46 protein-coding genes and 2 pseudogenes are annotated in these 41,985 nt (G+C 66.0%); 22 read left to right on the top strand and 26 right to left on the bottom strand.

What is annotated here, in order from left to right; translation table 11 throughout:
- Positions 1–163: 163 nt before the first annotated feature.
- The 6 genes from ACLP9N_RS09245 to ACLP9N_RS09270 all read right to left on the bottom strand — a co-directional run bounded on the left by ACLP9N_RS09245 (position 164) and on the right by ACLP9N_RS09270 (position 3,814).
- Positions 164–313 carry a hypothetical protein gene (locus ACLP9N_RS09245; protein ID WP_442407122.1) on the bottom strand — a complete coding sequence of 50 codons (150 nt, stop codon included), beginning with the start codon at positions 311–313 and terminating at the stop codon, positions 164–166.
- A gap of 2 nt (positions 314–315) precedes the next feature.
- On the bottom strand, positions 316–1,404 hold the full coding sequence (locus ACLP9N_RS09250) for a PPE family protein (RefSeq protein ID WP_442407123.1): 1,089 nt from the start codon (positions 1,402–1,404) through the stop codon (positions 316–318).
- 119 nt (positions 1,405–1,523) lie between these two features.
- Positions 1,524–1,703 carry a hypothetical protein gene (locus ACLP9N_RS09255; protein ID WP_442407124.1) on the bottom strand — a complete coding sequence of 60 codons (180 nt, stop codon included), beginning with the start codon at positions 1,701–1,703 and terminating at the stop codon, positions 1,524–1,526.
- Complete coding sequence (locus ACLP9N_RS09260) at positions 1,700–1,849, bottom strand: hypothetical protein (RefSeq protein ID WP_442407125.1); 150 nt, start codon at positions 1,847–1,849, stop codon at positions 1,700–1,702. Before ACLP9N_RS09260 ends, ACLP9N_RS09255 begins: the two co-directional genes overlap by 4 nt.
- A 22-nt stretch (positions 1,850–1,871) precedes the next feature.
- Positions 1,872–2,018, bottom strand: a complete 147-nt coding sequence (locus tag ACLP9N_RS09265) for a hypothetical protein (RefSeq protein ID WP_442407126.1) — start codon at positions 2,016–2,018, stop codon at positions 1,872–1,874.
- A 272-nt stretch (positions 2,019–2,290) separates the two neighbouring features.
- Positions 2,291–3,814 carry an APC family permease gene (locus ACLP9N_RS09270; protein WP_442407127.1) on the bottom strand — a complete coding sequence of 508 codons (1,524 nt, stop codon included), beginning with the start codon at positions 3,812–3,814 and terminating at the stop codon, positions 2,291–2,293.
- A gap of 1,285 nt (positions 3,815–5,099) precedes the next feature.
- Between ACLP9N_RS09270 and ACLP9N_RS09275 the strand changes: the two genes are divergently transcribed.
- Positions 5,100–5,849 carry a PE-PPE domain-containing protein gene (locus ACLP9N_RS09275; RefSeq protein ID WP_442407128.1) on the top strand — a complete coding sequence of 250 codons (750 nt, stop codon included), beginning with the start codon at positions 5,100–5,102 and terminating at the stop codon, positions 5,847–5,849.
- Between the two features lie 190 nt (positions 5,850–6,039).
- Here the strand turns inward: ACLP9N_RS09275 and ACLP9N_RS09280 are convergent.
- From ACLP9N_RS09280 to ACLP9N_RS09290, 3 genes and pseudogenes are all read right to left on the bottom strand, one after another.
- A pseudogene (locus ACLP9N_RS09280) lies at positions 6,040–7,148 on the bottom strand (NDMA-dependent alcohol dehydrogenase).
- Positions 7,149–7,292: 144 nt separating this feature from the next.
- Entirely contained in the window at positions 7,293–7,898 is a 606-nt protein-coding gene (locus ACLP9N_RS09285; protein ID WP_442407129.1) for a MarR family transcriptional regulator, read from the bottom strand.
- 22 nt (positions 7,899–7,920) lie between these two features.
- The gene (locus ACLP9N_RS09290; RefSeq protein ID WP_442407161.1) at positions 7,921–9,546 is read right to left on the bottom strand and encodes a pyruvate, phosphate dikinase; all 1,626 of its coding nucleotides are present in this window, start codon (positions 9,544–9,546) and stop codon (positions 7,921–7,923) included.
- A gap of 216 nt (positions 9,547–9,762) precedes the next feature.
- Here ACLP9N_RS09290 and ACLP9N_RS09295 point away from each other — a divergent pair, with 216 nt between their 5' ends.
- From ACLP9N_RS09295 to ACLP9N_RS09310, 4 genes are all read left to right on the top strand, one after another.
- Positions 9,763–10,353, top strand: a complete 591-nt coding sequence (locus ACLP9N_RS09295) for a TetR/AcrR family transcriptional regulator (protein ID WP_442407130.1) — start codon at positions 9,763–9,765, stop codon at positions 10,351–10,353.
- A gap of 97 nt (positions 10,354–10,450) precedes the next feature.
- A complete protein-coding gene (locus ACLP9N_RS09300; RefSeq protein WP_442407131.1) occupies positions 10,451–11,398 on the top strand; it encodes an aldo/keto reductase in 948 nt (315 codons plus the stop codon).
- Between the two features lie 71 nt (positions 11,399–11,469).
- Positions 11,470–11,763: a hypothetical protein gene (locus ACLP9N_RS09305; RefSeq protein WP_442407132.1), complete on the top strand. Its 294-nt coding sequence runs from the start codon at positions 11,470–11,472 to the stop codon at positions 11,761–11,763.
- Positions 11,764–11,829: 66 nt separating this feature from the next.
- A complete protein-coding gene (locus ACLP9N_RS09310) occupies positions 11,830–12,666 on the top strand; it encodes an enoyl-CoA hydratase/isomerase family protein (protein WP_442407133.1) in 837 nt (278 codons plus the stop codon).
- Positions 12,667–12,672: 6 nt separating this feature from the next.
- Here ACLP9N_RS09310 and ACLP9N_RS09315 read toward each other — a convergent pair whose 3' ends face one another.
- The 4 genes from ACLP9N_RS09315 to ACLP9N_RS09330 all read right to left on the bottom strand — a co-directional run bounded on the left by ACLP9N_RS09315 (position 12,673) and on the right by ACLP9N_RS09330 (position 16,560).
- On the bottom strand, positions 12,673–13,485 hold the full coding sequence (locus ACLP9N_RS09315) for a lysophospholipid acyltransferase family protein (RefSeq protein ID WP_442407134.1): 813 nt from the start codon (positions 13,483–13,485) through the stop codon (positions 12,673–12,675).
- Between the two features lie 22 nt (positions 13,486–13,507).
- Positions 13,508–14,893 carry a wax ester/triacylglycerol synthase family O-acyltransferase gene (locus ACLP9N_RS09320; protein ID WP_442407135.1) on the bottom strand — a complete coding sequence of 462 codons (1,386 nt, stop codon included), beginning with the start codon at positions 14,891–14,893 and terminating at the stop codon, positions 13,508–13,510.
- Positions 14,894–15,111: 218 nt separating this feature from the next.
- Positions 15,112–15,708, bottom strand: coding sequence for a TetR family transcriptional regulator (locus ACLP9N_RS09325; protein WP_442407136.1), 597 nt, complete (start codon positions 15,706–15,708; stop codon positions 15,112–15,114).
- 42 nt (positions 15,709–15,750) lie between these two features.
- Entirely contained in the window at positions 15,751–16,560 is an 810-nt protein-coding gene (locus tag ACLP9N_RS09330) for an MBL fold metallo-hydrolase (RefSeq protein WP_442407137.1), read from the bottom strand.
- Positions 16,561–16,762: 202 nt separating this feature from the next.
- On the opposite strand from ACLP9N_RS09330, the gene ACLP9N_RS09335 reads away from it, so the two are divergent.
- Complete coding sequence (locus tag ACLP9N_RS09335; RefSeq protein ID WP_442407162.1) at positions 16,763–17,896, top strand: acyl-CoA dehydrogenase family protein; 1,134 nt, start codon at positions 16,763–16,765, stop codon at positions 17,894–17,896.
- Between the two features lie 108 nt (positions 17,897–18,004).
- On the opposite strand, the gene ACLP9N_RS09340 is transcribed toward ACLP9N_RS09335, so the two are convergent.
- Both ACLP9N_RS09340 and ACLP9N_RS09345 read right to left on the bottom strand, forming a co-directional pair.
- Positions 18,005–19,573, bottom strand: coding sequence for a long-chain-fatty-acid--CoA ligase (locus ACLP9N_RS09340; RefSeq protein ID WP_442407163.1), 1,569 nt, complete (start codon positions 19,571–19,573; stop codon positions 18,005–18,007).
- A gap of 11 nt (positions 19,574–19,584) precedes the next feature.
- Complete coding sequence (locus ACLP9N_RS09345; RefSeq protein WP_442407138.1) at positions 19,585–20,616, bottom strand: nitronate monooxygenase; 1,032 nt, start codon at positions 20,614–20,616, stop codon at positions 19,585–19,587.
- A 149-nt stretch (positions 20,617–20,765) separates the two neighbouring features.
- Between ACLP9N_RS09345 and ACLP9N_RS09350 the strand changes: the two genes are divergently transcribed.
- Both ACLP9N_RS09350 and ACLP9N_RS09355 read left to right on the top strand, forming a co-directional pair.
- Positions 20,766–21,563, top strand: a complete 798-nt coding sequence (locus ACLP9N_RS09350) for an SDR family NAD(P)-dependent oxidoreductase (RefSeq protein ID WP_442407139.1) — start codon at positions 20,766–20,768, stop codon at positions 21,561–21,563.
- A gap of 17 nt (positions 21,564–21,580) precedes the next feature.
- On the top strand, positions 21,581–22,522 hold the full coding sequence (locus ACLP9N_RS09355) for a catalase family peroxidase (RefSeq protein WP_442407140.1): 942 nt from the start codon (positions 21,581–21,583) through the stop codon (positions 22,520–22,522).
- Between the two features lie 70 nt (positions 22,523–22,592).
- Here ACLP9N_RS09355 and ACLP9N_RS09360 read toward each other — a convergent pair whose 3' ends face one another.
- Both ACLP9N_RS09360 and ACLP9N_RS09365 read right to left on the bottom strand, forming a co-directional pair.
- On the bottom strand, positions 22,593–23,696 hold the full coding sequence (locus tag ACLP9N_RS09360; RefSeq protein ID WP_442407141.1) for a glutamate--cysteine ligase 2: 1,104 nt from the start codon (positions 23,694–23,696) through the stop codon (positions 22,593–22,595).
- Between the two features lie 33 nt (positions 23,697–23,729).
- A complete protein-coding gene (locus ACLP9N_RS09365; protein ID WP_442407142.1) occupies positions 23,730–24,176 on the bottom strand; it encodes an anti-sigma factor antagonist in 447 nt (148 codons plus the stop codon).
- A 154-nt stretch (positions 24,177–24,330) separates the two neighbouring features.
- On the opposite strand from ACLP9N_RS09365, the gene ACLP9N_RS09370 reads away from it, so the two are divergent.
- Positions 24,331–24,924 carry a TetR/AcrR family transcriptional regulator gene (locus ACLP9N_RS09370; RefSeq protein WP_442407143.1) on the top strand — a complete coding sequence of 198 codons (594 nt, stop codon included), beginning with the start codon at positions 24,331–24,333 and terminating at the stop codon, positions 24,922–24,924.
- Here ACLP9N_RS09370 and ACLP9N_RS09375 read toward each other — a convergent pair whose 3' ends face one another.
- Both ACLP9N_RS09375 and ACLP9N_RS09380 read right to left on the bottom strand, forming a co-directional pair.
- The gene (locus tag ACLP9N_RS09375; RefSeq protein WP_442407144.1) at positions 24,925–25,590 is read right to left on the bottom strand and encodes a DedA family protein; all 666 of its coding nucleotides are present in this window, start codon (positions 25,588–25,590) and stop codon (positions 24,925–24,927) included.
- Positions 25,591–25,637: 47 nt separating this feature from the next.
- Positions 25,638–26,438 carry an SGNH/GDSL hydrolase family protein gene (locus ACLP9N_RS09380; RefSeq protein WP_442407145.1) on the bottom strand — a complete coding sequence of 267 codons (801 nt, stop codon included), beginning with the start codon at positions 26,436–26,438 and terminating at the stop codon, positions 25,638–25,640.
- A gap of 86 nt (positions 26,439–26,524) precedes the next feature.
- On the opposite strand from ACLP9N_RS09380, the gene ACLP9N_RS09385 reads away from it, so the two are divergent.
- From ACLP9N_RS09385 to ACLP9N_RS09395, 3 genes are all read left to right on the top strand, one after another.
- A complete protein-coding gene (locus tag ACLP9N_RS09385) occupies positions 26,525–28,168 on the top strand; it encodes an acyl-CoA synthetase (RefSeq protein WP_442407146.1) in 1,644 nt (547 codons plus the stop codon).
- A 143-nt stretch (positions 28,169–28,311) separates the two neighbouring features.
- Entirely contained in the window at positions 28,312–28,713 is a 402-nt protein-coding gene (locus tag ACLP9N_RS09390; protein ID WP_442407147.1) for a PE family protein, read from the top strand.
- A gap of 39 nt (positions 28,714–28,752) precedes the next feature.
- Complete coding sequence (locus ACLP9N_RS09395) at positions 28,753–29,556, top strand: IclR family transcriptional regulator (RefSeq protein WP_442407148.1); 804 nt, start codon at positions 28,753–28,755, stop codon at positions 29,554–29,556.
- Between the two features lie 9 nt (positions 29,557–29,565).
- Here ACLP9N_RS09395 and ACLP9N_RS09400 read toward each other — a convergent pair whose 3' ends face one another.
- The 6 genes from ACLP9N_RS09400 to ACLP9N_RS09425 form a co-directional block, all read right to left on the bottom strand.
- Positions 29,566–30,414, bottom strand: coding sequence for a polysaccharide deacetylase family protein (locus ACLP9N_RS09400; RefSeq protein WP_442407164.1), 849 nt, complete (start codon positions 30,412–30,414; stop codon positions 29,566–29,568).
- A gap of 163 nt (positions 30,415–30,577) precedes the next feature.
- Complete coding sequence (locus ACLP9N_RS09405) at positions 30,578–31,306, bottom strand: class II aldolase/adducin family protein (protein WP_442407149.1); 729 nt, start codon at positions 31,304–31,306, stop codon at positions 30,578–30,580.
- On the bottom strand, positions 31,303–32,109 hold the full coding sequence (hcaB, locus tag ACLP9N_RS09410; protein WP_442407150.1) for a 3-(cis-5,6-dihydroxycyclohexa-1,3-dien-1-yl)propanoate dehydrogenase: 807 nt from the start codon (positions 32,107–32,109) through the stop codon (positions 31,303–31,305). Before hcaB ends, ACLP9N_RS09405 begins: the two co-directional genes overlap by 4 nt.
- Entirely contained in the window at positions 32,106–32,393 is a 288-nt protein-coding gene (locus tag ACLP9N_RS09415) for a dihydrodiol dehydrogenase (protein WP_442407151.1), read from the bottom strand. The genes hcaB and ACLP9N_RS09415 overlap by 4 nt, the downstream gene beginning before the upstream one ends.
- Positions 32,390–32,929: a 3-phenylpropionate/cinnamic acid dioxygenase subunit beta gene (locus ACLP9N_RS09420; RefSeq protein ID WP_442407165.1), complete on the bottom strand. Its 540-nt coding sequence runs from the start codon at positions 32,927–32,929 to the stop codon at positions 32,390–32,392. Before ACLP9N_RS09420 ends, ACLP9N_RS09415 begins: the two co-directional genes overlap by 4 nt.
- 11 nt (positions 32,930–32,940) lie before the next feature.
- Complete coding sequence (locus tag ACLP9N_RS09425) at positions 32,941–34,245, bottom strand: Rieske 2Fe-2S domain-containing protein (protein WP_442407166.1); 1,305 nt, start codon at positions 34,243–34,245, stop codon at positions 32,941–32,943.
- Between the two features lie 288 nt (positions 34,246–34,533).
- Between ACLP9N_RS09425 and ACLP9N_RS09430 the strand changes: the two genes are divergently transcribed.
- The gene (locus ACLP9N_RS09430) at positions 34,534–35,514 is read left to right on the top strand and encodes a Rieske 2Fe-2S domain-containing protein (protein ID WP_442407152.1); all 981 of its coding nucleotides are present in this window, start codon (positions 34,534–34,536) and stop codon (positions 35,512–35,514) included.
- Positions 35,514–35,999, top strand: a complete 486-nt coding sequence (locus tag ACLP9N_RS09435; RefSeq protein ID WP_442407153.1) for a hemerythrin domain-containing protein — start codon at positions 35,514–35,516, stop codon at positions 35,997–35,999. Before ACLP9N_RS09430 ends, ACLP9N_RS09435 begins: the two co-directional genes overlap by 1 nt.
- A 29-nt stretch (positions 36,000–36,028) precedes the next feature.
- Here the strand turns inward: ACLP9N_RS09435 and ACLP9N_RS09440 are convergent, their stop codons facing one another.
- On the bottom strand, positions 36,029–36,388 hold the full coding sequence (locus ACLP9N_RS09440) for a hypothetical protein (protein WP_442407154.1): 360 nt from the start codon (positions 36,386–36,388) through the stop codon (positions 36,029–36,031).
- 61 nt (positions 36,389–36,449) lie between these two features.
- Between ACLP9N_RS09440 and pcaH the strand changes: the two genes are divergently transcribed.
- From pcaH to ACLP9N_RS09480, 8 genes and pseudogenes are all read left to right on the top strand, one after another.
- On the top strand, positions 36,450–37,220 hold the full coding sequence (pcaH, locus tag ACLP9N_RS09445) for a protocatechuate 3,4-dioxygenase subunit beta (protein ID WP_442407155.1): 771 nt from the start codon (positions 36,450–36,452) through the stop codon (positions 37,218–37,220).
- Positions 37,217–37,795: a protocatechuate 3,4-dioxygenase subunit alpha gene (gene pcaG, locus ACLP9N_RS09450; protein ID WP_442407156.1), complete on the top strand. Its 579-nt coding sequence runs from the start codon at positions 37,217–37,219 to the stop codon at positions 37,793–37,795. The genes pcaH and pcaG overlap by 4 nt, the downstream gene beginning before the upstream one ends.
- Entirely contained in the window at positions 37,792–39,021 is a 1,230-nt protein-coding gene (locus ACLP9N_RS09455) for a lyase family protein (protein ID WP_442407157.1), read from the top strand. The genes pcaG and ACLP9N_RS09455 overlap by 4 nt, the downstream gene beginning before the upstream one ends.
- A 232-nt stretch (positions 39,022–39,253) precedes the next feature.
- Positions 39,254–39,496 (top strand): annotated as a pseudogene (locus ACLP9N_RS09460) (indolepyruvate ferredoxin oxidoreductase subunit alpha); the annotation flags it as partial.
- A 27-nt stretch (positions 39,497–39,523) separates the two neighbouring features.
- Positions 39,524–40,201 (top strand): helix-turn-helix transcriptional regulator, encoded by a 678-nt coding sequence (locus tag ACLP9N_RS09465; RefSeq protein ID WP_442407167.1) that lies wholly within the window; start codon positions 39,524–39,526, stop codon positions 40,199–40,201.
- On the top strand, positions 40,198–40,623 hold the full coding sequence (locus ACLP9N_RS09470; RefSeq protein WP_442407158.1) for a hypothetical protein: 426 nt from the start codon (positions 40,198–40,200) through the stop codon (positions 40,621–40,623). Before ACLP9N_RS09465 ends, ACLP9N_RS09470 begins: the two co-directional genes overlap by 4 nt.
- A gap of 51 nt (positions 40,624–40,674) precedes the next feature.
- The gene (locus ACLP9N_RS09475; RefSeq protein WP_442407159.1) at positions 40,675–41,034 is read left to right on the top strand and encodes a cupin domain-containing protein; all 360 of its coding nucleotides are present in this window, start codon (positions 40,675–40,677) and stop codon (positions 41,032–41,034) included.
- 11 nt (positions 41,035–41,045) lie between these two features.
- Positions 41,046–41,985: NAD(P)H-dependent flavin oxidoreductase (locus ACLP9N_RS09480; protein ID WP_442407160.1), on the top strand; the 940-nt coding region annotated here is incomplete at its 3' end.

Below are 41,985 nucleotides of genomic sequence, written 5' to 3' on the forward strand. Positions count from 1 at the left end.
GAATTCGGAAAAAGATACCGAAACCGGGATAGCGCCAACCGATTCCGTCGCAATCGCATAGAATCCTGATCGTAAGCGGGCGGAACCTACATCAAGCCACAATTACACCGTTCCTGGGACGCTACCCATTCCGACACAGAGTTTTGAGACCCTCATATGTCGTCTATTTCGAGATCGCGTTCAGTTCTGTTCGGGCCTGGTCGATCTGGTCGTACGCGTAGGTCGCCATGGCGGTGGTGGTCATCGTCTCACCCTTGCGGGCGAGTGATTCGTGGGCCGGGTCGCCGAGGACTTCGCGGAGGTGGGCGATCACGGTTACCCTCCTGACGGACCACGGGGCATCACCGAACCCCCGATGGGGGGGCCGTAGCCACCCTCTCCCGGCTTGTCCCGTTGTGGCTTGCGTGAGCCGGGCGGGATGGGCGGGATGAACACCGGCATCGGCATACTTCTCTCGATGGCTGTTGCCATCGGCGCGGTCTGCGCAATCAGGCGAACGGCGCTGGACGGGGCAGACAATCCACCCAAAGGGACGCTCTGGCCAAAAGAAGCGGTGATCGGCCCCCTGATAGGTGCCCCGGCCCCGGACCCTGCACCCGCTCCCGCTCCTGCACCTGTGGGACTGGGAGCGAACCCCACGGCCAAACCGCTGATGTCGCCGTATCCCGCCGCAAGATTGCGTGATGTGGGAACCAGGGTGCCTGGAAACTGACCGGGTTGGAAGTCATGACCAGCGGCGAACGCCACGCCGATGGTTTGGGGGGCCTGTATCAATCCCCCGGTCGCGTTCTGCAGGTAGCCGTTGACGGTCTGGATGAACGGGATGCTGAAGAGGCTGTTCTGGGCCGGGGTAGCCGCTTGTACGGCAGCCGGGGTTCCCACCCCTGCCGGGTTGGTGGTCTGCGGCGGGGGGGTGAACGGTTGCAGGGTCATGGTCTGCAGGCTGGTGGCGTTGTAGCCCAGCAAGGCCGCGGTGTTCCCGGCCCACATCTGCATGTATTGCGCTTCGGTGGCCGCGATGGCCGGGGCGTTGATCCCGAAGAAGTTGGTGGCGATCAGGTGGGCCAGCTGCATGCGGTTGGCGGCAACTACGGAGGGGTGCACCACGGCCAGTTCGGTGGCGGCGAATGAGCTGGCCATGGTGGTAGCTGCCATCGACATCTGTTCAGCTGTCCCGGCGGTAGCGTGCATCCACGCCAGGTAGGGCTGTACCGACGCGATCATGGCCGTCGCCGACGGTCCCGTCCAGGGGATGCCCGCCACGGTACTGGCGTACTGCGCGGCCGTCTGTTCCAGATCGGTCGCCAGCTGGCGCCAGGCATTGGCTGCGGCAAGCAGAGACCCGGCACCCGGTCCCGAATGAATCAGTGCTGAAGTGATCTCCGGGGGAGCACCGAAATCCATCAACTATGCCGCCATCGCCACCCTGGCTCGATTGATGATCCGCTGGACGATGAACGGGACAAACGGGCCATATTGCGAGTGTGGCGCTGTTTGCCCTGGGGGCGGCAAAGGACACGCCGTTAAAGATCGCATGACAAAGCGCAATCGGGCAGGCCGTCATCCACGGCGTCGGTGTTGATTCGGTGCCACTGACGCCCCATCGGCGAACCGTCATCGGACATTCCCGTGTCGACGTAGCGGCTCAGCGTGCGGATGGCCCGCACTATCTCGGCACGGTCCTTGGCCCGCTGGCTGGTCACGGCATCTCCACCTGTGCGGCCACGTTAATAAGCCAGTGCCCGAGCTTGGCGGCGGTCGCGGGCGTCAGCTGGATCACGCAGCTGTCGAGGCTGTTGTCCTGTGCGACGTGGATGAACATCACGGACCCGTCCGGGCCGGGGTCCACGTCAGTATCATTTCACCGCTGGTCAACGATGTCCCGTCGTATCGCCTGCCATCTCCGATACGAAGTTTTGAGACTCTCGTATGTCGTCTAATTTCGAGACCGCGTCCAGTTCTGTTCGGGCCTGGTCGATTTGGTCGTAGGCGTAGGTCGCCATCTCGGCGGTGGTCATCGTCTCGCCCTTGCGGGCGAGCGATTCGTAGGTCGCCTCGCCGAGGACATCGCGCAGGTGGGTGATCGCGGTGGTGATTTCGGGGACCCCCGCCGCGGAGAGTGGACTGAGCGCGAGAAAACCCTGCGCTACTGTTCACTTAGGAAGTGCCTTCCCGCCGGATCATGGAACCCTGAAGAAGTCCCATTATCCCTTGCAGGACAGGCACTTTCGCTAACTCAACACCGTGTCGCGCAGAGTTCCGCGAAAAATCCAGGTTAGGCCGTTCGTGTTCAGCGCACCCCGGAACCGGGCACAATGATCTCGGTCCCCGCGTTGAGGGTCTTGCCGCGGAAGAAGTCCTGGCTACCGAGTGCGCTCAGCGCCGCGACTAGGATGCCGAGCAGCAGCAGGCCCATCCCAAGTACGAATACACCACCGACCGGGCCAAAGTGGGTCTTGCCGTAGTCCGGGGCGTACATGTCGATGGCACTCTGCACGAACGCCCACGTCATTGCGACCGCGCCGATGAACGGAAGGGCGCCCCGCAGCCAGAAGTCGCGTGCCGATCGCCGCAGCGTGCGCCGGTAGGTCCACACGCACGCATACGCGGTGGTGGCGTAGTAGAAGGCGGTGGCCAGCCCCAGCGACGCCACCATGTCCGCCAACGAGTTCTGGCTGACCAGCGTCATAACAAGATAGATCGTGAACCCGCCGACACCGATCACGAGGACGGCGAACCACGGTGTTCGGTACCGGGGGTGCACCCGCGCGAAGCGCTGCGGCAGGGCCCGGTAGACCGCCATGGCCAGCATGCCCCGCGCGGTTTTGACCAGACTCGTCATCACCGACGCCAATGAGGACGAACTGATCGCGAGCAGCAGCACAACGGCCAGGCCCCTACCGACCACCGGGTCTCCCAGAATGCTGAGGGCGTCGTTGGCGTTCTGGGGATTGTTCAGGCCGATGCCCGTAGTGCCGAACCCGGCGAAGGCTTGAATCGCAAAGCTCACCAGCACATAGGTGCCGAGCACGAGGATCGTTGCGAGCACGGCGGCCTTGCCCGGGTTCTTGTGCGGCTGCTTGGTCTCCTCAGATATCGACAGGCAGGCGTCCCACCCCCAGTACGCGAAGACGCACAGGATGGCCCCGTGGGCAACGGACGCGGCGGATAGTCCCGCCGGAAACAGCCAACTCCACTGCGGCAGCACCGCCTGCGGACCCGCGTGATGGCCGAACACCTTCACCAACGCGACAACGCTGACCAGCGCCAGCATCGCGAACTGCACCGCCACCAGCACAGCCTGTGTGCGCTCGGTGACGTCGATTCCCCGCAGACACAGCAGCAGCAAGCCGACGATGGCCAACCCGCCCACCGCGACCTGAGCCGCCATCGAATTTGCCAATGCGTTCAGGTGCAGCGCCTTCAGCAAGTAGACCGCCGCGATCTGTGCGCCATTGCCGACGGCGACGGTCGCAGCGATCACCGAGGCCCAGCCGGCCAGCCAGCCGACCCACGGACCGAACGCGCGTGTGGCCCATGTGAAGGCCGATCCGCAGTCCGGCGTCTCGCTGGCGAGTTCGCGAAAGGCGAAGGCGGTGAGCATCATCGGCAGAAACCCGATGACAAATAGCGCGGGCGCCTTGGCGCCCACCACCGCCACCATGCCGCCTATCACTGCCGCCAGACTGTAGGCGGGCGCGACCGACGAGACCGCGATGACCACGCTGCCGGTCAGGCTGACGGTTCCTGGCCTCAGCCCCTTTCCGGCGGCCATCACACTGGTTGTCGGCGCCGAGGACGCCTTACTTCTCATCGCCCCTCGGAGAGTGGGGAGTTCGTTTGCGCCGGTGCCAATGAACTTGTGCTTGCCAATGCGAAACATCACCAGCCGAGCAGGGCCGCTGACTTTTGCTCCCGCGTACACGATCAGCCTGTCGAGAAACTGACATGCCTCGGGCGACAGCGGGCCTCGCTAGGGTCACGACCGTAGTATCGCAGGGCACCTCCCGCGAGCCCGGGTCGTTGTAGTCGATCCATCCGGCGTTTTGGGTCAATATGGGACCACACGTTGTGCGCGCTGGTGAACCAACTGCGTGTCTGTTCACGAAGTGCAGGCTACCGCCCACCTGCAGACTCCGTGTGAGCTGCGGGAACGTGTTACCGCTACTTCTGGGGGTCTCGATCCGATGATCGAAAACGGCTCGTATGCAGCAATTTGGGCGCCAATCGGTTGCGTCAAAGGTTGGTACAAGCGCCAGCCAGCAAACCGGAACACGACCCGCGCGGGTACTGGAGGCTCAAAGAGCTAGTGCGGGCTTGAAGTGGCGCTTAACGGCTCACAGTTCGATTCCGTCACGCCTGGCGACTGGACGGGCCTCGACTGGTCCTAGGCTTCTGGCATGCGCAATCGAATAGCGAAATCCGGTGTTACCGGGCAATGTCCGGGCAATAGCAGTGCATTTTCCGGCAGCTGAAAACGAGATACTGAGCGCGCGAAGTGACCGGTGTCGAACGCTGCTTGCGACGACCGCCGCGCTCCTAGACTCGATCGCCATGGACGCGGAGGATGTCAGGCCGGGGGATACTGCGCCGGGCCCAACGTGCGATGAGACGGCCGCGCTGCCTGATCGCATACCGACCGATGCTGTTGAGCTGGCGTGGTCCAGCGAGACGGGGGACACTGCCGCCCTGCCAGCCTCCGACGGGCACAAGCCGTTGCCGCGCAGTTTGCAGCTGCTGCTCGTCGGAGTCTGTGTCGGACAGCTCGTCCTTTGGGGTTCCAGCCAGGGATTTACCATCACGCAGACGCAAGGGACGATCCAGGCTGACGTCAACAACGTTTGCCCGTTGGAATCAAGCGTCGTTCGCGAAGCACGTGATGACAGATACGTCCGACTCTAGCGAGTGGCGATTTCACTGGGCACGGGCGCGCCCGGGGGTCTCTCGGTGCCGCCATGCGAGGCTTGCCATCCCGTTAGAGGTTGCAGACGCTTCCGCTGTCAGGCCGGTCGACAATGGAGGCACGCCGCTGTGACGCGTCGGCGCGCAGCGGAATGCGTCGCAGCCCACGCTGCCGGCTGGGATGAGATCGTGTAGCGGTGATCACGCTCTTCACCATCGCCGGGACCGGACACCCCGGGATCGCGGGCGCCAGATCAACTGGCAGGGGTTGTTTTCCGCAACAGGTGGCGCAGCGGGTCGAGCCGACCAAGTACAGATGGAGTCCGATTCCCTATGCGGCCGCGTTGCCGTTCACCCGCAGTGTGGCCGGCGGGATCACCAAACTCACCAATGCGATCAACGCCACCGACGGCGAATTCGCGATCGCCGCCTACAGCCAAGGCGTGATGGTGGCGGCGCCCGTGTATCGGTCGCTGCGTTCCGGACCGCTGGCGCATCGCAAATCTGACCTTCGGGCGGTGGTCGCCTTTGCCAACCCCGCACGGGAAGCGGGCCACACCTTCCCCGGCTGCCCTGACCCCGGTGGGCACGGAATCATGTCCGCGGACAACAGATTGACCGACACCGAAGACCTGTGGTGGGACTTCGCGATCCCCAATGATCTGGCGGCCGCGGTCGGCGATGACCTAGCGGGGCGCTGGCTCACCACCACCTTCATGGCATTCTGCAACCAATACACCGGTGGTGTGCGCGTCATTCAGGACACGCTTCGGGGCGCGCCGGCGAATGTGTTGCCGCTCGCGGCAACCCTGGTGCCCTACTTCTCCGGGGCCGCCAGCACCAACGGCGCTCCACACGGCCAATATGGCACCTACAAGCCGCTTCGGGGGAATCCGAAGACTTGCGTAGACCTGGCCGTGGACTACCTAGACAGCATCGCGCACTGAGCCTATGCGTCAGTACGTCTACCGAAATCGGTTGGCAATAAGGCAATTTGGCATCATGGCCGCATGCAGCGCCCACCGTCGATGTTGAAAGTGTCGGACTGCCCAAAAAGTAGCACATACTGTATTTCCAACAGTAAGTGACCCGTGTCACTTGGGCGTCGCCACGTGAAAGATTGACGGCATGGCGGGGCTATCTGTCTGCGTCTGTATAGCAGATGACCCCGCGAATGTTGCGTCCTTCCAACATGTCCTGGTAGCCCTCGTTGATCTGTTCGAGGCAGTAACGGCGGGTGACCATATCGTCGAGGTTCAGCCTGCCGGCCTGATACATCGACAAGAGCAAGGGGATGTCACGTTGGGGGTTGCCACCCCCGAGATGGTGCCCTGCAATCTCTTTTGCAACAGGGTGAACAGCGAGAGGTTCAGCGTCGCATCTGTGTCCACGACGCTGCCCATGGCCGTCATGACGCAAATTCCGCCCTTGGATGTGACGGACATGTACTTCTCGAGGTCTTTGCCATTCGACCGGCCGACTGTGACGATCACCTTGCGGGCCATCCGGCCGGCGGTGAGCTCCGCGATGGCCATCAGCGCGGTGTCGATGTCGGCATATACGTGTGTGGCGCCGAATTTGAGCGCTTGCTCGCGCTTCCACTCGACGGGGTCGACCGCAAAGATGTGGCGTGCACCGCAAGTCACCGCACCTAGCAGCGCGGCTATACCGACACCGCCTAATCCAACAATTGCCACATCGTCACCCGGTTGAACTTCAGCCGCTCGCGTCGCCGACCCGAATCCGGTTGTCACGCCGCAGCTGACGAGCGCAGCGGCTTCAAAAGGTGTGGAGTGGTCGATCTTCACCAGTGAGGTCTGGTGAACCACGATGTATGGCGAGAAGGTGCCCAGCAATGCATACGGGTAGACGTTCTGGCCGTTGGCCTGGATTCGAAATGTGCCGTCCGAGAACGCTATTCCAGCCATCAGCCCCATACCAAGGTCGCATAGATTTCGCTCGCCTGACTGGCACGACGGGCACTTACCGCACGACGGTATGAACGACGCCGCCACATGGTCGCCCACTTCGAAGTCTTCGACGCCTTCGCCGACCTCGATGACGATGCCAGCGCCTTCATGACCGCCGAGCATGGGAAAGGCTGCCATCGGGATGTCGCCGGTCACCACGTGGTGATCAGAATGGCACAGCCCGGCGGCCTCCATTTGGACCGTTATCTCGCCCCTGCGAGGCTCGCCGATTTCGATCTCTTCAACCGACCATGGCTGATTGAAATCCCAGATCAGTGCGCCCTTTGTTTCTCACCGGGGTACTCCTTTGTCGCGTTCAGCTGCTCTGTCGCATCTCGCATCACGTGCACGTTACTGTAATAGCTACGGTAAAGCTCACTCCACCTGGGCGGTGTTGAACGGGACGTGTGAGCAGCCGCGCTACTCTGCCTGCCCGGCCTCGGCCTCACCTCGGCGGGTCAGCCCGCAGGCAACAATCAGCTCTTCGTGAAGCTCGAACCAGACGGTGTGGTAGGAGTCGATGATCGGACGGCTAAGCCAGATGCGTTCTCCGTTAAGGATTTTCCGACGGGCTGCGTCAAGCTTTGCCGCGTAGGACGCCAGTCTCGGCAGCTGCTCAGCGACGCCTCGGATGATCGGCACGACCCTGGCGTGAATGTCGTCGAGCCGGGCCAGCACCGCGGCGTCGTAGTCCGCGTCCTCGTGGGTGTTCGGTTCGCCGTCTTTGAGCTGCCAGTCCGTTACCAGGGCCTTGAAATCGGCGTTGACACCACAAAACGCGTCATAACCGGCCGAGACCGCGTCGGCATCGATGGCGGAGCGTTCGGCGGCCAGCAGCTCCGCGAGACGCACCCGGCCGTCCGGTGACAGCTTCACCGTCGTGCCGGCCACCAGCAGTCCCGATTGGGTCAGCGCCGCCACCGTCTCAGCGACAGCGTCGTCGGATTCATCGATCGTCGCGGCGAGGTCATCGCGGCTGACCATGCCTTTGAGCCGGACGGCCTGTAGCACCTTGAGTTCGAGCACCGATCGGCTCCTCTTTTGCCGATCAGCCCGCCACGCGCAGCGCGGTCAGCATAGTGATCAGCGGGTTGGCGGACACCACGTCGGTGTGCCCGGCCTGCAGGGCTTCGCGCACCGCGGAGTCGGAGTTGACATCCAGCCTGGGGTGCGGACCCTCGGCATAGGCCCGCAACGGGCTGATCTGGCGCGCCAATTCCGCCAACGCCTTCAGGTCCGGCGAGTCTTGCTCCGACCAGGTGCGCAATCGCAGGATGCCTTCGCGCACTTCGCCTTCGGTGCCGTCGATGGTGACGAGCTTGCCTTCGAGGGCGTCGGCGACGCCCACTCCGCACCCGACAATCGCGGGGTGGCCTATCTCTCGGCTGACGACTGCGGCGTGTGAGGTTGCCCCGCCGATCTCGGTGACGATGCCGCGGGCGGCGAGCATGCCCTGAACGTCGTCGGGGCTGGTGGACGGGCGGACCAGGATGACGTCGGCCCCTTCTCCGGCGGCATGGATGGCAGCGTCCACGCCGGTGTAGGCGCGGCCGGACACCACTCCCGGGCAGGCCGGCAGCCCTTGGGCGAGTAGCCGTGCGGCCAGCCGGGTTTCGGGCTGCAGTGCGGGCTGCAGCAGTGTCTCGACGTGCTTGGGGGTGACCCGGCGCAGGGCTTCGGCGTCGTCGATCAGACCTTCTGCTCGCAGTTGCAGGGCAAGGCGCACCGCAGCCTGCGCCGAGCGTTTGGCCCTACGCGTCTGCAGCAGCCACAGCTTGCCCTCCTCGATTGTGTATTCGATCTCTTGCACGTCGCGGTCCAGTCGTTCGAGCATGCTCGCGGCTTGCAGGAGTTGGTCGTAGACGGCGGGTTGCTCATTGCGCAGGGCCGTAACCGGTTCGCAGCCCGTGGTACCTGAGACGACGTCCTCGCCCTGGCCGCCGGGCAACCACTCGCCGAACGGCTCGCCGGCGCCGGTCATCGGGTTGCGGGAGAACAAGACTCCGGTTCCCGATGTGCTGGTGTCCACGTTCCCGAAGACCATGGCCTGCACCACCACTGCGGTGCCCTCGTCGGGGTCGAGGCGGTGATGGCGCCGGTAGGCCAGCGCTCGTGGCGAGTCCCAGGAATTAAAGACGGCCGCGACGGCGCCGCGCAGCTGCGCATGCGGATCGTCGGGAACCGTCCCATCCTTGTCGCCGAACACAACACGGCGATACATGCGACGGAACCGCTCACGGGTGTCGTCGGCGAAGGCCGGTGTGAATGAGGCCGCCAGCGCGTCGCGCACCGCGTCGTCGATGCCCAGGTCCAGGACCGTGTCAAGCATGCCCGGCATCGATTCGACGGCCCCGCTGCGCACGCTGACCAAAAGCGGCCGAGGTCCCCGCCCGAAGGTGCGTTCGCACTCGGCCTCCAGCAAGGTCATCGCGTGCAGGACGTCATCCCAGATGGTGTCGAGCGTGTGCTGCGGGTCGGCCAAATGGCGCCGACAGACCTCAGTGGTGATACAGAACGCCGGCGGGACGGGCAGCCCGTTGCGGCGCATGACGTTGATCCCGTGGCCCTTGTTGCCCAACGCCTCACTCGGCAGGGCAGCCCCGCCGTCCAGCACCACGACCGGCGGCGCCTCGAAGCCAGGCGCCGGTCGACCGGTGGCGCCGTTGGGCGCGATAGACACACGATCCTTCCTGCCAGTGCGGGTTTGGGTCGGCTGCAAGACCACGGCCCACATCAGGCGGTTCGTTCACATATACAGCGCAGGGGGTGGAGCCTCATTGCCGAGCCCAAATCTAGCCTGACTCGGAAAGTTGGTTGCTCACGCGGTGGAACGCGCGGGCTCGCAACCAGCCGAGCTCAGATAAGCGACCGGTCGGCTAATATCGCCTGCATGCCACGGCCATCGAATCCCGAAGTGCGCCGCCGGCTTCTCGAAGCGGGCCTCGACCTGGTGCACGCGCGCGGATTCGCCGCCAGCGGCGTCAAAGACATCACGGACGCAGCAGGCGTGCCGAAAGGGTCGTTCTACGCGTATTTCCCGAGCAAAGAGGCCCTCGCGGAGGCGATCCTCGAACACTATTGGTCCGATATACAGACGCGGCTGCTGCCGATCCTGCACGACGACGGCTCGGCGCAGGAGCGAATCACCCGCTTCTTTCACGCGCTAGCGGACGACCATGAGGCCGGCGATTTCCTGCTCGGCTGCTTGATCGGCCAAATGTCGCTCGAGCTGAGTGGTTCCAGCGAACGGGTTCGCGCCGAACTCCTGCGCATTCTCGACCGCTGGGACGAGGCGCTTACGGCCTGTGTGCGTTCCGGCCAGGGTGACGCGGGCGGCGTCCGGGCGGACCTCGACGCGTCACAGCTTGCCTCGCTGTTGATCGAGGCGTGGGAAGGCGCCGCCCTGCGGGGGAAAGTGACCCGCAGTCGCACCCCATATGAAAGATTCGAAGCGGTCACCGTCCCAGCCCTGCTCCGCTGAAGTCCTGTGACGGGGAATGTCGCGCCGCCGTCCGCGGTTGCACAGACGACCGGTCATTTATAGACCCAGCGAGGATGAAGTCAAGGAGGCAGGAGAAATGACAACGATCGAGAACCCTTGGCGGCACCGATTTGCCTTGAACGACGGTAGCGGCGAGATTCCGGCGCTGGGGTTCGGGACTTCGCTCTCCGATAACCGCAAAACGCGCAGCGCCGTCAAGACCGCGGTCGAGGTGGGATTCCGCCATCTCGACGCCGCCGAGCGTTACCGCAACGAAGCCGAGGTCGGCGCGGCGATCACAGAGTTGTTCGCTGAGGGAACGGTCCGCCGTGAGGACCTGTTCGTGACCACAAAGCTGTGGAACAACAACCATCGACCCGAACGGGTCAAGCCCGCGCTGCAGGCCAGCCTGAGCAGGCTTGGGCTCGACGCGGTCGACCTGTATCTGGTACACACCCCCTTCGCGTTCCAACCCGGCGATGACCAAGACCCCCGCGACATGCACGGCGCTGTCGTCTACGACGACGGAGTGACCCTGGGGGAGACGTGGGCCGCGATGGAGGATCTCGTGGATGAGGGACTCACTCGCTCGATAGGCTTGTCCGACATCGACGTCGAGCGCACCCGAAAGATCATCGATACCGCCCGGATCAAGCCGGCGGTCGTGGAGGTCGAGTCGCACCCGTATCACCCGCAATGGGAACTCCATGGATTGCGCGAGACAGATGGGATCATCCTGCTGGCGTTCGCTTCGCTGGGACACGGGCTGGAACCGCGACTGCTCGACGACCCTCTGATCGTCTCGATCGCCGGGCGTCTGGGAAAGACTCCCGCGCAGGTGCTCTTGGCCTGGGGTATTCAGCGCGGCACCGCGGTGCTCACGGGATCCGTCACGCCGTCACGCATCAGGGAGAACTTCGATGTCACCGCGCTTCCCGAGAGCGCGATCCACGAGATCAGCGAGCGTCTGGAGACTCGCGTCCGCTTCAACTCTGTCGCTGACGCGGGACAACCGGGATTTGCTGAGGTGCCCCCGGGCAGCTAGGGATTTGTGCGGACGTTTCGGCGACAATGGGTGTGCATCGAGAACGTGACCAAGACCAAGGACGGTGGACGATGGTAGGCAATCAAGAAGGTATCGGCACGCTGAAACTCGAATGCCCGCAGATGCATTCCGTTGGCAGGATCCTCAAGGAGGCGCCACATCAGTCAGTCGTCTACGACCCCGGAGCCCAAGTTGGGCCGCGCCGGTTCTGGCCGGATGAAGTTGACCAGCCACAGTTCAAAGCGCAGTGCAGGCATTGCGACAAACCGGTGGGAGATGTCACGACCACGCTTCAGGACAAGCTTCGTAACGTGATCGCTAGCGCGTCGGAGACCACCGAGGTTGCCACGTTGCCGTATGTGTAGACGGCGGGCGGGCTAGCCTGCGACGTGATGCCGCGCTCCCGTGCGCGCCGACGCGAGAGGAGTCCCGTGACGCAGAATGCACCGACAGACAGCGCCCCTCGGCCGCCCGAGGGGGATTGGCTGGGGACTCCGTACTTGTCGTTCGAGCGCGAGGGACCGATCGCCGTTTGCACGATCGACCGCCCGGACGCGCGTAACGCGATGACCCCCGCGATGTACTTCGGAATCCGTTACGCCGTAGGCCGTGTCAACGCGGATCCCGAGCTGGCCGGGCTGCTGATCACCGGCACCGGAGACGTCTTCGCTCCCGGTGGCGACATGACCGGGGGAGGCGCGGCGGACGACTGGATCACCTTCGGCGCCGCGCTGGGCATGGACGTCACGCCGTTCGACGCGGTACGGACCTCGGGCAAGCCCGTCGTCTCCGCGGTCAACGGCCTCTGCCAGGGCGGCGGCCTGCAGATCGCTTTGTGCAGCGACCTGTCAGTGGTGAGTGAACGGGCGACTTTCCGTGTGCCCGAGTTGTTCCGCGGCTACGCCGACACCTACTACAGTCAGATGCTCGTCCGTCTCATCGGGCCGGCACGCACCCGCGACCTCATGTTCACCGGCCGCGTGCTCAGCGCCGCCGAAGCCCTCGACTGGGGTTTGGTGAACAGGGTTGTGCCCCACGAGAATCTGCTTGCGGCAGCGCGGGATCTGCTCGCGCAAAGCTGTCGAACCGCACCACGTGCCCGTGCCGTCATCAAGTCCAGCATCGACAACTATCTCGGCTTGTATGACCGCATCGGCATGGCGAGCAGTCTGATCGACACGGAGGCCCGAGAAGGCGTCCGTGCTTTCAAGGAGCGCCGCTCACCCGACTGGGTGCACCCGCAACTGCGTGTGGAGGGGCGTCTGTAAGTTCGCCTAGCCCAGCACCGGGAATCGCCGCGCGGCCGCGAGCTCGTCGAGCCCGGCCTGCATCACCTGGCGCACATACGCGTCGACCTCGGCGATGTCGGGGTTCTTGCCGAACTTCTTGCGGATGTTGATCGGCTCGAGGACCTGCGTCACGATCTTGGCCGGCAGCGGGAGATTCGGCGGCAACACAAAAAGGCTCACCCCGAATGGGAAGCCCACCGTAACCGGCACGATCTTGGCGCGCCCCAACCGAGCGATGGCGCCCAGCCGCCGCGCCAACCAGCTACCGCGGGTGATGAACAGCTGGGTCTCCTGCCCGCCGACCGAGACCATCGGAACGATGGGCACCCCCGCCTCGATCGCCGCGCGGACATACCCCGTGCGACCGCCGAAGTCGATGACGTTGCGGGTGAGCGTGGGCCGGTAGGCGTCGTAGTCGCCGCCGGGGAACACCACCACGATGCCGTCGCTGCGCAGAGCGCTCGCCGCGTTGTCGTGATTAGCCGGGATGAAGCCGATCCGTCTCAAGAAGCTGCCGATGGGTCCGACCGTGATCATGTCGTGGCTGAGCGTGTAGATCGGCCGCTCGTACCCGCGCTCCGCGTACCAATCGACGGCAAAGATCGGCACGTCGAACGCCATCTGACCGCCGGAGTGGTTGGAGACCACCAGCGCACCGCCCGCGGGCACGTTCTCGAGTCCGTGTACCTCGGAGCGAAAGTATCGCTTGAGGAGGGGCCGGATGACCCCCATCACGCGTTCGGTGAGAATCGGGTCCCATTTCTCGATCTCGGGCGCCACGATGTCGGTGCTGGTCATGCGTCCTCCGGTTGGTCTTCAGTCAGGCCACGTTGGCTTGGTACGCGGGATTTGTTGCGTAAATGCCTGCTGCAGAAGCGATCTCAGCGAACTCGCGCAACAACGCCTCGGTGACCTCGTGGGCGTCGGACACCGTCGCCGCGTCGGCCAGAACGGAGATGTTCAGCTGATTGGCGTAGCTCCACACGGTGATGTTCAGACCGCTGCCCGCGACGAGCGGGCCCACGGAGTAGAACTCGGCGATCGTCGCGCCGGCGACGTGCACGTGTTCGCGCGGGCCGCGCACAGTGGAAACGACCAGATTCTGCATTTTGAGGTGGGCGTTCGTGCGCGCCATCAAGCCGCTGAGTTTCCGGACCATTAGGGGTGGCAGGTAGGCGAACCACCGTGTCAAAAGCTCCGGTCCTCTGAGGGTGTGTAGTTGCTTGGCGCTGATCGCGGCGTCGTGGCTGCGTGCGACCCGGCGCAACGGATCGTCGAGATCAGCGGGCAGGGCGACGGCGATCTGGGTGAAGTTGTTCCCGGCCGATCTTCCCGGCGACGCATCGAGGCACACCGGCACCATGGCCACCAGCGGTGTATCCGAGTGGCCGTCGTAACGCAGCCGCAGTTCGCGCGCCGCCCCCGCGGCCATCGCGAGGACCAAATCGTTGATCGTGCAACCTAATTGGCGAGTGACCTGCTTGGCTTCGGCGAACGGCAAGCCAGCCGTTGCGAACCGCCGTCCAGTGGCAAGCCGATGATTCAGGAAGGATCGTGGGACTTTGACGGCTGTCCGGTTTCGTCTGCTGCCGGCGACACGGTGGACGCTGGCCGCGGTGTAGCGCAAAAGGCTTGGCAATTCGGCAACTTGGCGGACGTGATCGCGGATGGCCATCCAGAGAAGTTGAGTCCTGGCCGGGTGCGGGTCGCACTCGGCACCGGCGCGGACGCCCTCCGGTTTGTCGAGGGCGGCTGCGAGCAGATTCGCCGAAGCGACACCATCGGCAAGGGCGTGGTGAATCTTGGTGACAACGGCCAATCGCCCGTCTGCCAGGCCGTCGACCACGTAGATCTCCCACAGCGGCCGGGTACGGTCCAGGCGTTCCTCGATCAGCTTGGCGATAGCGTCGTCGAGTTCGCGGCGTCCGCCCGGGGCCGGTAGGTGCAATGGTCGTACGTGGTATGCGAGGTCGACCGGGCAGTTCTCCCGCCACACGGGGCGGTGGAAGCCGTAGGGGGTCTCGACGAGCACGCGCCGCAGCGGTTCGAATCGGTGCAGGCGCTGCTGCACAACCTTGCGGGCCGTTTCCACCCAGAAGTCACCGGCGCCCGGTGCATCGAGTATCGCCACCTTGACGGTGTGCATCGGCACGTTGGCGGCCTCGCTGAACAGCATCATCGCGTCCGAACCGGTAAGTCGTTTCATGCGCTGACCCTTCGCAGAAGTTCCGGGCCCGCCCCCGCGGCCGTCGATGCCCGCGCCGGCGCCGCCCCCCAATTGCTCTTGCCCCGTTATCCAGCTGAGTGGGGCCGCACTGCCCGGCACGTCAGCGAGTAAGGCCTAAGGTTACGACAAAAAATAGACAAGCGTCCAGACATGTGACCAGACGTACGTGTGGCATGAGTCACAAGATGGCGCCGGGATCACGGCAGAATGCGACGAACCGCCGTCTCGAGTTGCTCGGCTATGTCGGCCGCGGAAATGAGTCCGGCTCCGGCAAGCACCATGGCGCCCGCGTAGACCGTCTCGAGCAGCGAAACCGTCTCCTCATCGGCGTCGTCGCCGACCGCCGTGGAGATGAGATAGTGGGTGCGTTTGGCGATCTGCCCACGGATCAATTCCACGTCAGGGTCCGAACTGTTGATCACCACTCGTAGGGCATCGGCGAGGGCGGGCTCGTCGGCGACGAGGAATGCCAGGCGTCGCAGCACAGCGATCGCCCGGGTCTTCACGTCCGTTGATTGGCTCTCTGGAGGCTGCTCCGTCGCCAGTCGTCGCCAGTAGACCTCGGCGATCAGGTGGTCCTTGGACGAGAAGTAGGTGTAGGCCGTCGCCCGCGCAGCACCGGCCCGTGCCGCGACCGCCTGCAACGTCAGATCGTGGTAGCCGACCTCACGCAAGACCTCGACCGTGGCTCGGCTCAGCCGCCGCACCGTGTCCGCGCGCTTGCCGCTCAGGCGGCGACGGGTGGACTCGACGGCCACATTCTCGGGCATGCGTGTAGACGCTACAACAGCCATGCCGGACATGCTACTGGACGGTAGTCCAGACACTTGTCGACGTCAGCCGACCCGTTTCACCCAGTCGATCCACTCGCCATGGGCGGCAACCCGGAGCAGGCCGCTGATCCCGGCTTGGTCGAAAGCCCTGACGAACTCGTCGATGCCTTCGCTGAAATGGGCCCAGCCGTCGACGTGGGCCGGGATGACCAACGTGGCGCCGAGCAGTTCGGCGGCAGCGGCCGCGCGCGCCGAGGTCAGCGTCAGCGGCCGCCCGCGTTCCTTGGTCGGCACGGTTGCCGCCCCCGCGAAGAGAACCGCGATGTCGATCTGGCCCACGCGGTCGGTCACCTCCTTGACGGCACGAATCGAGGCGTTGTCGCCGCTGAGGTACACAGTGGGCAGGCTGGGCCCGGACAGCACAAAGCCCGTCACTTCGCAGTTCACATGACCGCTCGCGTCGCGTTGCCCGTCGGCCGGGCCGTGCACCGCCGGAACGGCTTGCACGGCAAGGGATTCGGGGCCGGGCATCTGATAGGACTGCCAGGGTTGCAACCCCACGGCTGGGGGCCCCAACCTGCCGGCGGCACCGGGATGGGTGAGCACCAGCGGCGCGGCCAGGGCGAACCGGCGGCCGTCGTCGTCCAGATTGTCGGGATGCTGGTCATGGCTGATCAGTACCGCGTCCACCGGGCCCAGCGCGTCGGCGCTCACGGAAGGACCTTCGATCTTCGTCAGGTAGGCATGCACGCCGGGCGGATCGAAGGTCGGGTCCATCACGATCCGGCGCCCGGCGATGTCGACGACCGTGGTCGGGCCGCCCAACACAGCGATCGCACAGTCACGCCGCCGGGTATCGACTTGCGCGTTCATGGGGTCGATTTTGTGCCCCGGGCATGCCGAGTCTGCGTCCAGGGCTGCGAACGGTGCGCGAAGCCGGACCTGAGCACAGGCTCACCGCCATGGGCGCAGGCTCGGCGATCCCGCCCGACCAGCGTTGACTTCCTGGACAGGTGTCCGAAATGATGTCGCCGTGACCGAAGTACAGGACCGCGTCTTAGACCGAGCTCGTGGCATGCGCGAACTGGTGCGCGCCGAAGCTGTGGAATCCGAGCGATTGCGCACGCTCTCGCCGGCGATCGTGGACGAGATGTGGGCCAGTGGCCTGATGTCCGCCTTCAACCCGGCGGCGGCCGGCGGCGTCGAACCGTCGTTCGCCGAGATGATCGAGACCTGGATCGAAATGGCTTGGCAAGACGGCTCTTTCGGCTGGATCGGGATCGCAAATCTGCCGTCGACGTTCGCCGCGGCGAGCTACCTTTCCGACCAGGGCTTCGCCGAGGTGTTCACGGCCAATGACAACCACGTCACCATCGGGGGCCAGTACTTTCCCAACGGCCAGGGGGCGGCGGTCGACGGCGGCTACCGGCTGACCGGTGCGTGGAGCTTCGGCTCCGGTACCGGCCACTCGGCCTACATCGCCGCTGGTTTTCTGCCGATGGACGACGGCGAGATGCGCTGGGTGGCCGAGGGCATTCCCGACATGCGCGTGGCGTTTCTGCCGCGCGAGGAGGTCGCCTTCACCGACGGTTGGCACGTGCAGGGGCTCAAGGGCACCGGCTCCTACGATTACAACGTTGCCGACGTGTTCGTCCCGGAGTACCGGACGATTCCGTTGTTCACCCGCGAGCCGCTGCGCGGGTCCTCGCCGGCCGGGCGCATGGGTCTGATGCCGGTCACGGCGGCGGGTCACGCCTCGTTTGCGCTGGGGGTTGCCAAGAGCATGCTCGACGACGTCGAGGAACTTGCGGCCACCAAGGTGCGGATGAGCGACATGGCGACATTGGCCAGCCGACAGACCTTCCAAAAGGGTCTGGCCCATCACGTCGCGGCGTGGCGGGCCGCCCGTCTTTTGGTGCTCGACGCCTTTACCACGGCCGAGGATGCGGTGGCCGCGGGCAACGATCTGACGCCTCGGCTGCGGGCTGACATGCGGGTGGCGGCGGTGTATGCCACCGATACGGCCAGGGGGTGCGCCGAGTGGGCCCATCTGGCGGCCGGTACGACCGCGATCCGCGAAGGCAGCCGGCTCGAGCGCGCGTTCCGCGACATCTACACCGGCACCCAGCACGCGTTCATCAGCGAGAAGGTCGCAATGGACGTCGCTCAGATCTGGCTGGGCATCATCGACGACCAGTTCGGGCTCTAGTCGCCAGCGGAAGGGAGCGGGTTTTTGTCCACCTCATGAGCGACAAGTTGAGTAGTCGCTCGGAGGCGGACAAAACGGCACACTGAATTCTGAGCCACGGGAAGCGACTCATATGCGTCGCGCGCGGTCCTGCCAATACGGTTGCCGTAGCTCGGTTTTGAGGATCTTTCCGCTCGCGTTTCGGGGCAGTGACGGCGCGAAGTCCACGGTTCGCGGGCATTTGTAGCCGGCCAGATGCCGACGGCAGAATTCGATGATCTCGTCGGGTTCGATCTCGGTGCTGGTGACGACGATCGCCTTGACGGATTCGCCCCAGAAGTCGTCGGGGACACCGATGACCGCGGCGTCGGCGATCGCGGGATGCTCGATGAGCACGCTTTCCACCTCGGGTCCGTACACGTTCTCACCACCGGTGATGATCATGTCCTTGAGCCGGTCCTCGATGTAGAGGTAGCCGTCGGCGTCCAGGCGCCCGACGTCGCCGGTGCGCAGCCAATCGTCGGCGGTGATCGTGTCCGCGGTTGCCTGCGCCCGATTCAGGTAGCCGCTCATGCGCTGATTGCTGCGCACCCAGATCTCGCCCGGCTCGCCGATGGGCAGCTGCTCACCCGTTTCGGGATCGACGATCCGAACCTCGTTGCCCGGCGCCGCCTTTCCTGCCGACAGCAGCAAGTGCTGCCGAGTGGAATCGCGGTGCTCGTCGGGGCCCAGCGCGCTGATTCCCCCGCACAGCTCGGTCTGCCCGTACACCTGGACGAAATTCATCTCGGGCCAGGCCTCAAGTGCCCGCTGCAGCAATGGCATTGGCATCGGGGCCGCCCCGTATACCAGGTAGCGCAACCCGGAGATCGCGTTGATCGCCGCATCCCCGGCGTCCAGAAACCGGGCGATCACCGGGGGCACGAAGAAGGCGTGAGTGGCGCCGGCGTTGACGGCGCCGATCAGCGTTGCCGCCTCTGGCTCGCGGGTCAAGAACGTCGGTACCCCGGCCATGATGCCGAAAAACGCATACGCGACCCCACCCACGTGAAACAGCGGCATGGCAACAAGATTCGCGTCCCCGTCCTCGAACGGAAACGGTGGGGCCAGATTCACGATGTGGTTGACCAGCGCGCGCTGGCTCAGCAAGACACCCTTGGGCCGTCCGGTGGTGCCCGAGCTGTAGATCACCAGGGCGGTGTCGTTGTCATCCACGTCCGGGTTGGTAGCAACGGGTGTGGCTGCGGCAAGCCAGGATTCGTACTCGTCTCTTTCCTTGTCACCGTCGCCGCCCACCACGACGATGCGTTCCAGACCCGGGACCTGCGCCTTGATCTCCTCGACGGTCGGCGCCAGTTCGGCGCCCACGAACAGCAGGCGCGCGCCGCTGTCGTTGAGTACGTGCGCGAGTTCTTCCCCGATCATCCGCCAATTGGCGATGGTGGCCACCGCGCCGATCGATACGGCGGCGATCAGGGTTTCCAGGCAGCCTGGGTGGTTCTTGTCCAGGAACGCCACACACTGGCCACGCTGCACGCCGGCGGCTCGCAATGCGCCGGCGGCCTGACGAATCCGCGACGCCCATTGCTCCCACGTCCACTGCTGGTCACCGTAGTGAAGCGCGATCCCATCGGGCTTGTGCTTGACGTGCTTCTCGACGAATCCGACGAGCGTTGTGCCAGGTGCGGCTTCCTGCATGGTCTGGTGTGTCACGCCTTCGATGCTAAAGACGCCAGGATTTCGCCCGCGGGCGCGTCCGTGGCATGCCGGTACCCGGTGCCCGCCCACAGGTTGATTCGCTCGGGGTCACCGGTTGCGGCGGCGGCCTTGCGCACGGGGCTCGTCAAATGATGGATCGCCGGATAGCCTTCGGGCGCCACCGCCGTGTAGCGGTCGGTGAAGACGTTGGCCAGCCCCCGCGCTGGGCGGCCGGTGAAGGCACGGGTGAGCAGGGTCGGCCGGCGCCCGGGATCGGCGAGCGCGGCGCGGTAGGGAGCCGATGTTCCGCTTTCCTTGCTGCGCAGCAGAACCGTGCCGACCGCGGTCGCGATGGCACCGGCCCCGAGCGCGGCGGCGACGTCGCCGGGGGCGCCGATCCCGCCGGCGCCGATCAACGGCAGCGAGGTGACCGCGCCGATCTCCTCCAGCAGCTGGGGGAGGGGGATCTCGGCAGGGAACCGATCCGGGGTCAGGATGCCGGAGTGACCGCCCGCGGCCGCAGCCTGCACCACCAGTACGTCCACGTTGTTCTCTGCGGCCAGGCGGGCCTCGGCGGCCGACGTGATGGTCTGACCGACCAGGCTGCCGGCGTTTTTCAGCGCGGTGATCACCTTCGGCTCAGGGATCCCGAAGGTGAAGGTGACCACCGGCGCCGGGTCGGCCAGCAGCAGCTCGACCTTCTCGTGCCAGTAGTCGTCGTTCTCGGTCACCGGCACCTTGCCCAGATCGATCTCGTAGAGGTCCGCCTCCTGCTGTATCTGGTCGCGGTATTTGTTGTAAGCATCCGGATCGACCGGCACCGGGTTCGGCGCGAACAGGTTGACCCCGAACGGCACGCTCGCGAAACGTACTTCGGCGATCTGGTCGGCCAGGGCATCGGGCGTCTTGTAGCCGCCGCCCAGGAAGCCGAGGCTGCCGGCGCGCGCGGCGGCCACCACCAGCTCAGGCGTGCTGGGACCGCCCGACATGGGCGCGGCCAGCACGGGAATCGTCACTCCGAGTCCGGTCAGTGCACTGTGCATGCGGTTGCCTCCTTCAGCGTCGGCATCTGGCTTCGAGTGTGCGGTGAGGGCGGAATTACGGCCAATTATTCGCCGTCAGCGCACAGCCGAAGCCGTGGGCGCACACTCGATTCGGCCAAGCAGCGTGAGCCATGTCACCGTATGCCAACATGACTGACATGGTGAACCCTGATCGGGCCCGTTCGCGCTCCTTCGTCGTGACCGGCGCGGCGTCCGGCATCGGCCTGGCCACCGCGCAGCGCCTGCTGGCCGAAGGCGGCAGCGTCGTCGGTGCCGATCTCGCGGCCCCGCCTGATCTCGGCCCCGATTTCAGGTTCGTGACGGCCGACGTGACCGACGAAGCAGCGATCGCCGCGGTGCTGGCCGCCGTGCCCGACCGCCTCGACGGCGTCTTTCACGCCGCGGGCGTCGCGGGGGGCGGCCCGGCCCATCTACTCGACCGCTCCGAATGGGACCGGGTGATCGGAATCAACCTCACCGGCACGTTCTTAGTTGCCAAGGCGGCCCTGGCCAAGATGATCGAGCAGGAAAGGGTCGACGGGGAGCGGGGCTCGATCGTGACCGTCGCCAGCATCGAGGGCCTGGAAGGCACGGCGGGCGGTAGCTCGTACAACGCTGCCAAGGGTGGTGTCGTGCTGCTGACCAAGAACATCGCGCTCGACTACGGCCCGAGCGGCATCCGCGCGAACGCCATCTGCCCCGGCTTCATCGAAACGCCGATGGCCCAAAGCGTTTTCGGGCTGCCCGGGATGGAGGGTCCGCTGGCCTCCATCACCAAGGAGCATGCCCTGCAACGGTTCGGCCGGCCGGAGGAGGTCGCGGCGGTGGCGGCCTTTCTGCTGTCGACGGACGCCTCCTTCGTCAGCGGTCAGGCCATCGCCGTCGACGGCGGCTACACCGCCGGTCGGGATCACGGTGTCGTTAAACTCTTCGGCTTTCCCGAATGATGGCTTAAGGTTCGCCCATGGCCGGTTCTGTGACTCCTGACGACGCGATCGAGGCGATCCGAGGTGCCGGCGGTGCACAGCCGGGCTATCGTGCGCTGCACGCGAAAGGCACCCTGTACCACGGCAGGTTCACCGCGAGCCCCGAGGCAGCCAAGCTTTCGCGCGCAAAGTACCTCGACGGCACGTCGGTGCCGGCGCTGTTCCGCTTCTCCAACGGGGCGGGTAACCCCAAACAGCCCGACAATGTGTCCGGGGTGCGGGGGTTGGCGGTGAAGTTGACCCTGCCGGACGGGTCGACGACGGACGTGTCCACGCAGACGGCGCGGCTGTTCGTCTCCAGCACTCCGGACGGATTCGTCGATCTGCTCAAGGCGATGCGGCCCGGGCCGACCATGCCGCTGCGCATGGCCACCTACCTGGTCACCCATCCGGGGCTGCTGGGCGCGCTGCCCGTCCTGCGCGACGCCAACAGGATCCCGGCAAGCTATGCCGCCGTCGAGTATCACGGGCTACACGCGTTCCGGTGGGTCGCGGCCGATGGCAGCGCCCGATTCGTCCGCTACCACCTGCACCCGGTGGAGGGTGAGGAGTTCTTGTCGGGGCGGGTTGCCAAGGGCAAGGATCCCGACTTTCTGCACCACGAGCTGAACACCCGCCTGGCCGGCGGGCCGGTGCGGTTTGACTTCCGCGTCCAGATCGCCGGGCCCGACGACTCGACGGTCGATCCATCGGCGCCCTGGCGCAGCACCGAGACGGTCCCCGTCGGCAACTTCGAGATCACCGGCCTCGACACCGCGCGCGAGCACGGCGGCGACATCGTGGTTTTCGACCCCATGCGGGTGACCGACGGCATCGAACCCTCCGACGACCCGGTTCTCCGGTTCCGTACGTACGCGTATTCAGCGTCGGTCAAGCTGCGCTCCGGCGTGGATCGCGGCGCCGAAGCGCCGCAAGCCTGACGCGAGCGTGCGTGTTTGTACGTCGACGCGCCGTCAAGCGTGGCATTCTGCGCACCCTCGCGACAGCTAGTCAGCTCAGCGTGGCGGTGGCCGCCTCCTCGATGACGTCCGTCGCCTCGCCGCGTTTGCGCCATGCCTTCAGCTGTCGCATCGCCCCGTTGCCCTGTGCTGTGATGTGGTCCAGTTCGGCGACGACGCGGTCGTGTTCACCGAGCGCATCCAACGCCGGCCGTACCCGTCGCACCAGGGTGTCCAGCTGTTCACGCGTCGGCACTGCCCCGCGGCCGTCGACCAAATCCAGTGTGTGCCCGGACAGTCCGTCGTGGGCGGCCTTCCAGTACGCGGCGCGCAGCGCGGCGGGCGGCAGGCGCTTGACGCTATTGCCTATGTCGCCATGGCGCTGCTCGTCGAGGGCCGTCATCACCGCGGCCCTGATCAGGGTGGCGAGCAACACCGTTTCGGCGACCGTCGCCGGCACGTCGGCCACCCGGACCTCGACCGTCGGGAAGCTCGCCGACGGGCGCACGTCCCAATAGATCATGTCCGCATCCAAGATCACCCCGGTGTCGACCAGCATCCGCACGGTGCGGTCGTACTCTTCGGGTGAGGTGAAGAACGGCGGCGCCCCGGCGGCCGGCCAGCGTCGCCACAGCACGCTGCGCCAGCTCGCGTAGCCGCTGTCGGCGTTGCGGTAGATCGCCGAATTCGCGGACAGCGCAAGCAAACTCGGCAACCACGGCCGCAACCAGTTGCTGGCCTGGATGGCGGCGGCACGGTCGGGCACCTGCACGTGCACGTGGCATCCGCAGATACCTTGCTCGTGCGCGACCATCCCGAATTGCGCGCCGATCCGCCGATACCGGTCGGTGTCGGTGACCGGGAATTCGTGCGGCGTCACCGGCGGAAGCCCCAGGGCGAGCAGCCGAACGCCGGCGGCCTCGGCGGCCTGTGCCGCGGTCCGCCGCAGCCCAGTGAGGTCTTCGGTGAGCTGGGCGCTCGGCGTCGCGACGCTGGAGGTGGTTTCCACCTGACAACTGCTCAGTTCCAGTTCCAGCGTGACGCCGCGGTTTTCGGCCTCCGCGGCCACCTCGGTATTGCGCGGGGCCGGTTCGCCGGTCCGCGGGTCAACGAGGAGGAACTCTTGCTCCACACCGACAGTGGGAAGGTCGCTCACCCAAGCTCCGGCCGCGTCAGCCCGGCCGGCGCGTTACCAGCGAACGGAACCGGCCGTGCTCGCGGCGAGGGCGGCGTCCACGGTCGGGTAGACGGGCAGCATCCGGCTGAGCCCACACGATTCCACGATTCGCGCCACGATCGGCTGGTGGCTCACCAGTCGCAGTTCGATGCCGCGCTCGCGGCAACGCTCCGCCTCCTCGGCCAGCGTGGCGAACGCGCAGCAGGCCATGAAGTCGAGGCCGGAAACGTCGACGACGAAGGGTCCGGGCGCGGCGACGACGGCGGCCGCCTCTTCGAGCAGCTGGCGCCAAGTGCCCTCGTTGCAGGCGTCGATTTCGCCGCCGGCGTGGATGAGGACCGCCGAGCCGCTGCGATCGGTGGTCGCCCTCAGCGTGCTGTGCGGATCGCCCAGCTCGTAGACGAGCCGCGTGCTGAGCATGAGGTGAGTGGATAGCGGTTCCGCTGTAGCCAGGCGCATCGTGGACTCCCTAATCGACCGGCATCGTGATGCCGGGATGGATGGCCCGTCCTGTTGTCTGAAGACAGTCACAAGAAGTTGTGAATCTCATTTCTATAACAAGACAGGGCGGTCTGTCTACATATCGCGAGCTATGAGTATCGTAAGGATCGCTATGACTAGCGTCGATGACGTCGCGACGCCCGGGGCGCCGCCTCGCGAGCGAATTTTGAATGCAGCATACGAGCTGTTCAGCAGGCGTGGGATCCGCGCGGTCGGCACCGACGAGGTGATCGAACGGGCCGGGGTGGCCAGGGCAACGCTCTACCGCCATTTCGCGACGAAGAACGAACTGGTGCTCGCCGTGCTGGAGCGTCGTGAACAGCTCTGGACCCATGGTTTGATCGAGGCCCAGTCACAACAGCGCGGCACCACCCCCGAGGAACAGCTGCTGGCGATCTTCGACGTCATGCACGACTGGTTTCAAAACCGCGACGGTTATGAAGGCTGCTCGTTTATCAATGTGTTGCTCGAATTGGGCGCCGATCATCCTGCCGGACAGGCCAGCGTCGCCCATATCGACCACGTCCGCGATATCGTGCGCCACCGCGCCGTCGCCGCCGGGCTGCATGACGTCGAGGACTTCGCCCAGTCGTGGCACATCCTGATGAAGGGCGCCATCATTCTCGCGGCCGTGGGTGACTTGGACGCCGCGCAGCACGCGCAGAAGATGGCCCGTGCGCTTATCGAGCAGCATCGGCCCCTGTAGTTACGCCGCGTCGGCCGCAGTGGTATCGGTCTTGCGGTGGTGCTCGGCCTCGAGTTCGGCGATCGCGCGGGATGTGCGTTCCCGCAACAAGATTGCGGCCGTGATGCCAACCACGACGGCAATGACGAGCGCGATCCAGGAGAACCGTTCCATCCAGCGTTCGGCGGCCATTCCGGCGAAGTAAACCAGCGCGGTGGTACCGCCCGCCCAGCAGATCCCACCGGACACGTTGGCAGCCAGGAAGCGTGGGTAGGGCATCTTCAAAGCGCCGGCCAGCGGTCCCGCAAAGATCCGCAGCAGCGCGATGAAGCGACCGAAGAACACCGCGCGAACGCCCCAACGGTTGAACAAGCGCTCGGCCAGCGCGACGTGTCCGGGACCGAAGTGTTTCGGGAATCGCCGACCGAGCCGGTCGAAGAGCGGCATGCCGAACCGGCGGCCGATCGTGTAGCCGATCGAGTCGCCGATCACCGCGCCGATCACGGCGGCCACGCCGACGCCGACCGGGTTGACGGCCAGGTCGTGATGCGACGACATCAGCGCCGCGCTGACCAGCACGATCTCCCCGGGAAGGGGAACGCCGAGGCTTTCGATCCCCACCACGCCGCCGACCATGAGGTAGACCGCGAGCGGCGGGATTGACTGCAGCAGGGCCTCCACATTCATGGGTTAAGGATGCCTGACTCCTGAACGCGCGCCGCAATCCAGTCGAACTATTCGACCTGTGCCGACGGCGTGCCGAGGGGCTCCAACAGCGGACGTTTGGGCACTCGCCCGTCGGCCGAAGATTTACCGCGCAAGCGTCGCCACACCCATGGCATGAACTTTTCTTGCGCCCAGCGCAGCTGTCCATACGTGCGGGCGCTGAACGGCAGTCGCGTAGCACTGCCGCGAGCTACGGCCCAATCATGGTTGCTGCCAGGCAAATTGAGAGCTTCGGCGGCTGCGGCAGCGAACAGGGTGTGTCCTGTCGTGGACGCGTGTACGCGGTCGATGTCCCACGTGTCCAAATTGCGCATCGAGGGCGCGTTGTAGAGGTCCACAAGCCTGAAGTCGTATCGGTCGGCGGCCACTCTGATCGTGTCGTTGATGCGGGCGAGCCGCCCGGACACCAGCCGGCCGAGCGGGAGGAACTGCGCGACATTCGGGAAGGTTGTCGTCACGACCGTCGCTCCCGATGCGGCGAGCGCGGCGTAAATGTTTTCGAGGTCGGCGAGCGCCGGACCGAACGACCGTCCCGGCTGGATGACATCGTTCATCCCGATGCACACGGTGATCAGATCCGGCCGCATCGCCAGGGCCGGGGGCACTTGCTCCCTGAGCACGTGAGCCACCAACTTGCCGCGTATCGCGAGGTTGGCGTATTCCAAACCGGGATAGATCGAATCGATCAGTGCGGCGAGACGGTCGGCAAATCCGAGGAGTCCGACAGCGTCGTCACCGTCCCATAGGCCCTCGGTCTGACTGTCACCGATGGCGATATACCTCCTGTATCGGCTGTATCCGTCGCGCACGAACCTGAGACTAACCGCCGATGGGCCCGGTGCGTTGTAGCGTGGCCCTGGCTTGACCGGAGGCGGGCTCGACTAGAGGAGGGCGAGTGGAGTTCAACCTCGCGCAAGTTTTCGCGGCGGTGGCGGCGGCCAACCCCGACCGGGACTGCATCGTGTTCGGAGATCGGCGATCCAGTTTCGCGCGGACCGACGAGCGTGCCCGCCGATTCGCCCGGGCGCTGCACGCGTGGGGGTTTGGCGCGCACCGGGAGCGCTCCGAGCTGGCGCCCTACGAATCGGGTCAAAGCCATCTCGGGTTGTACATGGCGAACTGCAACGAGTTCCTCGAAGCCATGCTGGGCGCCTACAAAGCCCGGGTCGCCCCGTTCAACGTCAACTACCGTTACGTCGCCGACGAACTCGTGTACCTGCTGGACAATGCCGGTGCGGACGCGCTCATGTACCACGCCCGGTTCGCGCCGACGCTGGCCCTGGCGTTGCAGCAGCTGCCGCCGATGCGGCTGATCCACGTCGACGATCACTCGGGAAACAATCCGCTGCCGGGTGCGGTGCGCTACGAGGACCTGTTGGCTTCCGCGTCCAAGGTGTCCGACGAGTCGCTTCACGTCGTGCCGTCGCCGGACGACCTCTATGTGCTCTACACCGGCGGTACCACCGGGATGCCCAAGGCGGTGCTGTGGCGCCAGAACGACATCTATCTCAACGCGATGGGCGGGCGGACCTTCGGCACCAGCGAGGCGGTGACCAGCCTGCACGAGATCGTCGAGCGATCGCGGCCCGAGGGGCCGGGTTCGATGACGGCGGCACCGCTCATGCACGGCGCGGCGCAGTGGGCGGCGTTCATCAACCTGTGCGCCGGACGGCCGTTCGTGATGGCGCCGACGACCACCCACTTCGATCCGGCGGAAGTGTGGGCGCTGGCCAGCCGGGAACGCGTCGTTTCGCTGTCCATCGTCGGCGATGCCTTCGGCCGGCCTCTGGTCGACGCGCTCGAGTCCGGCGAGTACGACCTGTCCGGGCTGCTGGTGCTGGTCACCGGCGGGGCGGCGCTCAGCGCGCCCGTCAAGCAGCGATTCGTCGAGCTGCTGCCCCACCTGACGATCCTGGACACCGGCGGGTCGTCGGAGTCCGGGGCGCAGATGGGTCAGTTCTCCGGCCGCTTGCAGAGGGCGTCTGGCCGGTTCGCCCCGAACCCGGGGGCGGTGGTGGTCAGTGCCGACATGACCCGGATCCTGTCGCCCGGCGACGAGGAGATCGGCTGGCTGGCCCAGCAGGGCCTGATCCCGCTCGGCTACCTCGGTGATCCGGAGAAGACCGCGCGGACGTTCCCGGTCGTCGAAGGGATCCGGCATTCGGTTCCGGGGGACCGCGCGCGCTGGGACGCCGACGGCCAGATCGAGCTGCTGGGCCGGGATTCCGTGACCATCAACTCCGGCGGCGAGAAGATCTTCGCCGAAGAGGTCGAGGCCGCCATTGCCGAGCATCCCGCGGTCTACGACGTTGTCGTGACAGGCCGGCCCAGCGTTAGGTGGGGAAACGAGGTCGTCGCGATCGTTCAGCTCACCGACGGTCAGCGCGTTGACGCCGAGAGCATCATCGCCGAGGCCGCCCGTCACATCGCGCGCTACAAACTGCCCAAAGACGTCATCTTCTGCGACCGGGTGCAGCGTTCACCGTCCGGCAAGGCCGACTACCGGTGGGCAAAAAATCAAGTTGCGCAGGGTATTTGAGCACTGCGACGGCTGGGGCGGGGCGGGCCGGGCGTTGCCGACTCCCGAGCCGACTCCCGAGCGTGTAACACCGGCCCGTCGAAATTCGATATTCGCGTGTGCCCCGTCGTCACGGATGACGGTGACCCAAAGAGAGGTTGCACATGTCATTTGTGAATGCGGTGCCCGAAGCGCTGACGGCGGCGGCGGGGGACTTGGCGGGGATCGGGTCTGCGCTCGCTGCGGCTAATGCGGCGGCGGCGGCTCCGACCGCGGGAATTGAGGCGGTTGCCGCGGATGCCGTGTCGGCGGCTCTCGTGGCGGTTTTCAGCTCGCACGGGCTCGGGTATCAGTCTTTGGGCGCCGAGCTGACAGAGTTACACGACCAAATCGTGGAGGCGCTGCGCTCGGGCGCGGGTTCGTACACGGCTGCCGAGGCCGAGAACGCGTCGCTGATGCAGGAGGCGTTGGGTGCGGTGAACGCGCCCGCCCAGGCGCTGCTGGGGCATCCGCTGCTCGGCAACCGCACCGGTGCGGCGCCGGGCCGCAACGGCCAGTCCGGGTAGCCCGGGTCGTCGGCCCGCCTCGGCGGTACCGTCACTGGCATGGCGACAAAGAGGCAGCGGGCCGCACCAGAGGCGGTCGCCGATTCGCTTGCGCCGCAGTATCCGATCGAGTCCGTCGACAATGCGCTCAAGCTGCTGTTGCTGCTGGGCGAGCAGCCGCAGATCCGGTTGAGCGAGGCAACCCACTATTTGGGTGTGGCGTCGTCCACCGCGCACCGGCTGCTGGCGATGCTGAACTATCGCGGGTTCGTCCGGCAGGACCCGGTGTCGAAGGCGTACCTGCCCGGTCCGGCGCTAACCAGCGTGGCGTTCGCGATATTCGGCCGCATCGATGTCGCCGCGACCGCCCTGCCGGTCATGCGCAGCCTCAGCGAACGCCTGCGCGAATCGATTCACGTCGGGATGCTCGACGGCGCCAGCGTCCGTTTCGTCGCCGCGGTGGAGGGCCCAGCCGCGGTCCGGGTCGCCTCCCGGTTGGGACGCACGATGCCGGCGCACTGCACCTCGACGGGCAAGGTCATGCTGGCCCAGTTGTCGCAGCCGGAGTTGCATCAACTGCTGCCGGACGAGCAGCTTGCGCGCATCACCGCGCAGTCGATCGGCAGCCGCACCGAATTGGAGGCCGAGCTTTCGGCCATCCGTGGACGGGGCTACGCGGTCAATCGCGAGGAGAGCGAGGAAGGCGTTGCCTCCGTTGCGGTTCCGATACCGACCCGGGCTCCGGGTCTGCGGCTTGCGCTCAACGCCGCGGCTCCCCGCGACCGGCTGAACAGCTCTCAGTACCCCGCGGTGGCCGCCGCACTTGTCAAGGCGGCCAAGGAGATTGGCGATCAATTCGGCTGAGACACCGCCTCACACGGCGGATCCCAATGTCCGGTGCGAGGTCTCCGGTTGTAGGAAGACGTCGTTTAGCGTCACGGTGCGCAACCTGCGTGATCGTATGATGTCTACAAGCTGCCCGTAAACATGGGTGATCGGTGGGTGATTCAGATGGCCGATCACGATGTTCTGCGCGGTGAAGGCCTGGTACGCCATCGTGACAATTTGGTCTTCGGAAAGCAGTGCAGAATCGCGTAGGTCGCCGGACCACAGCGTGGGCACCTGGTAGCCCAGGTCGGCGGCCACCGCGTCGACCAAAGCATCGTGATGGCCATACGGCGGCCGAAAGTACGGGGTGGCATCCACACCATACGTATTCCGCAGGAACACGTCAGTGCGACTAAGCTCATCGGCGATTTGGCTTTTCGACAGCTTGGTCAAGTCCGGATGCGTCCACGTGTGGTTGCCCAGCTGAATCTGCCGGGATTCGACCAGTGGTCGAATTATGTCGGCATTGTCAGTCCACGAGCGATAGGCGCCGGTGACGAAATAGGTGAGCCGGACGCCGGTGTCCTTGGCGAATTGTGTGTAAAGCCGCACCACATCGGTGCTGGCACCGTCATCGACGGTCCATGCCAAGAGATCACCGTTGCCGGGAAGCTTGTTCAGTACTCCGCCGCCGGGCAGCTCCACACGTGATCCGCGTTCGGGCGGCGGCAACAACGGCGACAGGACTGGCGCGGCCGGGCTCGGCGCGGATCTGGGAACATCGCCGCGCGCCACCGTCTCCGTGGAGCCGCCGGCGGCGTACTCCGAGACCTCCGAGACCACCGTGACCGCCACCGTCGCGGCTACCGCGACCAGGAACCGCCGCCGGTCCAGTTCGCTCACGTGTGTACTCCTACGTTTACGGTGCCAATTCGGGAAGCCCAGAACGAAATTGGGGCAGATACTTCGAAGCGTAGGCCGGTTGTCACCGCAATCGCGGCACGTCTGTCGAGTGTCGCTGACGGATATCAACTTGTGACTTTCCACTAGAACGTAGTCAACTCGGCTGATCGAGACGCGCCAGCTCGTGCCGCCAGGCCGCGTCGGCGGTGAAGGCGGGCCCCAAGTCCGGCAGGTCGTCCCAGTCGGCTTCGTCGATGTCGCGCAGGGTGCCGCCGGCCGAGCGCACCCGCAGCGACATGCGCGCCAGCGCGTCGAGGCTGATCGCCTGCAGCACCGCCTGCTGAATAGTGTTGGCTGCGCTGGTGATTCCGTGTCCGCGGCAAATCACCACCGGCCGCCCGCGCATCGCCGCCACCATTTCCTTGCCCAGCGCGGAGTTCCGGATCAGCACGGCGCGCTCGTAGACCGGCACGCCGCGGCGCGCGAGCCAGGCGCCGGGAATGTCGTAGGCCCCGTAGATAGGCCGGATCGTGATCCCGGCCAGATCCGCGGCAACCACGGCGGGAGGGTGCAGATGCGCGACGGCCCGGTGGTCCGGGTTGGCCGCCATGGTCTCGACGTGGATGGGCAATTCGTTGGGTATGCGATAGCCGTCGAGTTCACCGTCGGCGCCCGCGCTGCCGTCGAACGCGATGAGCCGGATGTCGCTGGGACGGGTGAAGGCAACCCCCGTGTCGGTGTCACTACGGCAGCGGATGAGCAGGTGGTCGTCGTCGACACGCAGACTCAGGTGACCCAGGATGCCGTCCACCAGGCCGCGCGCGGCGGCGACCCGGCAGCCTTGCGCGACCAGGGCGCGCTGCTCGTCGAGCCGGCCGGTCATCGGTGCTCGACTTTGGTTGTGCCGATACCGAATCCTCCGTCGGGGTGGATGGTCTCGCCGGTGATCCCGCGGGACCGGTCGGAGGCTAGGAAGACGAAAGCCCACGCGTGGTCTTCGCCGCTGAGCGCGACGCCCAGCGGGGTGCGCGCAGCCATATCGCGTGCCCTGTTGGGCGTGTCGTCGAGACGTGCCTCGTCGAGCCCCAGGCTGGCAAGGCCGCGCAGATCGGTGTTGAGCGTGCCCCCCGGCGCCACCCCATTGACCCGAATCTGGGGCGCCAGCTCGTGCGCCAGCGCGGCCACCAGCCCGCGCACGGCGAACTTCGACGACACGTAGAGCACGCCGCCGCGTCCGGGATAGTACGACGACGCGGATTCGGTCAGCACGATCGAGGATCCGGTGCCGGCCCGCAGCCACGGAACCGCGGCCTTGACCGATTGCAGATGGCTCAGCACGTTGGTGCGAAACATCTCGTCGAACGCGGTGGCCAGATCGTCGGCTTTGATGTCGTTGACGCCCTGGTAGAAGTCGAAGACCCCGACGCAGTTGACCAGGGTGTCGAGACCACCGTAGGAATCCACCGCGACATTGACCGCGTGTTCGTTGGCCGCACGGGTGATCGCATCGCCTTCGACCACCGGGACACCCGGCAACTCCCCGCGCAGCTTGTCGCACTTGCCCCGGTCACGTTCCAGCACAGTGATTCTGGCGCCTTCGGCGCGAAAGGCATCGACGACGGCCCGCCCGATGCCGGATCCGCCACCCACGACCAGGGTGCTCTTGCCGTGCAGCCAATCGGTCATGGTTCCGGTTCTACAGGATATGTTTCGGGGTCGGGTTCATTGGGCAGCAGCGGACCGTACGAATTGCCGACCATTGCCGTCAGCGTACGGGTGTTCTGGCGGGTCAGTGCGTCGACCTCGAGCGCGTCCAGGCTGATCCACTGCCCGGTGTGGGGCGCGGTGATCAGCAGCCGTGATCCGTTGCGGGTATCCACCCGGTGCACCTGTACTTCAGCGAATTCGTTTGCGAAGGTGAGGGTTTCGCCCACGGCGCCTTGCAGCAACCGTTCCAGCTCGGGGCTCATAGGAACACCGCCAGGTTCTGCATGCGCAGCACCGCCTCGTCGGCAATGATCTTGCGGTGGGCCAACTTCCATGAACTGCCACATCTGCGCAGCACGTCCGCACGGCCGCAGGACACCAAGGCGCTCTCGTTGACGTCGCCGCGGCTGCGGAACAGCAACTCGGCTGATTCGACTTCTAGATGCGCGTCATCGTCGCTGGCGAATGTGCGGACGTTCGTGATGAAGTGGCGCAGCCGCGACGGTGGGTCCTCGGTCCAGGCGTGTTCGGTGGCGAACCGCGCGACCCGCTGGCTCAGCGAGTACTTGTCCTCGTCGAAGTGGGCCATCCCCGGGCCCCTTCCCGGCATTGTGTCGAAGCCGGCGCCGCGTGCGGTGGTGACGCGCACCGGCATGACGTAGCGGATGTCGTCTGTCAACGTGTCCAGCCACAGTTCGTACTGCTGGGCGTCCAGCAGGTAGGCCTCGTCGACCAGGAACTGATGCGCCTGCAGGTGGCGAGTGTCATTGAAAGGCAGTGACGGCAATGGTTTTCTCATGAAGGGCGCGCTCATGCCGGCAGCTCCACGTGGTCGGCCCACAACTTGAGCAGCTCGCGCTGGTTGTACTCGTTGTAGCCGACTTGCGCGCGGCCCGGCCCGTGGAACGAGTCGGGCGGTAGCGCCTCGGTGACCGGACGGTCGTTCCAGAGCAGGCCCATCCGGCTGTTCAGCAGCAGCCGTCGCGCCATCGAACCGCCGGCGGTGGTGGTCAACGACACCCAGTTCTCCACGTCGTCTTGTTCGAACATGCCGGTCGACCCGAAGCACATCAAATAGGCCTTGTACGAGTCTTTCTTGTACTGCGCGGGTGCGGCGGAGTCAACGGCGAACCACGAACACACCTCGGTTTCGTTCGCACTGATCGGCTGCCACAGGCGAATCGAGATGAACGGCAGGACTTCGTCGTCCCGGTCGTGCACTCGATCTCGTATACGGGGCCAGTTGTGCACAAAGCTCAGGTTCGGAAAGCAGGTGGCGGCCGAGATCATGAACCCGTCTTCGCCGACCACTCGCTGCTGCCGCGGCGTCCAGACGTCTTTGATCCGGGCGATCATCTCATCGGGGTAGCCGACGTAGCGCATCCGCTCCTCGAAGCTGCCCGGCGGAAGCTTGTAGGTCGTGCCGCCCCCGCGGTGCGCCCAGTAGGTGGCGCCGTCCTTGCGCTTTTGCGCTTTCGGCTCGCGGAACAGGCCGATGTCGACGATCGACGCGTGGGTGTGCGGCGTGTGGTACATGTCGCCCGCGAAATTCTCGGCGCCGATCTTCCAGTTCGCCTTGATCCGCCAGCGCTGCGGCCCCCGCAGCTCCACGCCGTGGGTGCTCTGCTTGGTGTAGAAGTCCAGATAGAACTTGAAGTCGCCGAGGAAATCCTGCAGCGGCTCGGCATTCGGGTCCATGTTGATGAACAGCAGACCGTTGTAGCTCGCGAAATTCGGTGCGGGCAGCAAGGTTTGGCCGTCCTTCGGCAACCCCTCGTCACCTCCGTAGGCTTCGCGGTGGAACGGAAGGCCGGTGAGCCGGCCGTCGTTGCGGTAAGACCAGCCGTGATAGGGGCAGCGGAAGTTGGAGGCGTTGCCCATTTCCGCGCGGCACACCTGCATTCCCCGGTGCAGGCACATGTTGAACATCGCCCGGATGGTGCCCTCCGAATCGCGGGTGATGATGAACGAATCGTCGAGCACCCGGCGCACGACGTAGTCGCCGTCCTGCGGGATCTCCGATTCGTGGCCCACGAACATCCACGCCCGGCTGAACAGCCGCTCCTTCTCGCGCGCGAATAGCTCGTCGTCGTTGTAGATGTGCGCGGGGATCATTCCCCGCCGCACGTTCTGGAAAAGCTCCGTTACGGGACCCACAGTTGTATTCTGCTATACAGAACTAACTTCTGACTAGTAGAATCGCCACCCATTCCATAATTTCCACAGTGGCCTTTGTGCAAATTCACAGCTCGCTCCCAAAGATGGTCCCTGCGCCGCGGTTACCGTGGTCACGTCGGGCCCATGGCGCAGGTGAGCGAGCGCAGGTGAGCGCGATTTAACCGAGGGGTAATCGCAGAATTCGCCGCATTCGCCTCAGGCTGCGGTGCAGGAAGGACTGGTGTGATGGCTGATCGGTCAGGGGATGGTCGATTGCGGAAGCTTGGGCCGCGAGTGTTGTCCGCCATCGGGCGTCAGGAATGGCTGGATCGGCCGAGCTATCGGCTGGAGCACGTGCTCAGCTTCGCCTACAACGCGCTGGGGGGTGCGCGCAACAGTGTCACCAATGCGCTGAACGGCGTGTGGCTGGGGCATCCGGCGCATCCGGCGCTGGCGTCGCTGACCAGTGGAGCGCTCGGCACGACGGTGGCCCTGGACGCCCTGAGCGTGCTGCCGGGCCGGCCCGCCACCGAGGTCCTCGACGCGTCGCGGTTTGCGTCTCGGTCCCTTGGGTTGGGGATCCTCGCGAGCGTCGCCTCTGCCGCCACCGGCGTCACCGATTGGCAGCACACCCACGAGGAGGACCGCCGCGTAGGGCTGGTGCACGGCGTCGTCAACCTGGTGGCGACCGGGCTGTACGCGGCGTCCTGGTGGGACCGGCGCCAAGGCCGCCACCGCCGCGGCATCGCGCTCACCGCGCTAGGCTACGGCATCACCCTGGCCGGCAGCTACCTGGGCGGGGCGTTGGTCTTCGAGTCCGGTGTCGGAATCGACCAGTCGGGGGCCCGGTTGCGCACCAAGCAGTGGACGCCGGTGCTTCCCGCGAGCTCGCTGAACGGAAAGCCGGTGCGGGTCGAGGTCGACGGCATGGGGCTGGTGGTATGCCAGACCAAACCCGGGGAGGTGTCGGCGTTCGGTGAGTTCTGCCCGCACCTGGCGGCCCCGATGGCCGACGGCTGGGTCGATCGCGGCCGGATCGTGTGCCCATGGCACGGTTCGTGGTTCGAGGCCGAGTCGGGGGAGGTGCTGCGCGGGCCGGCGGCGGCTCCGCTGCCGTGCTACGAGGCCCGGTTGGTCGACGGAATGGTCGAGGTGCGTGGCGCACCCTCCAGCGGGCAGCATGCGCCGCTCGGCGGCGCAGTCGGGATCGGACAGGGAGGAGCGTAGTGAACGCCTACGACGTGCTCAAGGAACACCACATCGTGATCAAGGGGCTGGGCCGCAAAGTCAGCGAAGCGCCGTTGAACAGTGAAGAGCGGCATGCCCTTTTCGACGAGATGCTGATGGAACTCGACATCCACTTTCGCATCGAAGACGACCTGTACTACCCGGCCCTGGGGACGGCCAGCAAGCTGATCGCGATCGCGCACGCCGAGCATCGCCAAGTGGTCGACCAGCTTTCGGTGCTGCTGAAAACCCCGCAGGGCGCGCCCGGGTATGAGCAGGAGTGGAACTCCTTCAAGACCGTCCTGGAGGCGCACGCGGACGAAGAGGAACGCGACCTGATTCCCGCTCCCCCCGAGGTGAAGATCAGCGACGCGGAACTCGAGGAGCTGGGCGACAAGATGGCCGCCCGCATGGAGCAATTGCGCGTCTCCACCCTGCACAAACTGCGGACCAAAGGCCGCGCGACGCTGGTGCGCGCTCTGTAGCAAGGTCAGCGCGCCAAGACCTCAGGACCTCAGCTGGTCACCTGTAGGGGAAGCGACGTCACTCCGGCGCCGCAGGTGACCACGAACACCCAACGGCCATCGGTAGGCAGCCGTACCTCGACGTTGAAAAAAGCGAATCCGATTTCGCCACCGGCCGCTGCTTCTGGCAGCTCGTACTCGACGGTCAGCGGCTCGGCATCCGTGGGCGGCATGATCTCGACGTCAACCCTGCGGACCGGACTGTCAGTCTCGCTCTGCGTCAGCAGCACCAGCACGAACTTGACTACTCGGTCCGGTCCGACCTGAAATCCGGACAGCACGCCGCCCGACACGCTGAGTTTGTTATTCACCACGGAAGCCGATTCGGCGAGGAAGGCCCCGGTAATCACAGCGCCGAAGCTACCGTTTCGTCCGCCGAACGCAAACTGGCAGGGGGTATCCTCACGCCTCGTGAGGGCCGCACCGGGGCGCGTCGCGTCGCAAGGTGAGATCACGGCGGAGATCGCAGCCGTCGCAGCCGAATACCAACGCACGGGTGGCGGCGTCGGACGTGAAGTGCAGCCGCGGCTCGATTACCCGCCCTATCGCAGCAGCGCCCTGCGTCATCCGAAAAACCCGCTGGTGAGCGTCGACCCCGAGGAGGTCGAACGCTGGGCACCGTGCTTCGGCTACCAGGACGTCGACCCGCTCGACGCCGACCTGACGGCCGGCCACCGGGGCGAGCCGATCGGGGAGCGCGTCATCGTGACCGGTCGGGTGCTCGACGAATCCGGTCGGCCGGTAGCGGGCCAGCTGATCGAGATCTGGCAGGCCAACGCCGCTGGTCGCTATCGCCACCAGCTCGACCAGCACCCGGCTCCGCTCGACCCGAACTTCACCGGCGCCGGCCGCTGCCTGACCGGACCCGACGGCACCTACCGCTTTCTGACCGTCAAGCCGGGCCCCTATCCGTGGCGCAATCATCACAACGCATGGCGGCCGGCGCACATCCACTTCTCGGTCTTCGGAACCACTTTCACGCAACGGCTGGTCACCCAGATGTACTTTCCGGGTGACCCGATGTTCGATCTGGATCCCATCTTCCAATCGATCGTCGATCCCGCCGCGCGCCAACGACTGATCGCCCGCTACGACCACGACCTCACCGAGCCGGAGTACGCGACCGGCTACCGGTGGGACATCGTGCTGTCCGGCCCCAGCCGAACCTGGACCGAAGTATGACGGAATTGGCTTGCACCCCAGGGCAAACCGTGGGGCCCTTCTTCGGCCTCGGATTGCCGTATCCCGGCGGCAGCGATTTGGTGGGCTTGGTGGGTCAGGCCGACGCGGACGCCGTCCGGTTACACGGCAGGGTGTACGACGGCGCCGGCAACGGGGTCCCGGATGCGCTGGTCGAACTCTGGCAGCCCGACGGTGCCGGTCGGATCCCGCGCGCGGCCGGCTCGTTGCGGCGCGACGGTTCTGCCGGCTTCACCGGGTTCGGCCGAGCGGCCACCGACGCGAAGGGGCGGTACGCGTTCACCACGGTGACACCCGGTGTGGTGGGCTCCGGGCCGCCGTTTTTTGCGATCACCGTGTTCGCGCGGGGGCTGTTGAACCGGCTATTCACCCGCGCCTACCTGCCCGACGGCGCCCTGGACGCCGATCCGCTGCTGGCCGGCGTCGACGCCAGGCGGCGCACCACTTTGGTATGTGCCGCCGAAAGTGCCTCGGGCCGGCCAGGTTATCGCTTCGACATTCGTCTGCAGGGCCCTAACGAGACCGTGTTCCTGACCTACCGGGACGATCGGCGATGACCAACCTGTTGTGGCCCGGAGACCACCGCGCCGGGGAGCACATGACGGATCAGGCGCTGCTGCGGTCGATGGTTGCGGTCGAGTCGGCATGGTTGCGGGCCCTGTCCGCGGCCGGCCTGGCGCCCGTCGATTGTGCCGTTGTTGACCTCTGGCAGTTGGTGGGTGAGCACGATTGCGAGCAGCTCGCACTGACCGCCGAGGACGGCGGCAACCCGGTCATCGGGTTGGTCGCGCTGCTGCGCGAGCGGAGCGTCCCGGCGATCTCCGCGTGGGTCCATCGAGGACTCACCAGCCAGGACGTTGTCGACACCAGCTTGATGTTGGGCGTACGCGCCGTCGTCAACCACCTGAGAGTGCAGCTCGGCGAACAGGTTTCAACGCTGTCGGCGCTCGCGGCAACCCACCGAGCCACGCCCATGGTGGCGCGTACCCTCACCCAACACGCGGCGCCGACCACATTCGGCGCCAAGGCGGCCGGCTGGTTGAACGGTGTCGTCGACGCCTTGGAGCGGCTCAGCGCGCTCGAAACCCCTATCCAGATCGGCGGCGCCGTCGGAACACGTTCCGCCACCACAGAGTTGGCGACACTGATGACGGGCGCGGCAGATCCGGCGGGACTTTCCGAAGACGTAATCCAAAGCACCGCAACCGCGTTGGGATTACACGCCAGAGCGCCGTGGCACACGACGCGGACGCCGGTCACCGCGGCCGCGGACGCCTTCGTGACATGTACCGACTGCTGGGGCCGGATCGCCTCGGATGTCGTCACCCTGGCCCGCCCGGAGATCGCCGAACTCAGTGAGCCCATTGCCGCAAAGCGGGGCGGATCCTCCTCGATGCCGCACAAGCGCAATCCGGTGCTGTGCATTCTGATCCGGCGCGCCGCCATGTCGGCGCCGCAACTGGCCGCGACCCTGCACACCGCCGCCGCGCTGGCCAACGACGAACGCCCCGATGGCACATGGCATGCCGAATGGGACACCCTGCGGACGCTGGCCCGGCGGACCGTGGTCGCAGGTTCCCAGTGCGGCGAACTGCTGGTCGGGCTGCAGGTACATCCCGACGTAATGGTCGAAAACCTCAGTCGAACAGATGTTCTCGGCGAGCAACGCGCCATCGCCGAACTGGTCGGGAAAGCGCCGTCGGCAACCTATTTCGGCGCTGTCGACCGCCTGATCGACGAAAGCATCGATCGCGCCCAACGGGCACTTAAGCGACGTCGGTGAGCCGGTCCGCCTAACCCGGCTTCGTCGCGACGATCGCGACCGAGGCCAACTGCTCGCGCTGCTTGCGGAATGTAGCGCGCATCGCGAGTACCCGTCTGCGGGCGTCGCGTTGAACGAGCAGGTACTTGGCGAATCGCAGCGCGCCGAGAACGCCTTAGTTGGCCATGGACTCGATCGCCTCCTATCGTTTTCACGATCAGGCTTGTGTAAACTCAAGCGCGTGACCTATGTGATGGACGAGTGTCCGGTCGACTGCATTGACGAGGTTGGGCGGGCGCTGTACATCCACCCGGACGAATGCGTGGACTGCGGGGCGTGCGAACCCCGTATGTCCGTTCGAGGCGATCTACTACGAAGACGACCTTCCCGACGCGCTCACGCCCCAGCTGGCTGATAATGAGGCGTTCTTTACCCAAACCTGCCGCCGGGTCGGGACGAGCCGTCGGGATCGCCGGGCGGGGCGGCCAAGATCGGTTCCGCGGACCGACAATGCACTAGGAGCGTGAGCGAGATCATCCCGATCGGAGAATCCGCCGGCCGCCGCCGTGAGGTGCTGCGCCTGCTGCGGGCGTCGGCGAACCCGATGAGCATACTGGCGATCGCCGACGCGCTGGGCGTGCATCCCAACACCGTCCGCTTCCACCTCGACGTCCTCGTCGGCGACGGCCAGGTGGAGCAGGTGGCGCCGGGCCGCAAAGGGCCCGGGCGCCCGCCGTTGATGTTCCAGGCGGTCCGGCAGATGGATCGTGGCGGAACGCGACACTACCGGATGCTCGCCGGGATCCTCAGCACAGCCCTTGCGGCCGAACGGAATTCGGGTAACAAAGCGCTGGCCGCGGGACGGGCGTGGGGTCTCAAAATGGAATCGCCATCGGACGGTGACACCGGTGCCGAGGAGTCGATCGACCGCCTGGTCGAGGTGCTCGACGAGCTCGGGTTCGCGCCCGAGCGCCGCGCCGCCAACGGCGACCAGCAGATCGGCCTGCGACACTGCCCGTTCCTGGAACTCGCCGAAACCCGGACTGCCGTCGTGTGCCCGATACACCTCGGGCTGATGCAAGGTGCGATGGAAGCCTGGGGGGCGGCCGTCACGATCGACCGGCTCGAGGCATTCGTCGAACCGGATCTGTGTGTGGCCCACCTGAGGGCACGGGGAGCGGCAGAGGGAATCACCGGGTGAGTACGGGGCCGGCGATCGCCGTCGCCCTCACCTTCGTCTGGCTGGGCATGGTCCTGGCCATCTCTTTTCTGGAAGCCCCGCTGAAATTTCGGGCGCCCAACGTGACGCTTCAAATCGGGCTAGGCATCGGCCGCCTGGTCTTCCGCGCGCTGAACACCGTGGAGGTCGGCTTCGCCCTGGTCATCCTGGCGATCGTGGTGGCAGGTCCGATGCCGGTGCTGATCACCGCGGCGTATTCCGTGGCCTTCGCCGCACTGGCCGTCCAGCTGCTCGCGGTGCGTCCCCGGTTGACCCGACGGTCCGACCAGGTGCTCGCCGGGCTCGACGCGCCCCGCTCCCGCGGTCACTACGCGTATGTCGGTTTGGAGGCGGTCAAAGCGATTGCGTTGCTTGTGGCGGGGATACTGCTACTTGCCGGCTGACCCGCCCAGAGACCAGCCACAGACCGGCCCACAGACCAAAAGGAATCGCCGATGGAATCCGTTTCGCTTACCAGCCTTGCCGCTGAAATGTTGGCAAAGTTGGCCGAGGCGCAGCAGTCGCACAGCGGACGGGCCGCGCACACCATTCACGGTGGTCAGACCCACGAACTGCGCCAGACCGTGCTGGCGCTGCTGGCCGGCCACGACTTGTCCGAACACGACAGCCCGGGCGAGGCGACGCTGCAGGTGCTGCAGGGTCACGTGCGTCTGACCACCGGCGCCGACGCCTGGGACGGCAAGACCGGCGACTACGTCGCCATACCCCACGAGCGCCACGCCCTGCACGCGGTGGAGGATTCGGTGGTCATGCTGACCGTGCTGAAGAGCATCCCCGGGGCATCCCCCTCGTAGCCGGGCCGGACATGCTATCCACGCCCTGGTCAAGGAGTTTGGGCCTGCGGGTACCGATCGTCAACGCGCCGATGGGTGGGGTGGCGGGCGGTCGGCTGGCCGCCGCGGTCACCGCAGCCGGCGGCCTGGGCATGGTCGGCATGGGCAGCGCCGGGAGCAGGGCGGCGCTGGAGACCCAGTTGCAGCACGTCAGCGAAACATTCGGAATCGGCCTGGTGGACTGGGTGATGCGCAACGAGGCGGGGTTGCTAGAAGACGCCCTGGCCGCGCGTCCGGTCCTGTTGTCGGTCAGCTTCGGCACCGACTGGTCCTGGGTCAGCAAGGCCCACGACGCCGGAATCGTCACCGCCACACAGGTATACGACAGCGTGGGAGCCCGTCGGGCGGTGGACGCCGGCGTCGACGTCCTGGTCGCGCGCGGGTCGGAAGGCGGCGGTCACGGCGACGTGCGGCTCGGCACGCTGCCGTTGCTGGACACCGTTTTGGACGTCGTGTCGGTGCCGGTGCTCGCGGGCGGTGGAATTGCTTCGCCGCGCAGCCTGGCCGCGGTACTGGCCGCCGGCGCCGGCGGAGCATGGGTCGGCACCCGCCTGGCGGCGTGTCCGGAGGCGCTGACCGGCGACGGCAGCCGTCGGGCCCTGATCGCGGCGCGGGCAACCGACACCACGATCACCCGGGTCTTCGATGTCGCCCAGGGCCGTCCCTGGCCGGAGCGGTTCCCGTCGCGGGTGCTGGCCAACGACTTCGTCGAGCGCTGGACGGGTAGGGAGGACGCGCTCGCGGCAAATCAGCCGGCCCGCGAGGAGCTGGCCGCCTCGATCACCGCCGACGACCGCCGGATCGCCCCCGTCGACGCCGGCCAGGGCGTCGGGATGATCGACGACGACGCGTCGGTGGGCGAGGTCATCGAGACAATGTGCTCGGGCGCGGAAAAGTTGCTCTCCGTCTGGG

It is taken from the genome of Mycobacterium sp., assembly GCF_052144515.1.
Taxonomy (GTDB): Bacteria; Actinomycetota; Actinomycetes; order Mycobacteriales; family Mycobacteriaceae; genus Mycobacterium.

What these genes read in the sequence shown, in the direction of transcription:
- ACLP9N_RS09250 (WP_442407123.1), bottom strand. Translation starts at nt 1,404, where the DNA reads ATGGATTTCGGTGCTCCCCCGGAGATCACTTCAGCACTGATTCATTCG.
- ACLP9N_RS09265 (WP_442407126.1), bottom strand. Translation starts at nt 2,018, where the DNA reads ATGACCACCGCCGAGATGGCGACCTACGCCTACGACCAAATCGACCAG.
- ACLP9N_RS09270 (WP_442407127.1), bottom strand. Translation starts at nt 3,814, where the DNA reads ATGAGAAGTAAGGCGTCCTCGGCGCCGACAACCAGTGTGATGGCCGCC.
- ACLP9N_RS09295 (WP_442407130.1), top strand. Translation starts at nt 9,763, where the DNA reads ATGCCACGGCCATCGAATCCCGAAGTGCGCCGCCGGCTTCTCGAAGCG.
- ACLP9N_RS09300 (WP_442407131.1), top strand. Translation starts at nt 10,451, where the DNA reads ATGACAACGATCGAGAACCCTTGGCGGCACCGATTTGCCTTGAACGAC.
- ACLP9N_RS09305 (WP_442407132.1), top strand. Translation starts at nt 11,470, where the DNA reads ATGGTAGGCAATCAAGAAGGTATCGGCACGCTGAAACTCGAATGCCCG.
- ACLP9N_RS09315 (WP_442407134.1), bottom strand. Translation starts at nt 13,485, where the DNA reads ATGACCAGCACCGACATCGTGGCGCCCGAGATCGAGAAATGGGACCCG.
- ACLP9N_RS09320 (WP_442407135.1), bottom strand. Translation starts at nt 14,893, where the DNA reads ATGAAACGACTTACCGGTTCGGACGCGATGATGCTGTTCAGCGAGGCC.
- ACLP9N_RS09325 (WP_442407136.1), bottom strand. Translation starts at nt 15,708, where the DNA reads ATGGCTGTTGTAGCGTCTACACGCATGCCCGAGAATGTGGCCGTCGAG.
- ACLP9N_RS09330 (WP_442407137.1), bottom strand. Translation starts at nt 16,560, where the DNA reads ATGAACGCGCAAGTCGATACCCGGCGGCGTGACTGTGCGATCGCTGTG.
- ACLP9N_RS09335 (WP_442407162.1), top strand. Translation starts at nt 16,763, where the DNA reads ATGCGCGAACTGGTGCGCGCCGAAGCTGTGGAATCCGAGCGATTGCGC.
- ACLP9N_RS09340 (WP_442407163.1), bottom strand. Translation starts at nt 19,573, where the DNA reads ATGCAGGAAGCCGCACCTGGCACAACGCTCGTCGGATTCGTCGAGAAG.
- ACLP9N_RS09345 (WP_442407138.1), bottom strand. Translation starts at nt 20,616, where the DNA reads ATGCACAGTGCACTGACCGGACTCGGAGTGACGATTCCCGTGCTGGCC.
- ACLP9N_RS09350 (WP_442407139.1), top strand. Translation starts at nt 20,766, where the DNA reads ATGACTGACATGGTGAACCCTGATCGGGCCCGTTCGCGCTCCTTCGTC.
- ACLP9N_RS09355 (WP_442407140.1), top strand. Translation starts at nt 21,581, where the DNA reads ATGGCCGGTTCTGTGACTCCTGACGACGCGATCGAGGCGATCCGAGGT.
- ACLP9N_RS09365 (WP_442407142.1), bottom strand. Translation starts at nt 24,176, where the DNA reads ATGCGCCTGGCTACAGCGGAACCGCTATCCACTCACCTCATGCTCAGC.
- ACLP9N_RS09370 (WP_442407143.1), top strand. Translation starts at nt 24,331, where the DNA reads ATGACTAGCGTCGATGACGTCGCGACGCCCGGGGCGCCGCCTCGCGAG.
- ACLP9N_RS09375 (WP_442407144.1), bottom strand. Translation starts at nt 25,590, where the DNA reads ATGAATGTGGAGGCCCTGCTGCAGTCAATCCCGCCGCTCGCGGTCTAC.
- ACLP9N_RS09390 (WP_442407147.1), top strand. Translation starts at nt 28,312, where the DNA reads ATGTCATTTGTGAATGCGGTGCCCGAAGCGCTGACGGCGGCGGCGGGG.
- ACLP9N_RS09395 (WP_442407148.1), top strand. Translation starts at nt 28,753, where the DNA reads ATGGCGACAAAGAGGCAGCGGGCCGCACCAGAGGCGGTCGCCGATTCG.
- ACLP9N_RS09405 (WP_442407149.1), bottom strand. Translation starts at nt 31,306, where the DNA reads ATGACCGGCCGGCTCGACGAGCAGCGCGCCCTGGTCGCGCAAGGCTGC.
- hcaB (WP_442407150.1), bottom strand. Translation starts at nt 32,109, where the DNA reads ATGACCGATTGGCTGCACGGCAAGAGCACCCTGGTCGTGGGTGGCGGA.
- ACLP9N_RS09415 (WP_442407151.1), bottom strand. Translation starts at nt 32,393, where the DNA reads ATGAGCCCCGAGCTGGAACGGTTGCTGCAAGGCGCCGTGGGCGAAACC.
- ACLP9N_RS09420 (WP_442407165.1), bottom strand. Translation starts at nt 32,929, where the DNA reads ATGAGAAAACCATTGCCGTCACTGCCTTTCAATGACACTCGCCACCTG.
- ACLP9N_RS09425 (WP_442407166.1), bottom strand. Translation starts at nt 34,245, where the DNA reads ATGATCCCCGCGCACATCTACAACGACGACGAGCTATTCGCGCGCGAG.
- ACLP9N_RS09430 (WP_442407152.1), top strand. Translation starts at nt 34,534, where the DNA reads ATGGCTGATCGGTCAGGGGATGGTCGATTGCGGAAGCTTGGGCCGCGA.
- pcaG (WP_442407156.1), top strand. Translation starts at nt 37,217, where the DNA reads ATGACGGAATTGGCTTGCACCCCAGGGCAAACCGTGGGGCCCTTCTTC.
- ACLP9N_RS09455 (WP_442407157.1), top strand. Translation starts at nt 37,792, where the DNA reads ATGACCAACCTGTTGTGGCCCGGAGACCACCGCGCCGGGGAGCACATG.
- ACLP9N_RS09475 (WP_442407159.1), top strand. Translation starts at nt 40,675, where the DNA reads ATGGAATCCGTTTCGCTTACCAGCCTTGCCGCTGAAATGTTGGCAAAG.